Genomic DNA, 56,745 nt, shown 5'->3' with positions numbered 1-56,745 from the left:
CGTGGCAGGCCATGCATCATCAGCCACCGGATCCATACGCGTATCAAGATCTCGTCACCTCCCACGCCCCCTTTCCATATGATAGATAGCCGCTATGGGCGCAGCGTCGCTGTCGGCGCTGATGGAGCGACCTTCGGATCAGGTGAGAGGCACCATGGACAGGCGCAGTTTCGTCAAGGGCGCTGGCCTGGCGACGATGCTGGGTCTTGCGAGCGGAAGCACGTTGGCGGCGTGGGCCGACGATTACAGCCCGAGCCCGAAATCACCGGTGTACCGCACACTGGTGCCGGAGATCTTCGCGCCGTTGCCGGATCCGGCGGATCATATGCCCGCGATCGTCATCGGATCAGGGTTCGGGGCATCGATCACCGCGCTGCGTCTGGCGCAGGCCGGGACCCAGGTCGCGGTGCTCGAGCGAGGGTCGCGCTGGCCGAACGATCCGTGGCGCAATATCTTCGCCAACGACACGGTTCCGGATGGCCGCGGCTTCTGGCATCGCACGACCTTTACCGGCGCGAACAGGCTCACGGTGCAGATCGATCCTTTCGGCGGGGTTCTCGACGTTTCCAGTTACCCGGGCATGGACGTATGGCGCGGTGCGTGTGTGGGCGGTGGCTCGGTGGTGTTCACCGGAGTGATGATCGAGCCGGAGCAGCGGTTCTTCGACGACGTCTTCCAGGGGGTGGTCGACTACCGCGAAATGCACGACGTCTTCTACCCCAGGGTCCGAAATATGTTGCGGCTGAGCCCGATACCGAACGACATCTACGACTCCTTCGCGTTCACCCACGCACGGGGCTGGGACGAACAGTTCCGTGCGGCCGGCTATACACCGCAGCGCATCGACGGCAGTTGGAATTGGGACGTCATCCGCGACGAGCTGACCGGACGATCGACGCCGTCGGCCACGGTCGGCTGTTCGAACCTCGGCAATTCCAACGGCGCGAAGTTCGATCTGAATCAGAATTACCTGCGTTATGCCGAGGACACCGGCCGTGCCCAGATCTATCCCGGCCATCGCGTGGACGCCATCGGCGAGGAGCCGGGTCGCTATACCGTCGCCGTGACCAAACTCGCGCCTACCGGTGAGGTGCTCCGCGCCCGCACACTGACCTGCGACAAGCTGTTCCTTGCCGCGGGCTCGGTCGGCACCTCCGAACTGCTGGTGCGCGCGCGGGCGACGGGCGCGCTGCCGAATCTGAACGAGCACATCGGCGAAGGTTGGGGCGGCAACGGCGATGTCGCATTGGCGCGGCCCGCCAGCTCGCTCGAGATAGGTACGCAGGGCACGCCGTCCGCGAGCCGGATTCTGGACGAGACGGGCGCACCCGTATCGCTGGAGAACTGGTTCGTCCCCGGCACCACGCCCTTCGACGTCGGCATTGTCGCGTCGTTGGGCATGGTCCTCGACGACACCCGCGGCCGATTCGTCTACAACCCGACCGACGGGAGCGTGAACCTGCAGTGGCCACCCGACGGCGCTGCCGGCTACCTGGCGCACGCGCGGGAAGTCAACAACAAGGCGACCTGCAACTGCCCGTCCAACGCCCAACCAGCCTTGGAGGCGGACGCCTCGTTCACCTCACATCCGTTGGGCGGCGCAGTGATCGGACGCGCGACGGACCCCTACGGTCGGGTGCATGGCTATCGAGGCCTGTACGTGACGGACGGGGCGGCTGTGCCCGGCAGCACCGGAACAGTGAACCCGTCGTTGACGATCAGCGCGCTGGCCGAGCGCAATATCGAAGAGATCATTCGTTCCGGCGAGTAGTCACTACCAGCGCGGCCCGCGCTGGATCTCATCCACCTTCGGCCGCACATCGGCGAGGTACACGCCGGTCGCGATAATCGACACCAGCGCAAGCAGACTCGTGACGCTCAGCGAGAGCAACAGGAACAGCAGGGCCGCGCCGAGGATGGCGATCCAGATCGGTTTGGTCAGCTTGTCGACCGCGGTGAAGGCGTCGGGCCGCTGGCGGATGGCGTGGATGAGCGCGAAAATTGTCGCGCCGAGCGCCAAGAGCCGCAGCCCGTCCAAGATCCAGCTGGCCAATCCGTGCGCTGTGTCCACCAGCTCATCATAGAAGCAACGACCCCGCACACGTCGGTGTGCGGGGTCGTCAGCGTGGAGAAGGGAAGGCGTCAGGCCTTCTTGGGGGCCGCCGCCTTCTTGGCCGCCGGGGCCTTCTTGGCAGGCGCCTTCTTGGCCGGAGCCTTCTTCGGGGCGACGTCGTCGGCGGCGGGGTCGGTCTCGGTGGTCACCTCGAGGACCTCGGCCTCGACGACCGGCTCGACCTCGGCCTCTTCTTCTTCCTTGGCCGGGCGACCGATCAGCTCGTTGACCTTGGCGAGCGCATCCTCGGCGCGGCTGGCCGCATCCTTGTACAGCGTCTCGACGCGCTCGATCTGATCCTCGACGAGGTGGTTGGCGCGCAGCCGCTCGACGGTCTCCTCGCCGCGCACGGCCAGATCCGCGTACAGGTCCAGGACCTGGGTGTAGTACTTCTCGGCGAGCGCCTTCAGCTCCTCCGGGGTGAACTTCTCGCGCAGCTCGGCGAGGTCCTCCGGCAGCTCCGAGGGCAGGCCGGACAGCCGCTCGCGCAGCGTCTCGAACTGGGCCCGGACATCGGCGGGCACGTTGGCGAAGCGCTCGCGGGCTTCTTCCACGCGACCGCTGACATCGGTGGAGGCGGCGCGCTCACGCACCTGGGTGACCGCGTCGACAACCGCGGCGTACACGGCGTCACCGGCACCGACGGTTGCGAACAGTGGCTTGATGTTTGCGTTTTCGGTCATTCTTCGTTCTCCTGGCGTGGCGGAGTTGGTGATGTGCTCGGAACGTCGCTGTCCCACTCGTTCCCCCCTGGTTCGCTTCCTCCGTTTTCCCGGCGAAACGATTCATAGATGTCCAGCAGCACCTGCTTCTGCCGTTCGCTGATCGACGTATCGGCAAGCAGGGCATCCCGGACCGGACTGTGCGGCCGCTGCTCGAGATAGCCAGCCCGTACGTACAACACCTCCGAAGAGACGCGCAGTGCCTTGGCGATCTGCGCGAGTACTTCGGCGGACGGATTACGCAATCCGCGCTCGATCTGACTGAGATACGGGTTGCTCACTCCCGCCAGGGTGGCGAGCTGACGCAACGAGACTTGCGCGGCTTCTCGCTGTGCCCTGATGAAACCTCCGATGTCGTGTGCCGCGTTGGCCACACGCGCCGCCTTTTCGCCGACAACGCTGGATCTCTCCTGCGAATCGTCGGTGTACTCGGCGGAACCTTCGGGCTGGTCTGCCATCACTCACCTTCTGGCGGTTGTACGTTTCCAATTCTAAAGCAGGGTGCTAGCTATTGCAAGCACGCTGTAAGCACCCCTCCAGCAAACATTCAGCGGCGTAGCGGTCAGCCGCCGAACATCAAATGCGAAATCGTGTAGATCGCCAGCCCTGCCAGCGATCCGACGACCGTGCCATTGATGCGAATGAATTGCAGATCACGCCCAACCTGCAATTCGATCTTCTTGCTAGCTTCCTCGGCATCCCACCTGGCAACCGTGTCGGTGACCAGAGTGGTGATCTCCTCCGCATAGTTTTCCACCAGATACCGCGCGCCGCGATCGATCCAATCGTCGACTTTGGCGCGCATCTCGGCATCGTCGCGCAGCCGCTCCCCGAGCTGCTGCACATTCTCGGCGACCTTGCGCCGCAGCGTGGAGTTCGGATCGTCGGCCGATTCCAGGATCAGCCGCTTGGCCGCGCGCCAGGTCGCCTCGGCCATACCGGTGATCTCCTCGCGACCCATGATCTGCGCCTTGATCCGCTCGGCCTTTTTGATCATGGCGTCGTCGTGCTGGAGGTCGTAGGCGAATTCCTCGAGGAACCGATTCGCCGCGAGCCGCACCTCGTGTTCCGGATTCGACCGCACCTTCCAGGTGAACTCGACGAGTTCCCGATAGATCCGTTCTGAAAGCAGAATGTTTACGAATTTCGGAGCCCATTGCGGCGCATCTCGCAAAACGATCCGGTCGATCGTTTCCTGCGAACCGAGCGCCCACTGGTGCGCACGCTCGGCAAGCATGTCGAGCAGCGGCAACTGCCGATTGTCGGCGAGCAGTTCGGCGAGCACCCGGCCGATCGGCGGACCCCACAGCGGTTCGGCGATCCGCTTGACGATGGTGTTGTCGATGACCTGCTCGACATCCTCGTCCCGCAGCACCCCGACCACCGCGCGCAGAATGGTCGAACTCTCCTGCGCCACCCGGCCCGCATGTCCGGGATCGGCCATCCAGCGCCCCACCCGCCAGGAGACCTGCGCCGAATTCACCTTCGCCGAGACCACATCCGGGGCAAGGAAATTCGAACCGACGAAGGCGCCGAGACTGGCGCCGAGCTGATCCTTCTTCTTCCTGATGATCGCGGTATGCGGGATCGGCAGGCCGAGCGGATGGCGGAACAGCGCGGTCACGGCGAACCAGTCGGCGAGTGCGCCGACCATGCCCGCCTCGGACGCGGCCCGCAGGTAACCGACCCAATCATCGCCCGCCCCGCGTGATTCCAACCAGCGGCAGAACAGATAGACCGCCGTCGCGAACGCCAACAACCCGGTGGCCAGGGCCTTCATCTTGAACAGATCGCGGCGCTTGCCCGCCTCGTCGACGAAGGCCGCGAAACTGGTCGGTGGTGCGGACGTGGGCGCATCCAGCACCGCGATGTCGCCGGGAGCTTTCTCCATGACACCCATTCTGCTGTGTGTTACCGACCGACCTCCGAGCCGATCGCAAGCGACACGCAACCGACGCCGAATGGCCCGATTATGTGCAACCTGTCGCAACCAACACCCAAACGCGCATGTCGGTCGTTGCCTGGACCTAAGCTGGTGGTCCACGAACCCATACAAACGAGGGAGCTCACGCTGTCCACCGATGACCTTGTCGATGTCGGCGAGCTTGCCGAACGACCGGCGGCGGTGCGCACCGGCCGGACGGACGGACGCAAGCGCCGATGGCGGCAGCACAAGATCGACCGCCGCGAAGAGCTGGTCGACGGCACCCTCGCGGCTATTCGCACGCGGGGCAGCAATGCGGGCATGGACGAGATCGCCGCGGAGATCGGTGTCTCCAAGACCGTGCTCTACCGCTACTTCTCGGATAAGAACGACCTGGTCCACGCGACCATGCAGCGGTTCATCGAGACCACCCTGATGCCGCGGGTGTACGAAGCGATCAGCCTCGACGCGGACGAGTACCACCTGGTGCGTTCGGCCCTGGCCGCCTACGTCGGCACGGTCGACGAGGACCCCGAGGTCTACCGGTTCATCATGGGCAACGGCTCGACCGATCAGTCCTCGCTCGCCGAATTCGAGAAGCTCTTCGCCGACGTCGTCACCACGGTCATCATCGATCGCGGCGCCGAGCACGGCTTCGAGACCGAGGGCGCGCTGCTGTGGTCGTATGTGCTCGTCGGCGGCATCCAGTTGGCAACGCACTGGTGGACCACGGATAAGGCGATGTCGCGCGAGGAAGTCATCGACTACCTGACCATGATGGCCTGGAGCGCCATCGAGGGCATGGCGCGCGCGGGCGGCTCCCGGGCGATCTTCAACGCCCAGCCGCACATCCTGCCGGACCCGCCGCAAACCGGCGCCTGAGCGCTAGCTGGCGATCGCCGACTGATCAATCGCCCGACTTCGCGCGCTAACAGGCCGCTAGCTGGGGCGCTAGCTGAAATAGTGACGGCGGTCTCGACATTGCCGCGAGTTTGGCTACTCTGAAGCCGAGCGGTACGCGGGTGTCCCACGTCACCGCCCCGCGCACTCCGCCGATGGCGGTCTGCGCGGGTCGCTACGTGGTTACGCAAGCTGCCGCCTGCGCGCCCGTCGCTCCGACCGCTGGCACCAATGGAGGTACCTCGATGGCGAAGCAAGTGCCGACTTCTCGGCTTGCTCGTGGCACCAAGCTGGGAGCGGTGGCAGCCAGTTCGGTCATCCGAACCCAGCGCACACGCCTATCCATGCGGGGCCGGTCGGCGGCCGTGCGCGCGAAGATGGCCGAGGAGTCCATGATCCGCACCACCGAGCAGGTGGTCACGGTCCTCGGGACCATGAAGGGCGTGGCCATGAAGCTCGGCCAGATGATGTCGGTGCTCGATCTCGATCTGGTGCCCGAGAGCCATCGCGAACGCTTCCAGAAACGACTCGCCGTGCTGCGCAATGCCGCGCCGACGGTGTCGTTCGAGTCGATGCGGCAGGTGATCGAGGAGGACTTCGGGCAGCCGCTCGACGCGGTGTTCGCCGAATTCCAGCCCGAGCCCATTGCCGCGGCCTCGATCGGGCAGGTGTATCTGGGGCGGCTGCACGACGGACGTCAGGTCGCGGTCAAGGTGCAGTACCCGGGCATCGATGCGGCGGTGCGCGCGGATCTCAAGAATCTGGCCATGTTCCGGCGCGTACTGCAATCGGCGATGCCGTGGGTGACGCCCGCCGTACTCGACGAGTTGCGGCTGAATATGGAGAGCGAACTCGACTATCACGCCGAGGCCGATACCCAGCTCCAGATCGCCGAGCTCTACGCCGGGCACCCGTTCATCGTGGTGCCGCGTTCACTGCCCGAACTCAGTACGACGCGGGTGCTGGTCAGTGAATATGTGGCAGGCAAGGGATTCGAGGAGATCCGGCAGTTGCCCGCGGCCGAGCGCAATCGGATCGGCGAGATCATCTATCGCTTCTATGTCGGTTCGCTGTTCAGCTTCAACGAATTCTGTGGTGACCCGCATCCGGGAAATGTGTTGCTGGCCAACGACGGTCGGATCGGCTTCCTCGATTTCGGCCTGTTCAACCGGATGGATCCCGAACATGTGCGGTTCGAGACGATCTGCCTGCGTGCGGCGGCCGAGGATCGCGCAGAAGACCTGCGGCAGTTGATGATCGAGCGCGGCGTCATCGACTCGCCCGATGAGATCGGTGCCGAGGAATGCTTGGAATACGTGCTCGCGGCCTCGGAATGGTGTCTGCTCGATGAAGAGCTCACCATTACCCCGGAACTGGCCAGCGGCGCGTTTCTGCTCGCGGTGGATCCGCGAGCCAGTGAATTCGCCGGGATGAAGCAACAGAATCTGCCGCCTGAGCATCTGTTCTCGCGGCGTGCCGACTTCCTCACCTTCGGCATGCTCGGTCAGCTCGAATGCACCGCGAACTGGCACAAGATTTCCCGCGAATGGCTCTACGACGAGGCGCCGGTCACCGATTTGGGTAAGGCGCATCGGGAGTGGTTGATCGAGCGCAAACCGACGCCGACCAAGAAGCCGCGGGCGCGAGCGAAGAAGCCGACCACGCGCGGTTCCGATACCAAGTAATTCACCACAGCGGCTATCGAACGGAAGATCATGGCAGACAACCGAGAATTCGACCTGGTGCTGTTCGGCGCAACGGGTTTCGTCGGCAAGCTCACCGCGGAGTATCTGCTCGGCGCGGCGCCCGCCGAGGCGCGCATCGCACTGGCGGGACGCTCGCTCGACAAATTGACAACGGTCCGTGACGAACTCGGCCCGGCCGCCGCGAATTGGGGTCTGGTAGTTGCCGATTCGACGAACCAGGCCGCACTCGACGCACTCGCGGCGCGAACCACGGTTGTGGTGACCACCGTCGGCCCGTACCTGCGCTATGGCATCCCGCTGGTGGCCGCCTGTGCGAAGGCCGGCACCCACTACGCCGACCTCACCGGTGAGCCGCTGTTCATCCGGGACGCGATCGATCGGTACCACGAGCAGGCGGTGCAGACCGGCGCGAAGATCGTGAATTCCTGCGGCTACGACTCGATTCCGTCGGATGTGAGTGTGTACCAGCTGTACAAGCGCACCGTCGCGGACAATACGGGCGAGCTCGAGGACACCACCCTGATCGCTTCGCTGAAGGGCGGGGTGAGCGGTGGCACCATCGACTCGGGGCGGGCCATGATGGAGGCCATCGCGGCCGATCCGGCCAAGGGTTCGGTGATGAGCCACCCGTATTCGCTCAGCCCGGACAAGTCGATGGAACCGAATGTCGGCCGTCAGACCGATCAGGCGCTGCAGCGCGCGAGCACCATCGACCCCAGCCTGGACGGGTGGGTCGGCACGTTCGTCATGGCCGCGCACAACACCAAGATCGTGCGCCGCACCAACGGCCTGCTCGGTTGGGTCTACGGCAAGAACTTCCGCTACCGCGAGGTGATGAACGCGGGCAAATCGGCCGCCGCACCGCTGGTGGCCGCCGGTATGGCGGGCGGCATCGTGGCGACCATGGCCGCCGGTGCGGTGCTGTCGCGAGTCGCGGTGGGGCGCAAGCTGCTCGACCGGATCGTGCCCAAGCCCGGCACCGGACCGAGCGAACAGGCACGCACCAGTGGCTGGTTCAGCATGAAGACCTACGCGCGCACCTCCTCGGGCGCGAAATACGTGGCGACCTTCTCCGGCGCAGGCGATCCCGGCTACCAGGCCACCGCCGTCATGCTCGGACAGGCCGGACTGTGCCTGGCATTCGACGGTGCGAAGCAGCCCGAATTGGCGGGCATCCTCACCCCTGCGGCCGCGATGGGCGACGCACTCACCGATCGCTTGCGTGCCGCGGGCATGACCATCGAGGTCGAGCGGACGTAGTCGGTGAACCTCGCTCGACGCACCATGAACGCGCCCGCCCTCGCCTCCATCTACGAAAAGGCCTGGCGGCCTGCACTGTTCTATCTGGCCAGCGGCCGCAGCACAGCCGCCGACCGTCGCGACGCCGTCACCACGCTGCGTCTCGACGGGTCCAAGAAGGTGCTCGATATCGCGTGTGGTCCAGGCAACTTCACTCGCTATCTGAGCAATGCTCTCGACGGCGACGGCTTCGCCATCGGTCTGGACTATTCCGAACCGATGCTGGCCCGAGCCGTCACCGATAACGCGGGCCCGCGCGTCGGCTACCTGCGTGGCGACGCGCGCACCCTGCCCTTCGCGGACGGCACCTTCGACGCTGTCTGCTGCTTCGGCGCGCTCTATCTGATCCCCGATCCGATCGCGGCGACCCGCGAAATGATCCGCGTCCTCGCCCCCGGCGGCCGCATCGCCATCACCACCAGTCACCGCGCCGACAACCCGTTCGGTCGTGCGAGCCGGGTCGTCGGCGGCTGGAGCGGACTGCGCGTCTTCGACGACGAGACCTTCCCGAAGCTCTTCGCCGATGCGGGCCTGATCGATATAGATCAACAGGTCCACCGCCTGCTGCAGTACATCAGCGCCACCCGCCTGCGCTAGAGATCCACTTTGTCGTGCGCCACATCACATGGGTGCGACGCCGAGGGACGAGCACAAGCGGGTTACACCGGTCGCTACCGAACGGTAAAGTGCCCGCAAGCGGTGGGTGGACCGAACGTGAGGGGGCGACCCAGATGGCGGTACCGGATACCGGTCAGCGGATGGCCAGGCAGTTGTATGCCGCCGCCACCGGAACCAGCGGCGGGGAACCCTTCGAGCTGGCCGAGGATGTCGCCGAAAACCTCGCCGCCGCATGCGACAAGCTCGTCGAGGATCTGCAAAAGGCAACGGCCGCCGGATATCTCGTCACCGAGGTATCCGGTTTTCCCGACCTGCCGACGGGCCACGGCCTGGCAAAAGGCTTCGGCGACAAGGGCACTCAATTCCTCGACACCGTCACCGCATTCCAGGAAACGGCGCTGCTCTACAAGGCCGCCTATCTGGCCGCGGGAAAGCGTTTCGAGGATGCCGAGGCCGCAAATCGTGCCGCCCTGCAACTGATCACCGATTACCTGGAGTCGCCGCGCGGCGAACAGACCGACGGAAACCACTGATCCATGGCCGATTCCGTCACCAGGGCAGCCGCCGACGCCATCCGGGTCCAGCAGCGCGCCGTCGCCGCCTCCGCCGGATCAGCAAGCGGCGGAACCGATCCCCCATACGCACCCGAGCGCGAACTGTTCGGCGCCTATACACACCAGGAGATCTGGGATCTGGTGCACGAGGTCATCGATCCCGCGGCTCTCGGCCGGGTCGCCGACGCCTGGCGCGCCGATGCCAGCGTGGTCGCCGAGGCATTCCAGGCCTTCTCCGATGCCACCAATCGCGAATTCGCGCACTGGTCGGGTCGTTCCGCCGATGCCGCGCTGCGCGCCACCCGCGAATTCGTCCGCGCCGGTACCGAGGCGCATGATGTCTGCCGCGCGGTACAGCGCCTGATGGAGCTCAATTCCGATGCGGCACAGGCCATCCGAGCGGCGATTCCGCCGCCGCCGCAGTATCGTGCTCTGGAAGATCCGGCCGCCGAAACGATCCACGGCGGACAACGCAGGATGGACCACGACATGGCCGCTGCTACGGCGCAGGCCGATGTCCAGGACACGATGACCTATGTCTACACCCCGATCATGCCCGCATCCGGCGACCGTGTCCCCCGGTTCACCCCACCGCCCGGCGGCCCACAGATCGCGCGGCCGAATGCCGGCAGCGGGGGCGCACGGTGAAATGGGTATTCACCCCGGACGAATTCACGCATGTCTGGGAGAACGAAACGAGCCTGGACCGCCGCCCCTACCCGGTCAACCTGGCACCCGCCGCCACGGTCCGCACCGAATCCGAATACACCGCACTGCGACTACCCCAGCGCTTCGCCCGCCAGGCCGATGCCGATCTGGCGGCCGCGCTCATGCTGTGCGCCCGCTCCGATGCCACCACCATCACCGTCTCCGGTGAGTCGGGCGCCAAGCGGATCCTCGTTTTCGCCGCGGTCGTGCACAACCACGCGGGCATTCTGATCGCCGACATCGACAAGGTGACGGTGCGCATGTGCCACGTTCGCAGCCTCGGCAAACATCTGGTCGAGATCATCGGATCGGCCGAGCCGGGCAAGCTGGCGCCGATGCGGGAGCCGCAGGACGCGGTCCTGAACTCCGACGAAGGCGACTGCGCGACCAACGGCCATCGCCGCGCCGCCCGGTTCCGCCAGATCCTGCGAAAACCGGTGGACGGTCGCGGCTTCATCACCGTGACCGTGGAACCGGAAAACCCGATGTCGCCGCCCACCCGGCACCGTAGCTGGCTCGATTTCACCGGTGACGGACGCTATCTGCTCACCACCTCGCACGAGCTGACCCTGACCCCGGTCACCGACGAGGATTTCGCCGAGCAACTGCTCCGCCTAGCCCAAATCCGCTGACCCCGTCGCCGGCCACGAATTCAGCCATAAGATTTACCGATGGCGAAGAAATGGTCTCTGCCGCCCATCGAGGCTCTGCGGGCCGATGGCTTGCGCATCGCTGATCTCGACGCCTCCGGCACGCCCGGATTCGAAGGTGACAAGAAGCAGGCCCAGAAGCTGCTCATCGAACGCGCCGGCGTGCTCTCGGATCTGCAGGAGAAGCTCTACGCCAACGGCCGTTCCGGCGATACCCGCAGCGTGCTGCTGGTGCTGCAGGGGATGGATACCGCAGGCAAGGGCGGCATCGTCCGCCACGTCATCGGCTCGGTGGATCCGTCGGGCGTCGACCACGCCTCCTTCGGTGTTCCGACCGAGGAGGAGAAGAGCCACCACTACCTGTGGCGTATCCGCAAGGCACTGCCGCGCGCCGGTCAACTCGGCGTCTTCGACCGCTCGCACTACGAGGATGTACTGGTCGTACGGGTGCACAATCTGGTGCCGCCGGAGGTCTGGGAACCGCGCTACGACGAGATCAATGCCTTCGAGCGGGAACTGGTCGACCAGGGCACCACGCTGGTGAAGGTCGCCATGTTCGTCTCCCTCGACGTGCAGAAGAAGCGGCTGCGCGAACGGCTGGACCGACCGGATAAATACTGGAAGTTCAACCCCGCCGATATCGACGAACGCGGCTACTGGCCCGCCTATCAAGAGGCCTACCAGGTCATGCTGGACCGCACCTCGACCGACTACGCCCCATGGCATGTGCTCCCGGCCGACCACAAGTGGTTCGCCCGCCTCGCGGTCACCGAACTGCTGATCGACGCACTCGACGGGCTGAAGCTCGACTGGCCACCAGCCTTGTTCGATGTCCAGGAGCAGCAGCGCCGCCTCGCCGAAGCCTGACCAAGGTTGCTCTCAGGTTGACCACGGATGATGTGGCCGTGCCCGTCCACGCCCCGGGAGAGTTCCGGATCTACCATCGTGGCGGCAGGTAACCGGCAGGCAAGCGAAAGGCGTGGTGAACGCACGGTGAGCAATAAACCGGGTGGTAAAACGAATCCGCTCGCGGCGGCGGAGCGCGCCGACCGCAACCGCAAGATCCTGATCCAGGTGGGTGTGGCCGTCGTGCTGGTCGGGCTCATCGCGGCGATCGGCATCGGTATCGCGGTGAAGAACGCGAACAAGAACGATCTGGGTGCCACCCCGTCCATCGCCGCCGCCGTGAGCCAGTTGCCCAACGGCGCCACCGCGACCATCACCGATAACGGTGCGGTCCGCATCGGCAAGCCGGATGCGAAGGTGACCGTCCGGGTCGTCGCCGACCTGCAGTGCCCGGCCTGCAAGGCCTTCGAGGCCGCCAACGCCCAGGTCATCAAGGACGCCGTCGACAATGGCACAGCCATCGTCGAATACAACATCATCTCGTTCCTGGACAAGGCCTCCACCACGAAGTACTCCTCGCGCGCGGCCAATGCGGCGTATTGCGTCGCCGAAGCGGATCCGTCGAAGTACCTCGGCTGGTTGGCCACCATGTACGAGCAGCAGCCCGCCGAGGGCAGTGCGGGTCTGACCGATGACCAGCTGATCACGATCGCGAAGGGCGCGGGCCTTCCCGATTCGGTCGGGCAGTGCATCAAGGACAACAGCTACAACAAGTACATCGGCGCCAAGACCAAGGATGTGCTGAACAGCGGCGTCCAATCCACACCGACGGTCTTCGTCAACGGCACCCAGGTGAACAGCCAGGACCTCGCCTTGTCGAACGGTCAGTTCAAGCCCGACGCGATGGCAGCGGTCATCGCGGCAGCCGCGGCCAAGTGAACAACACCTCTTCCAGGGCCGCCTGGGTGTTGCTGATCGGCGGGCTGGCCGGGTGGCTCGCCTCGGTCACGCTGACCATCGAGCGGTTCAAGCTGTTCACCGATCCGAATTACCGGCCCTCGTGCAGCATCAACCCGATCCTGTCCTGCGGCAGCGTGATGACCACCGAACAGGCCGCCAAATTCGGATTTCCCAATCCGATCATCGGCATCGTCGGCTTCTCGGTGGTCGTCACCCTCGCGGTGCTCGCGGTCGCCAATGTGCGCTTTCCGCGCTGGATCTGGGGCGGCCTGTGGGCGGGGACCGTGCTCGGCACGGTCTTCATCTGCTGGCTGATCTTCCAGAGCCTGTACCGGATCGGCGCGCTGTGCCCGTACTGCATGGTGGTGTGGGCGATCATCACGCCGCTGCTCGCGGTGGCCACCGAGCAGGTGTGGGGTGGTGCGCGCGGGCCGATGCGGATCGTCGTCGAGTGGCGGTGGACGTTCGTCGCGGTGTTCTACGCCGTGGTGCTGCTGCTGATCTTCCTGAAGTTCCAGGATTACTGGCTGTCGCTGGTCTAGTTCGGTGTGCCCAGCGCCAGCACCACGGTGATCGTGCGCTGCGCCCCGCCTGCGCCGAGGACATCCAGCGCAACGGTGTCATCCGGCTTGTGCACATTGATCGCGGCCCGCAGCGCCTTCGCGGTGGTGATGTCACGGCCGTCGATCGAGGTGACGACATCGCCCTCGACGAGCCCGGCGGCGTAGGCCGGAAATCCGTACAGCGCGACATCGATCTTCGCCCCGTTCGGTTTCGCATCGGAGATCAGTACGCCGAGCGTCGCGGTCGGCCCGATGTGCACGGTTTCGGTGGGCGTGCCAGAACGGATCTGGCCCACTACCCGCATCGCGGTGTCGATCGGCACCGCATAGCCGTTCGGGGTGCGCCCGACCTCGCGTGAGGTCTCCCCGGAGGCGGCGGTGATCACGCCGACCACCGTGCCACCGGGATCGGCGAGTGCGCCGCCGGACTGTCCCGCGGCGACCGGCGCCGCGATCTCCACCATCCCGGTCAGCGATTTGCGGGTCAGATCGGAGGCATTGAGCGCGACGATCGTGCTGTTCAGATCGGTGATATTGCCCTGGATCGAGGTCGGCGTGCCGCCCGCGCCGCCCGCATTGCCGATGGCCAGCACATCCTCGTGCACGCGCAACTCGGCGGAGCGGCCGATGCGTGCGATCGTCAGATCGGTGGCACCGGTGAGTTCCAGCAGCGCGATATCCGCACCGGCGTCGTAGCCGAGCACCGTCGCGTCGTAGACGATGCCGTTGCCGACATCGGTGACCGTCACGGTTTCGGCGCCTTTGACCACATGATGGCTGGTCAGCACCTGTCCGTCGGTGGTCAGCACGATCCCGGTTCCGGCCGCGCCGAGTCCGAACGGCCGCGCGGACGTGCTGATATTCACCAGCGCCGGTTCGACGGCATGTGCGACCGCCACCGGGTCCAGCGGCGGCAGCGGCTCGAGCAGGGCGGGCGGGGAGTTGTCCGCACCCGAGGGCGACGACCAGTCGGGCAGTTCACCGCGGAAACCGAAGAATGCGGCCACGGCGAGCAGGACGGCCGCAAACAGCGCCAACGCCCGCCCGCCACCGTCTCGCTGCCGCTCGGGCGCACGGTACCGCTCGTCGTCCATGCCGCTCTCCCGCCTCCGGCTGGGCCTTTGACCAATTCCATTGTGGCCGGAGATCGTTATTCGGCGCTGCGTTTGGCAAACCTCCGCTGCGGCGGTAGGCATGTACGCATGAGTGAACGCAGTGAGCGAATCATGTCGCAGCGCGCAACGCGCATGCCGAAGCCGAGCGCCAGCGGGGCGCAGGCATGAGCGTTGCTGCTGCGTATGCGATGTCCGCGCCCGATGGGCAATTCGAGAAGCTCACGATCGAGCGACGCGAGCTCGGACCGCGCGATGTGCTGATAGATGTCAAGTACGCGGGCATCTGCCACTCCGATATCCACACCGCCCGCGACGAATGGGGCGGCGCCAAATACCCGTGCGTCCCCGGCCACGAGATCGCGGGCATTGTCGCCGCGGTCGGTCCGGAGGTGACCAGGCATCGGGTCGGTGATCGGGTCGGCGTCGGCTGCATGGTCGATTCCTGCGGCGTCTGCGGTCCCTGTCTGGCCAATGAGGAGCAATACTGCGACAACGGGGCCACCATGACCTACAACGCCGCGGTGGACTCGTCTATCCAGCCGGGTGGGTACACAATGGGCGGCTATTCGACCCAGGTCGTGGTGACCGAGAACTTCGTGCTGTCGATTCCGGAGGGCATCGGACTCGATGTGGCGGCGCCGCTGCTCTGCGCGGGCATCACGCTGTTCTCCCCGCTGCGGCACTGGAATGCGGGACCGGGTAAGAAGGTCGCGATCATCGGCATGGGTGGTCTCGGGCACGTCGGGGTGAAGATCGCCGCGGCCATGGGGGCCGAGGTCACCGTGCTGAGCCATTCGCTCAGCAAGCAGGACGACGGCAAACGCTTCGGCGCGCACCACTACTACGCGACCGGCGATAAGCAAATCTTCCGCGAGCTGCGCAACCGCTTCGATCTGATCCTCAATACGGTCTCGGCCGATCTGCCGATCAACGACTACATGCGCCTGCTGAAACTGGACGGCACCCTGGTGATCCTCGGCCTGCCCGAGAACCCGTTGAGCGTCAAGCCTTTCACCTTGACCGGATATCGACGGGCGCTGGCCGGCTCGAATATCGGCGGTATCGCACAGACTCAGGAGATGCTGAACTTCTGCGCCCAACACGGGATCGGCGCGGAGATCGAGCTGATCTCCGCCGACGAAATCGATGGCGCCTATGACCGGGTCGTCGCGAGTGATGTGCGGTACCGGTTCGTGATCGACGCCGCAACGATCTAGTCCGTGTCGCTGCGCCGATTCGTCGCCGGTTCGCTAGCTTGGCGAATGTGTCTGCGGATGAAGAGCAATCCCCGCCCGCCGAAACGGCGGTGGTCACCGCCGATGTGACCGCAGGGCCGCCACCGTGGCTGTTGCGAGCGTTCCTGCTCGCGGCGGCGACGGTGGCCGGGCTGGTGTTCGGCTTCTGGGTTCTGCAGAAACTGCAGGGTTTCCTGTTGGTGCTGCTGGTTTCGCTGTTCCTGGCCTTCGCCATCGAGCCTGCGGTGAATTGGCTTGCCGCGCGCGGTGTCCGGCGCGGGCTGGCGACCGGGGTGGTCTTCCTGGTGTTGGCCGTCGGCATTGTCGCATTCGTGTGGACGCTCGGCGCGCTGCTGGTCGATCAGGTCACCACCCTGGTCAAGAACGCGCCGGAAAACGCGGATCAGGCCGTCGACTGGGTCAATCGCACCTTCAAGACGAATCTGTCCGGCAACGATCTGCGCAAGTACCTCGGTGAGTGGAGTACCACCATCGACCGCTATCTGGTCGGGCTGGCGGGGAATGCCTGGGGTGTCGGCACCGCCGCGATCGGGGCCATCTTCCAGTCCCTCGGTGTGCTGCTGTTCACCTACTACTTCGCCGCCGACGGACCGCGCTTCCGCAATGCGGTCTGCTCGCTGCTGCCGCCACACCGCCAGCGACATGTATTGCGCGCCTGGGATATCGCCGTCGACAAGACCGGCGGCTATATCTACTCGCGCGGCCTGCTCGCACTGTGCTCGACGATCGCGCACTATGTCGCACTGCGCATCCTCGATGTGCCGTCCGCATTCGCCCTCGCGCTGTGGGTCGGCGTTGTCTCGCAGTTCATTCCGACCGTCGGCACCTATCTCGCCGGAGCGCTGCCGGTGCTCGTCGCACTGGTGCACGGTCCGTCGACCGCGCTGTGGGTTCTGGGCTTCATCGTGGTGTATCAGCAATTCGAAAACTATGTCCTGCAACCGAGAATCACCGCGACCACGCTGGATATGCATCCGGCCGTGGCATTCGGCGCGGTCATAGCGGGTGCGGCGATACTCGGACCGACCGGTGCGCTGCTGGCGATACCGGTGACCGCGACGGTGCAGGCGTTCGCGGGCGCCTACATCCGTCGCTATGAGGTCGAGGCGGACAGCGATACCGAAAAGCCCGAGCGGTCGCCGAAGAAACAACGAAAGTGGACGCGTCAGTTGACCATTCGCCTCAGCGGCCGGAGTCGGCCACCGGAGTGATCATTCAATCCGCTGCAGCGCATCGATCAGTGCCATGCTGACCTTGCCCAGCTGGGCGCGACTGTGCTGGACGGTGTCGTACTCGACCTGGATGGTCAGGCGGCCGCCGATGGTGAAGACGGTGAGCTTCGGCGGCATGCCGGGGCCCATGGCGTAGACGTCGTCGCGAATGTGGCGGATGCCGTCCGGGATCGAATGTGCCGGCAGGCGACCGATATTGGAGATGGCGACGGTCGGCGATGCGGCGAGCACCGCAGCGGTCGCCTCGTCCTGGACGCGCTGCGAGGCGAGCAGGAATATGGGGGCTTCCCGCTGCTTCAGTGCGGCCGCCATGCCCTCGGCCACCTCGTGTGCGATCTCGATCGGGCCCGCGTTCTCGGCGACGAGCGCGAAGGTGCCCGCGCCGGAAGCGCAATTCAGCATCGTGTGTGCGGGCAGGTTCAGCTCGGATCGCACGTCCACCGCGTGGCCGCAGAATACCGGGAGCGTTCCTGTCGCGGGTTCGAGCTGGGAGCGGAATGCGACGAGTGCGGCGCCGCCGAGCAGGCTGTTGAGCGAAAGCCCGTGCGCACGAGCGGCGTCGACCAGGTGCTGGGTTTCCTTGGTATCCAATTCGATTCGATGCACAGCGAACCGGCCCAGCGGATCGTCGCCGATCCCGTCGATCGGTAAGGTGCGCGGAGCCGATTCCGGACCCATCGTCGCGGCCACGGCGCGGGCTTGGTCGAGCCACCCGGCAACCTCCGCATCCGAGACGACCGCGGCAAGTTGGATATCGGCGGCCTCCGGCAATTCCCGAGCGGAGTCCGACTGTGGCAGCGCGATTCCCGTCGCATGTGCGGTATAGCGCTGCCACATCTGCGCAAGCAGTGCGAATGCCGATCTGCCATCGGCGATTCCGTGATGGATGACCAGGACGATCTGATCGCGGTCACTGTCGCGGAGCAGATGCGCGCGGAACAGGCCGTCGCGCCAATCCCGTGGTCCGTTGACCAGATTCAGGTATTCGGCTTCACCGCCATCGATGATCTCGAGGCGCGGCCGGTAGGCGTCGTCCGGGCGGAAATACATAGTGCCGTCGGCATCGGCCACCGGCTTGCTGCGCAGCAGTGGATGGTCGGCCGCCAGTTCGTCGAGTACCCGGCGCAGGATCTCGGCATCCAGCAGGCCGTGCACGGTGGATCCGATGAACAGCGGCATACCGCCGGTCGGCACGCTGCCGAGATGGGTTTCGGAGCCGAAATAGATGAGTTCGAAGGAAGAAAGTGGTCGCTGTTCGGTCATTGGTCGTCTCGTACTTCCGTGTGGCGGAGCAAGCTACGTCCTCAACATACAGACGTTTCAAACGCTTGTCACAAACGTGCGTTTGAAACATTCGTCACAAACAGATGTTTTCCACGCTGATAAGGTGCGAAGGTGGGAACCCGAGAAGATCTGCTCGCCGCGGCCAAGCAGTGCCTGGCCGAACGCGGATACGCACGTACCACCGTGCGGGATATCGTGGCCGCCTCCGGCACCAATCTGGCCGCCATCAACTACCACTTCGGCACCCGCGACAAGCTGCTCAATCAGGCGATGATGGAATCGAGCGCGGATGCGGTCCAGCAGATTCTCGATTCACTCCCCGCCCGCGACACCGCGGATCCGGCCGCGCGACTGCAAGACTTTTTACAGCAGCTGATCACCTCGTTCACCAAGGATCACGCCCTCTGGACCGCCAATGGCGAAAGTCTGGCCCAGGCACTGCACTCCCCCGAACTGCGTGCCGAACTCGGCTCCGCCCAGGAACGGGCGCGCACCGAACTAGCCGGCTTTTTCGGCCCCGCCGCGCAGGACGCTCGACTCGGCGCCCTCCTGCAAACCATGATCGGCGGGCTGCTGATTCAACACCTGGTCGACCCGGAAAACGCCCCGACCGCCACCGACATCACCGCGGGTCTGCGCACTCTCGCCACCTTGCTCCCAGCTGACGGCGGGACATAGCCGCCGCATCGTCGCCGAGGCGTGCTTTCGGGCGGGTCCCGCTCCGCATGACGTATCGCGCTCGGCGCGCCATAGCGGCCGCTGCCGGTGCCGTGGGCCGGCAGCATCGCGAACAGGCAGCGAACTTACTGCGCGGATATCGCTTCGCGTCGGCAGCGGGTGACAGATGCTGGACCGATGGCGATTCTGCTTGCGCTGGTATCGATGTGCTCGACGCTGCTCGGCGGGCTGGTGGCGGTCCGGATCGGCGACCGCAAACATCTGGTGCTGGGGCTGGCGGCGGGTGTCATGTTGGGTGTGGTGTTCTTCGACCTGCTGCCGGAGGCATTGGAGCAGTCGGGGGATATCGTGCTCGGTGTCCCGGCGGCGCTCGTCGCCACCGTGTTCGGCTTCGTCACCATCCATGTGATCGAGCGCGCGGTCGCCATCCACACCGGCCATGAAGGCGAATTCGGTTCACACAAGCACGGTTTCGAATCCGTCGGGCTGGTCGCGGCGGCCGGGCTGATCTTCCACAGCACCCTCGACGGTCTCGGCATCGGATTGGGCTTCCAAGCCGGAGCCACCGTCGGCATCGCAGTCGCCATCGCCGTCATCTGTCACGACTTCGCCGACGGCTTCAACACTTTCACCATCACCACTCTCTACGGCTCCGCCCGCAGACGCGCACTGACCCTGCTCGCCCTGGACGCCATCGCCCCGGTCATCGGTGCGGTGATCGGCACCGTCATCCGAGTTCCCGCCGGGACCGTCGGCCTCTACCTCGGCTACTTCGCCGGATTCCTGCTCTACCTCGCCACCGCCGACATCCTCCCCGAGGCCCACGCCGAACACCCGTCCCGCCTGACCCTCGCCTGCACCGTCACCGGCGCGACATTCATGCTCGTCGTCGCCGCGCTCAGTCACTGACCGAGCTCCGGCAGCACCTCTCGAGCCACCCAGGCCATCGCGTCGGCGAATGCGGGAGCAGGTACCGGCAGCCAGATCGAGCAGGCATGAAGCCCGGCTTCGTGTAGGGCTCCCAGTTCGTCGACAATGCTTGCGGCCGTCGGCTGCCCGCCACCGAGCAGCCGACCTGGATCGCGGCTGATGGCAGTGAACCCGGGTGGGACCACGAAGGCCACCGACGTCAGTTGCGGCCGCCTCTCGACGCCGGATGCTTCGGCAAGCTCGCTGAGCCGCTGGCGGATTCGACGCAGTTCGGCGGGATCGGCGACCGAACCGTGCCATGCGCTACCGAAGCGCACGGCTCTGCGCAGCGCGGCGTCGCTCTGCCCGCCGACCCATACCGGTGGTCCACCGGCCGTGCGCGGCGCGATACCGATCCGCGGCTCGGACTCACCCCGCCACAACGATGACAGCGCTTCCAGATACTCACCGGCGCGTTTGCCGCGTTCCCCGAACGGCACCCCGACCGCATCGAATTCAGCACGGTCCCAGCCCGTTCCGACGCCGAGCGTGAACCGCCCACGCGATAGACGGTCGAGCGTCGCGGTCTGATGGGCCAGTACGACGGGGTTGTACAGCGGCAGGATCAGCACGCTGGTCGCGATACCGATGCGCGAGGTCGCACCCGCGATGGCCGACAGCATGATCAGCGGCTCATGCGTGACACCCAGGTCACCAGCGAGCACATGACTCCCGGCGACAATGTGGTCGAAGCCCAATTGCTCTGCGGTACAAGCGGTTTCGACGACGTCGTCGAGTTCGCTGGCATTGTCGGGCCACAACCGATGCGGGGCGATACCGAGCCGAAGGGCGTTGCTGACTGTTTCTCCTGAGGGCATGGCGTTGGCTCCCGATTCCGGTGTCCTGACAAAGGCCATCAGATCAACTCCAACAGCCTGCCCGCCCATTCCGGCCGGTCAGTGAGTGATTGCGCGCAGCACGGCATCCACCGACTGGTCAGCGAGCGGTTCAGTGAGCGGTAGATGGCCGAAAAGGGCGCGGTAGTAGATCGGGGCGGCGACCGCGTCGAGGACGAAATCGAGATCGATACCCGGGTCGATCTCGCCTCGGTGGATGGCCGATTCCAGGGCGCTCGTGGTGGTTCGCCTGCGTGGTTCGAATACCGTTGCCAGGAAGTGGGCGCGCAGATCCGGGTCGTTGGCGAGATCCGCCACCAGCGCGGGTAATACGTGGCTCAGCGAGGTATCGCGCAGTGCGGCAATCAGATTGCGCATGGCGATGGTCAGATCGGCACGCAGGTCGCCGGTGTTCGGCGTTGGTTGCAAACCCAGCAGGTCGGCGACGATATCGACAACGAGGTGGCGTTTGGAGGGCCAGCGGCGGTAGATCGCCGGGCGGTGCACACCGGCTCTGGCCGCTACCCGGCCAATGGACAACTCGGCATAACCGTTCTCGCCCAACAGCTCTCGCGCCGCAGCAAGTACCGCGGTGTCGATGCGGTCTTCGCGTGTGCGTCCCGGCATCAGAACACCGGACGCGGCATCAGAACGACTCGCCAACCGTCCGGATCCGGAAAGGTCAAGCCGCCGTTGGCCGCCCAATACGGATTCTCCGCGGGCACCGGCTCCACCCCGAATTCACCGAGACGCTGTGCGACGTCGTACATCTGCGTTTCGGTCGAAAAGTAGAGCACCAGCAGGTTTTCCGCGCTCGGCGCATCGCCGGGGCTGCCGTCCACGTGGGTGGTGAACTCCAGGTGATATCCGGTGCCCGGCAATCCGAGCATCACGCCGTCGTAGCCCGCGTGATTTTCGAATCGGTAGAGCTCGCGCAGTCCCAACCCCTCGACGTAGAACCGCACGACCTCTACCAACCGATCGGTGGGCCTGGCAATTCGAACCTGGGCCACCGGCAACGACTCGGGCCATGTCTGCTCAGCCATATCTCAACAATACGGTACATACTGTACCGATTCGATACGGCGTCCATCACCCGAGCCGCAAAAGACCGCCGCCACGTCCGAGACATGGCGGCGGCCTTCGTCTTCGGTATTACTCCGTCGGCGTTGCCCGCCGGCGAACACGGCGCGCGGCCGCGACCAAATTGCGCAGCGAGGGCTCCAGCTGCCAGTAGTGCCGGGTCTTCAGTCCGCCGTCCGGATTCGCCCACAGGCGTTCCGGACTGATGGCTTCGGCTGCGGCCGTGAGCAATTCGTCGAGCTCATCGATGTCCGGGATCCGCGCCGAACGGCTCTCGTAGACACCGGGACCGACGCCGTGACTCAGGCCGTGACCCGATGCGGAATCTTCCTTGAGTGCCTTCAGCACCCATTCGATCGAGCGGGTCGCCACGATCGCGGTGACATCGGCATCGAGCTCCTCGATCGCGTCGACCACCTCGGTGCGACCGGAATAGCCGATATGCGTGTGGATCTGGGTCTCCGGCTTGACGCCGGAGGTGGCCAGGCGGAATGCCCCGACCGCCCACCGCAGATATTCGGCGCGCCCCTGCGGACGCATGGGTAGCAACTCACGAATGGCGGGCTCGTCGACCTGGATGATCGAGATCCCGGCCCGTTCGAGATCCGCGACCTCATCGCGAATAGCGAGCGCGACCTGATCGGCGGTCTCGAACAGCGGCTGATCCTGGCGCACGAACGAACGCGCGAGCATGGTGACCGGACCAGTGACCATGCCTTTGACCGGCTTATCGGTCAGCGACTGGGCATAGCTGATCCACTCGACCGACATCGGCGCGGGCCGCGAGACGTCACCATAGATGATCGGCGGTCGCACACAACGGGATCCGTACACCTGGACCCAGCCGAAGTGGGTGGTCGCGAAGCCGTCGAGCAGCTCGGCGAAGTACTGGATCATGTCGTTGCGCTCGTGCTCACCGTGCACGAGCACATCGAGGCCGATGTCCTCCTGCAGGCGGATCGTGGCCTCGATCTCGGCCTCGATCTTCTTGCGGTATTCGTCGTAGGACAGTTTGCCCTGGCCCAGGTCGTAGCGGGCCTGGCGAATCCTGTTGGTCTGCGGGAAGGAACCCAGTGTGGTCGCGGGCACCGGCGGCAGATTCAGCTTGCGCTGCTGGGCTTCGCGGCGCACCTCGTACGGTTCGCGCGAGCGCATATCGGGCGTGATCGCGTAAACCCGTTGCCGCACCGCGTGTTTCTGCTTGAAGTGCACCTCGGTCGGCCGCTTGCGCCACTTGTCCGAGGGCCCCTCGGTGAGCGCCTTGGCGAGCGAAACCACCTCGCCGACCTTCTGCCGCGCGAACGCGAGACGGTCGGCGACATTGCCCTCGATCTCATATTCGGCGAGCACGTCATAGGGCACGTGCAGCAGTGTCGTGCCGGTGGACACCACGAGATCGGGGCACACCTCGGCCAGCTCGTTCAGGTATTCCAGCGTCACATAGCGATCCGCGCGCCACACATTGAGACCGCCGATCACACCCGCGTACAGGCGCTTACGCCGAATGCCGGGAATCTCCGCGAGCTCTTCGGGCTGGATCCGGTAACTGGCCAGATCCAATCCGATTGCCTCGACATTGGTTTCGGCCAGAATGCGCAGCGCCTCACCGAAATCGCCGTACTGCCCGGTGACCAGCATGCGCGGCCGCAGGGCCGAGGTCGAAAGTCGTTGGTAGGCACGCTCGAACGCGGCCAGCTCGGCCGGAGTGCGCTCACTGGTGAAGCACGGCTCGTCGAGCTGCACACAGGTGGACCCGCGCTTGGCGAGGATCTCGAACAGCTCCTCGTACACCGGCAGCAACTTGTCCAACAGGCTGAGCGTGTCGAAACCGCCTGCCTCACCGGGGATATGGCCCGCCTTGGACAGCAGCAGCAGCGACACCGGACCCACCACCACCGGACGCAGCTCGATATCAGCGGCCTTGGCGCGATCCCATTCGTCGAGCAAAGCCTCGGGGTGCAGCGAGAATTCGGTGTTCTCGTCGAGTTCGGGCTGGCGGTAGTGGTAATTCGTACCGAAGAACCGCACCAGCTCCAGCGGCGGCAGATCCGGACGACCGCGCGCCATCAGGAAGTAGAAGTCCAGCGGGTGCAGCTCGTCCTGGTAGGCCTTGAACCGCGCGGGCACCGCACCGAACAGCAGCGCATTGTCGAGAATGTGGTCGTAGAAGGAGAAGGTATTGCCGGGCACCTGGGTCAGACCGGTGGCGGCCAGCCCGTTGTACTGCCGCTCCTGGATATCGCGCCCGACCGCGAGCAGCTCGTCGCGGGAGACCCCACCACGCCAATAGCCCTCGAGGGCCCGCTTGAGTTCCCGGTGCGGCCCGATCCTCGGGTAGCCGAGAATGCTCGACCCGTATCCGTCGGTGACATTGACCATGAGCGGGGTACTCCCTTGCTGTGTTCTTGGCCGCGCGGTCGCGGCGTGTTCGCGGCCCGTCTCGCGGCCGACCCTTTCGAGCGACCTGCACGCAGTCGCTAGCGGCGCCGTCGAGACTCGCGACTTCGTCGCATGCGCTTCGACGACTCGGCCGCGAGACGGGCCGCGAACGGGTCGCTCGTCAGACTCGCTCCGTGGTCGTCACCCAACTGCCCAGGTCACCGACCACGCCCTGCACTTTCGGAACAGCTTATGCCGATGAATGCATCGACAAGCGCCGTTCACGGGCCGGCTCGAGATGAGCCGAGCCGCGAATTCGGATCAACTCAGACCTTGTACTGGTAGAAGCCCGCGCCGGTCTTCTTGCCGAGCAGACCGGCCTCGACCATGCGCATCAGCAGCGGCGGCGCCGAGTACAGCGGCTCCTTGAACTCCTGGTACATGGAGTCGGCGATGGACTTCACGGTGTCGAGGCCGACCAGGTCGGTGAGCGCCAGCGGACCCATCGGGTGGGCACAGCCGAGCACCATCGCCTTGTCGACGTCTTCCTTGGTGGCGAAGCCGGATTCGACCATCCGGATGGCCGAGAGCAGGTACGGCACCAGCAGCGCGTTCACCACGAAACCGGAGCGGTCGGCCGAGCGCACGACCTGCTTGCCCAGCACATCGCCGGCGAATGCCTCGGCCCGCGCGGACACCGCCTCGCTGGTCTTCAGCGTGGTGACCAGCTCGACCAGCGGCAGCACCGGCACCGGGTTGAAGAAGTGCATGCCGACCACGCGCTCCGGGTTGGCGGTGGCGACGGCGATCTTCATGATCGGGATGGAAGAGGTGTTGGAGGCCAGCACGGCGTCCGCGTCGGTGACCACCTTGTCGAGCTCGGCGAAGATGGCGGTCTTGACCTTCTCGTCCTCGAGCACCGCCTCGACCACCAGCTGGCGGTCGGCGAAGTCGCCGAGGTCGGAGGTGAACCGCAGTCGCCATGCGGCCTGTTCGCGCTCGCGCTCGGTGATCTTGCCGCTGCTGACGCCGCGGTCGAGCGAGCGCAGGATGCGGGCGCGACCAGCGGCGGCTAGCTCCCGGGTCTGTTCGTAGACGAGCACGTCGATATGCGCCCGCGCACACACCTCCGCGATGCCGGCACCCATCTGGCCGGCACCGATGATGCCGACGCGCTGAATCTTCTCGCTGCTCACGTCCCGCTCCTGCTGTTTTTGTCTGGCTGTCGGGTGGCTTGTGTTGAATTTTGCCGCGATCGAGGCCCTGCGTGGTTACGCAAGCTTCCGCCTCCGTGCCTTGACGATCGCGTCGGGTCGAAGGTGCCTGCTCCGGTATGAGCGGGGCCTTCGATGGTCCAAGGTATAGGGATGCCCTCCCCGCTGGGGCTGTTCAGCGGGGAGGGCGGTACACCCTTAGAGGGGGCTATCGGCCTGCATTACTGCGGGCTGGTCGAGCTCAGTGGAACTGACCCTCTTCGGTGGAACCCTTCAGGGCCGCCGTCGAGGTGTTCGGGTCCACGGTGGTGGCGATGGTGTCGAAGTAGCCGGCACCGACCTCACGCTGGTGCTTGATGGCGGTGAAGCCACGCTCCGCGGCGGCCTTGAACTCGCGCTCCTGCAGGTCGACGAAGGCGGTCATGCCCTCGCGGGCGTAGCCGTAGGCCAGGTCGAACATGCCGTAGTTGAGCGAGTGGAAGCCGGCCAGGGTGATGAACTGGAACTTGAAGCCCATCGCGCCGAGCTCACGCTGGAACTTCGCGATGGTCGCGTCGTCCAGGTGCGCCTTCCAGTTGAAGGACGGCGAGCAGTTGTAGGCCAGCAGCTGGTCCGGGAACTCGCCGCGGACGGACTCGGCGAACTTGCGCGCGACCTCGAGGTCCGGCACGCCGGTCTCCATCCAGATCAGGTCGGCGTAGGGGGCGTAGGCCTTGGCACGCGCGATGCAGGGCTCGATGCCGTTCTGCACACCGAAGAAGCCCTCGGCGGTGCGGGTGCCGTCCAGGAACTCACGGTCGCGCTCGTCCACGTCCGAGGTGATCAGGGTGGCGGCCTCGGCGTCGGTGCGGGCGATGATCACCGAAGGCACGTCGGCGACGTCGGCGGCCAGACGCGCGGAAGTCAGGGTGCGGATGTGCTGCTGGGTCGGGATCAGCACCTTGCCGCCCAGGTGGCCACACTTCTTCTCGGAGGCCAGCTGGTCCTCCCAGTGCACACCGGCGGCGCCGGCGGCGATCATGGCCTTCTGCAGTTCGTAGGCGTTCAGCGCGCCACCGAAGCCGGCCTCGGCATCGGCGACGATCGGGGCCAGCCAGTTCTGGACCGAGGTGTCGCCCTCGACCTTGGCGATCTCGTCGGCGCGCAGCAGCGCGTTGTTGATGCGGCGGACCACGGACGGAACCGAGTTGGCCGGGTACAGCGACTGGTCCGGGTAGGTGTGGCCGGACAGGTTCGCGTCACCGGCGACCTGCCAACCGGACAGGTAGATGGCCTTCAGGCCGGCACGGACCTGCTGGACCGCCTGGTTACCGGTCAGGGCACCGAGGGAGTTGATGTAGTCCTCGTTGTTGACGAGATCCCAGAGGATCTCCGAGCCACGACGGGCGAGGGTGGCCTCTTCGACGACGGTGCCCTGCAGCTTCGACACCTGCTCGGCGTTGTAGTTGCGGGTGACGCCCTTCCAGCGCGGGTTGGTGTCCCAATCCTGCTGGATCTCCGCAGCGGTCTTCGGGGTGCCGGCGTTCGACATCTCTGACTCCACTTCTTCGTTTCGGTGCCCCACGGTCGAGCATCACTCGAACTGCTGTGGCGGCAATTTGCAGGCTTGCTAGGCCCATGGGGTGTACTTCCACACGATGGCACACCAGGAAATAGCCGTCTACCTGTTGCAAGTGTGAATCCGAGCTAGGTTTCGCCTGGCCTTTGCTAACCTTGCGAAATTTGCCTGCGAATTGCACGCGTGAAACCTACCCGCCGGTAGCGCTGACATGCGGTTTTAGCGTAACGCTCGTACTGTTTGAGATCGCCCGACGGGCTGCCATCCGACGCGCCCGGCATTCCGGGTTGTGAGCACCTTCACAAGCCTCCGTGTGGCCTCCGCCACCTCGAAATGCGCGCCGATGGTTCGATGGGCAGACCGCGTCCATCGCGGTCAGACGTTCCGCGTCCGAGAGGAGCCTTTATGCGGAAACTGTGGTTCGCCGTTGCCGTCGTATGTGGTCTAGGCCTGCAACTGCCTGTGGCGAGCGCCGATCCGGGCGCGGTGGAATCCGTCGCGCCGCTGGCCGCGGTGGCGACACCGCCCGGTTCGGCGAATTCCAGCCGCATCCTGTACGAGACGACCACCGCGAACGACGTGCCGACGGTGGCCGGTGCCGCGGTCTACTTCCCGCCCGGGGAAGCACCCGAGGGTGGTTGGCCGGTGATCGCGTGGGCGCACGGCACGGTCGGACTCGGCGACGACTGCGCCTACAGCATCGCCGGGCCGAGCGCGGTCGAGCGGGACTGGGCGTATCTGGAGACGTGGCTGCGGCAGGGCTATGCCATCGTCACCGCGGATTACGCCGGGCTCGGCACGCCAGGTGAACATCCGTATCTCAATGGCGTCGTGGTCGCGCACAATGTCGTCGATGCGGTGCGGGCCGCCACCAGGCAGTACTCGTCGCTGGCGAAGAAGTGGGTGGTCGTAGGTCAGTCACAGGGCGCCGGTGCTGCCGTCTACACGGCGCGCTACGCCTCCGAATTCGGCGGACCCGAACTGGACTACCGCGGCGCGGTCGGCACCGGCATACCGGCGTATATCCAGGACATTCTGTTGCCGCTCGGTCCGCATGTGCCGCCGGTGAAATTGTCACCGCACTCGTCGGCGTACGTGCTCTACATCCTCAACGGCCTGCGCACCACCTATCCGGCGCTGAATATCGATTCGTATCTGACCGAGTCCGGCCGCGACTGGCTCGCCCGTGCCCGCGAGGCCTGCATCACCCCGCTCAGCGATGCGCTCGCGGCCGACGGTGTGGTGATCGGTGACCTGTTCTCACGCCCGCTGCTCGAGATCCCGGACCTGCACGGGCTGTTGACCGGATACCTCGGCCTGCCCGAATCCGGTTACGACAGGCCGCTGTTCCTGGGGCAGGGGCTGCGCGACACCGATGTGGTGACGCCGGAGACGCTGCGGTACGCCGCGGTGCTCGAGGCGAATCGGCAGCCGGTCACGCTGCATACATATTCGGAGGATCACAGCGGGACCGTCAATGCGTCGCTGCCGGATTCGCTGCCGTTCGTGCGGAATCTGTTCGGCTGAGCTTACCCACGCCGCCCGCTGCCGTCCCCCTGGACAGCCGGATGCACCCGACGCCAGTGCTCGGCGATATCGATGCGGCGCGCGATCCACACGTCGGCATGCGACTGGACGTGGTCGAGGAAACGTTCCAGCGCGGCGAGGCGGGCCGGGCGGCCGACCAGACGGCAGTGCAGACCGATCGACAGCATCTTCGGACTGCCCTCCGCGCCTTCGCGATAGAGCACGTCGAAGGCGTCGCGGAGGTGGGCGAAGAATTGCTCGCCGCTCGGGAAACCCGCGGGTGAGGCGAAGCGCATGTCGTTGGTGTCGAGGGTGTACGGGACGACCAGGTGGTTCCGGCCGTGCACGGTGACCCAGTACGGGAGATCATCGGCGTAGGAGTCGGAGTCGTAGACGAAACCGCCGTGCTCTACCACCAGTTCCCTGGTGTGCGGGGAGTCGCGGCCGGTGTACCAGCCGAGCGGGGCCGCGCCGGTGAGTTCGGTGAGGATGCGCACGGCCTCGGCCATATGCTCGCGCTCGGTGTCGCGGTCGGTGAGCTGGTAGGACTGCCAGCGCAGACCGTGGCAGGCGATTTCGTGGCCGAGATCCCGAAAGGCGGCCACCGCCTCCGGATTTCGCTGCATGGCACGGGCGACGGCGAAGATGGTCAGCGGTAGGTCGTGGCGTTCGAAGGCGCGCAGGATCCGCCACAGTCCGGCGCGGGACCCGTATTCGTAAAGCGATTCCATGCTCATGTGGCGATTCGGAAAGGCTTGCGCGGGAGTCATTTCCGAGAGAAACGTCTCCGAATGCGGATCGCCGTCGAGCACATTCTGCTCGGCGCCCTCTTCGTAATTGAGGACGAACTGGACCGCGATCTTCGCACCATCGGGCCACTGCGGATCCGGTGGCGTCGCACCGTAGCCGACGAAATCTCGTTCGCCCATGCCGCTCAGCCCCCGAGTTCGCCGTAGAGGCGCAGCCGCGCGAGCCCGCCGTCTGGGTAGATATCCAGGCGGACCTCCTCGACCGAGGCCGCCATCGGCGCGACCGCGAAGCGGTGCCTGGTGTCGGGCAGCAGTTCGGTGCGCGGGAGCAATTCGAGTTCGGTGCCGTCGGTGGTGCGGCCGGTGAGCCGGGCCGAGCCGGGGCTATTGCCGAGAAAGTACGAAGTATCGATCTCGGCGAGACGGATGAGGCCGGGCCCGGCCAGCCGGATGTGCACCCAGTCGTTGCTGTCGTCGCGGCGGCGGGCGGTTTCCCAGCCGTCGCCCATTTTTCGTGCCAGGCCGGGGTAGAGCAGCTGGTTCGGCGAACTGTAGAAGCGGTTGGAGCAGTCGAGGACCAGGGCGCCGTTTTCCAGTGCTGCCAAGTCCAGTGGGCCGAGGCCGAACAGCTTCGGGTCGGGCCTGCCCTCGCCGTGTACGCGCAACCGGGCGACACCGCCGTCCGGGTGCATGGTGAGTTTCACATGGGTCCAACGGTTTTCGTTCTCGATCGCGAACGGATTGCGGCTGTCGCCGGTTACCGGGGCGCGGTCGATCAGGGGCACCCAATCGTCGCGCTCGGCAATGGTTTCCGCGGGCGGATAGCCGTCGATTTCGAGTGCGGAGATCGAAACCGCGGGTGGATAGTTGCCCTTGAACCAGGCGGTGTCCACCACGATGCCGCGGATCACGCCGGGCACGCCCAAGCGCACGATGGCCGAGTCGTCGCCGGGGCGGCCGCGGTGCCTGCGGGTTTCCCAGCCGTCATAGATCTGGCCCTTGTGCCCGAAGGTCGACGGTCGGTATTCCGACGGACCCGGATTGATCAAATTCTCCTTCTCCGCGAAGAATTCGTCATCGGCCCAGATGACCGATCCACCGAGCGGCCGCACCGCTAGATCGGGCAGCAGCGTGAAGTCCGCGTTCAATGCGCCTCCTGCGTAGTCGTTCACAGCGTCTCCTGCGGAATCGGCTCGCGCGCTACGAGCGCCCGCAGCACCTCGGGAGTCAGTTCCGGCGCGAGCGCACGCAGTTCATCGGCGGTGCGTGCGCCGCAGTTCACGCCGCGTAAAACGGTGGCCGCCAAGGCTTCCGCGGTAGCGGGCTCGTCCATGACGCCGCCGGAGCGCCGGTCGAGGTAGGCAACAAGACGGGGTACCGCGACGTCGATGGCGCGACGGAAGAATTCGTAGGTGGCCAGCCAGCGGGTGATCAGGTGGCCCGGATGCATATCCCAGCCCTGGTAGTAACCGAGGCGCAGCGCCCGGCCGACGAGTCGATGATGGTTGCGCAGTGCGGATTCCGGATCGCGGTCGGGCACGATCTGGGTGGAGCCGTCACAGATCCACACCCCGGTTTGGGCGGCGGCCACCTGCATGACCGACTTCGCGTAGTCCGCCGCCGGATGGTCGAGCGCCTGATCGGGCGCGGCGATACCGCACGCGGCCGTGTAGTCATATGTGCCGAAATGCAAAGCACTGCAACGACCTTCGGACATGCTGAGCATTTCGGCGATCGGGGCGCTACCGTCGGCGGCGATAATCGCCTGCGGGCTCTCGATCTGCAGTTCGAATCGCAGGGTGCCCGCAGCGAGTCCGGACCCGCGCTCGAGTCCGTCACACAGGGCGACCAGCGCCGAAGCCTGTTCCGCCGCACGGATCTTCGGGACCGTGAAGACGAAACCTGTCGGCACACCGCCCGCGGCGTCCAGGACCAGCTCGAGGGTGCGCAGGGCGCGAATCCGTTCGGTGCCCGCCAGACCCTTCATTCGGATGCCGAGACTGGTCGGCCCACCGGGTTGCTTCGCCCACTCGGCGAGTGCCGTCCCCGCATTGGTGGCTGCCTCGTCCTCCTCGGCGTCGGCACGGAAGCCGTAACCGTCTTCGAAGTCGATGCGCAGGTCCTGAATCGGCTGCTGCTCGAGTCGGCTGCGCACGGTGGGCAGCGCGTCGGTGCCGTCGATTCCGGCGAGCAGGTCGTGGTGGCGATCGAGCAGCTCTGTCGCGGCCGCACCCCATTCGGCGGGGGTCGCGGCGGTGGCCCGGTCGGCCGGGACGTAGGCGGTGTGGATCGGCTGGACCCGGCCGTCGGGGCCCGGGTACCGGGTCCGCAACTCGGCGTCGACCGTGTCGAGCATCGCGTCGATGCGAGCGCGGACATTCTCTGGTAGCTGTATTGGATTTGCGCCGTTCCCCGGCCCTCCGTGGTTACGCACGCTGCCTCCTCCGGGCCTGACGCTCACGGCGCTGAGTTCGATTTGCGCCGCTCCCGGGCCCTCCGTGGTTACGCACGCTGCCTCCTCCGGGCCTGACGCTCACGGCGCTGGGTACTCACCCCTGGTCTCCTTCCTGAAGGGCGCGCCAGATCCGGTCCGCGGTCATCGGCAAACCGGTCTGTCGTACCCCGACAGCATCGCGGATGGCGTTCGCCAGCGCGGGGGCAACCGGGTTGTACGGGGATTCGCTCATTGACTTGGCACCGAGAGGGCCCAGGTCATCGGCGGTTTCGGCGAAGTAGACCTCGGTGTGCGGCAAATCGGCGAACTGCGGGATGTGATAGTGCCGCAGCGTCCGCGTGGTCACTTCACCCTGCGCGGAGCGCATGTCCTCATAGAGCGCGGTGCCGATGGCCTGCGCGACGCCGCCGACCACCTGACCGCGGCACTGCACCGGGTTGAGTACCGTGCCCGCGTCGGCGGCCTGGACCGATTGCAGGATGCGCAGCAACCCGGTATCGGGCTGCACGGCAACCCGGAATGCCTGCACATTGAAGCTGACCGAGCGCGGGCTGCCCGCGTGTTCGCCGTGGCCGGACAACTCGCCGTCGGCCAGGAGTTCGGTGGCGTCGATCAGCCGATCGCCGCAGCGGACGCCATCGGCCACCAGGACGCACTCCGCTTCGGCGCGACCAGTCAGCTTGGCGGCCCGGACCAGGATGTGCTCACGCAGTGCCACGGCCGCGGCGTAGGAGGCCTTGCCCGCGACGGTGATGCCGGTGGACCCGAAGGCGCCGGTGTCGTAGCCGACGACGTCGGTGTCCGATTGGCGGATCACTATGCGACGTACGTCGGTGTGTAGCGCTGTCGCCGCGAGTTGGGCGTGCACTGTCGTAGTGCCGTTGCCGAATTCGACTGTGCCGACGCGGAGTTCGTAGCGTCCGTCGGGGAGCAGGGTGAGGGTTGCCTCGGAGCGGTGGCCGCGCGGTGGGATGGTGGCGATCATGGCCAGCGCCATACCGGTGCCCACTCGCCAGTCCGGACCAGGAGCGCGAACCCCATTGCCGCGCAATATGGCTCGTTCGGCGAGGTCTAGACATTGATCGAGGCCGTAACTGCCGAAGTCCAGATCGCTGTCGCCGACTTCCGCGCCGACGAATGCGTCGCCGGGGACGATGACATTGCGGCGGCGGAATTCGAATGGGTCGATATCGAGTTCGCGCGCCAGTTCATCCAATGCCGACTCGACGCCGAAGATGATCTGTCCGAGACCGTAGCCGCGGAATGCGCCCGAGGGAACATTGTTGGTGTAGACCGTCTTCGCCTCGACGCGCTTATTGGCGCAGCGGTAGACCTCGATGGATTCGCCGACGCCGTGGAACAGCACGCCCGCACTGTGATTGCCGTAGGCCCCGGCATCGGCGAGCACGTCGATCGACAGTGCGGTCAGTATGCCGTCGGCATCCGCGCCCGCGGTGACCGCGACCCGCATCGGATGACGGCAAGTGGCGCTGGTGAATTCGTCGGAGCGGGTGAATTCGTATTGCACGGGCCGGCCGGTGCGCAGTACTGCCAGTGCTATCAGATCCTCGGCCAGCATTTCCTGTTTGGCGCCGAATCCGCCGCCGACGCGCTTGGCGAATACCCGCACCCGGTCACGCGGTAGCCCGAATATCTGGCACAGTTCGTCGCGCACCAGGAACGGGACCTGCGTGCTGCAGCGGACGACCAGCCTGCCGTCGGCGTCCAACCAGCCGATACCGCCGTGGGTTTCCAGATGTACGTGCTGGCCGCGCGGCGAATGCCAGACGCCTCTGACCACCTGCGCCGCCGCGGCGAGGCCCGCCTGAACGTCGCCTACCTCGCCCTTGATCTCAGCGATCAGGTTGCGTTCGGGATCGACGATGCGAGCCGAATCCGGCTTATCGCCATGCAGTTTCGGCGCTTCCGGCAGCAATGCCTCGGCCGGATCGAATACGGCGGGCAGGATTTCGTACTCGACCTGTATCGCTCGGCAACCTGCGCGAGCGATATCCAGGCTCTCCGCCACTACGGCGGCGACCCGCTGTCCGACGAATCGCACCGTGCGATCCAGCACGTAGGTGTCGTCTGGGTCGTCGACTCGAAGTTCGTGGCGTGCAGTGGAAAAGGCGATATCAGGAGCGTCGGTGTACGTGAGCACTGCATGCACGCCCGGCAGGTTTTCGGCGGCGGAGGTGTCGATGGCCACGATTCGCGCGTGGGGGTATGGGCTCGGTAAGACGGCGATATGCAGTGGGCTCGTGGGCGGCGCTGTGGCGGCATCCACATCAGTGGCCGCATCCTGCGGACGGACATCGAAGGTGAACGGCTCTGTGCCGGTGACGACTCGCGCTCCGGCGGGCGCACCGACGTCGGTGCCCGCGTGTCCACGACCGCCTGATGCCCAAGTGTGGCTTGTGCCTGTGATCGGGCCCGCACCACATACTCCGGCGGCCTCCGGGGCCGTGTCAGGAGGCGTACCCAGCGCATCGGCGATCGCACGATATCCGGTGCAGCGGCAGAGGTTTCCCTTCATGAGCTCCGGTAGCGCATCGGGATCCGGGGCGGTCGAGCCGCCGCAGCCGAGGCCTGCGGCGGTGACCACCATGCCCGCGGTACAGAAGCCGCATTGGAAGGCGGCGGAGTCGACGAAACGTTGCTGGACCGGGTGCGGCGCTTCTGGGGTGCCGAGGCCGGAGGCGGTGGTTATGGTGCGGTCGGCAGCGCGGTAGGCGGGAATGATGCACGAGTGCACGGAGATTCCGTCGAGTTGCACGGTGCACGCACCGCAATCGCCCGCATCGCAACCTTTCTTCACCGCGAAATGGCCGTTTTCGCGCAATAACGTACGCAGACATTGGCCCGGACGTGGTTCCGCCTGTACCGCTCGACCATCCACTTCGAATCTCATTGCCCATCACCGACTTCGGTGCACAGCTCGGCCGCAACCGCACCGGCCAGCACCCCGGCGACATGGCGACGCCAGTCCGGCGCTCCGTGCGGATCGTCGAACCAGAGCGTCGGTTCGATGGCGGCGACCGCACCCCGCACCTCGGCAGCACCGGGCGCCCCGTCGAAATCCAGCACAATCGGCTGGGTCGTCGCCGCGGTTATGGTCAGCGCGCAGCGGCCGTCCACCTCGCGTCGGCCCATCACAACCGCACCGGAACGACCGAGCGGAGCCAGCGCGATCTTCCGGAATGCAGTGCGCGCGTGCAGACTTCGAATCGGAACGGTAATCGATCGCAACACTTCACCCGAGGTGAGCACATTATGTCCCGGTCCGAGTACGAACTCCCGCAGGGGAATCCGCCGATCGGAACCATCCGGCGACCACACCAGCGCGACACCGTCCAACGCCACCAGCGCCCCCAGCACCGCCCCGGCGGGCAACGAGAGGCACACATTCCCGCCCACCGTCGCCGTCCGCCATATCTTGTGCGACGCCACCAACGCCCGACACGCCTGCGCGAACAACGTCGTCCCCGGCCACTGCGCCCGCATCATCTCCGCCCCCAACTCCCGCCCTGCCCCGGCCCCCGACAACTCCGCCAACGTGCAGGTAGCCGCGATCTCCAACCCCTCGTGCGTCTCGGTCAACGCAGGCCACCCCAGCGCGCTGATATCGACCAGCCGATCCAACTCCTCCTGCGGCTCCGAGAACAAGAACGTCCCCCCGGCGAGCACCCCACAACTCCCGCCCACAACGGCCAGGTCGGCCCGCCTCCGCGCCACAACCACATCCCGAATCGTGTCCAGATCCACGCCACACCTCGCTCCACTACCGCTGCCGCCACAGTAGAAGCCGTGGGTTGCCGCGATGTTGCGCGACAACCGCCCCAGGTTGCGCGGTCGTTACTCGCCGAATCGAGCACCCGCGCCCGCCGAATCGCGCAGTCCGAGACATCTCTGTTCCAGTATTCAGCAATGCCGTCTGATCAGGCCATTCGCCTTGATCCGTGACAACTTGCCGGACCGTCGAGCGACCGTTTGCCCCTCGGACAAATAGCCGAGGAGAGCCTCCGCACGTGTCGTTTGCCAGGTCATAGGACCAGCGGGCTGCCAGTCGATGGACCACCGGCTTGTGGCCGAATCGAGAACGTGTCTGGCCTCGAGTTCTGCCGTGCCGGAGAACCTCCGTCATCGGTAAAACGCGCTGTCAGCGGCATGAGTGAGCGTTCGCTGAATTGCGAATCAGTGAGACGGGTTCCTGTCTACTGGACAGGCAGGGAAGGCGGAACCTGTCGCGGGCCGGCGTCAACAACCTCATGCAGCGCGTGGCGAACCTTCGGGCAAGAGTGATCGCCGCGAGTGGGGGACTGCTCGCCTTGCCAGGAGTCTGAGCCCGAACGCGACCTGCCAGAGACCGATGAAGAGGGTGGGCAGCCGCTCGTAGAAACCGGCCGGAGAGTCTCCGCCGTCGTGGCCATTCGCCGCCGAGGCGGCCGCGAAGAACAGTGCGACGGATACGAGGGACAGGGCACTGCTAGCGATCGAGAAGGCGGCCCAGCCACGAGACGAGCGGAGCCCCGTGACGAAAACGGCCGCGGGCAACGCCAGAAAGACCACCAGGGCGGCAATATTGTGCACGGTGCCGCCTAGCGTGACGATGCTGGGCTGCCCTGCCGGGAAGCCCAGGATCGGGTCGGTCCGGAACGGGCCGATGACGATGAGCCCCAGCCCGGCGATGGCAAGCAACGCAAATCCCCACGCGTTGGTATCGCCCGAACGTCTGAGTCCTTCGGCGAAGCACAGCGTGAGCACTCCGTAGAGCATGAAGTTGGCGTCCTGGATCCATCCGTGGTCGGCCAGGCTGAGTGTGCTGATCGTGTTGTGCCACGAGCTGTAGCGGGCCTGCGTTGCCCCATTGACCAGGAAGGCCGCAACGAAGATGACCGGCCCGGCCGCACCCAGGACCACAAGCTGCCGTGTACGAAGTACGCTCATGAATACAGCGTACGCGTTAAGATACGTCGTACACCACTGGAAGGAAGCGGCATGACGTCCCTCTGGGAGCGGCTTGAACAGACCTCCACCGCGGCCCGGCCGGCCCTATCCGCCCAGCGGATAGCCATGACTGCGGTGGGCATCGCCGACTCGGACGGGCTCGACGCCATCACCATGCGACGCCTCGCCGCCGAACTGGGCGTCGCCCCGATGGCCGCCTACCGCTATGTGTCGGGCAAGGACGACGTCCTCGAGCTGATGGTCGACCTCGTCTACGGCGAGGTGGATGTCCCCGACAGCGCTGGCTGGCGCGAGACCATGCGAGCATTCGCCGCTGGCATTCGCGCCCTCGTGTTGAAACACCCGTGGCTCACCCGGCTCTCCGCACCACAGGCCGTGTATGAGCTGACGCCCAACCGGATGGCACTCGCAGAGCGGGTGCTCGCCGCGCTGCGCGGCTTGGACCTCGACGCTGACACGACAATGAGCATCTTCCGTACCGTCGCCGCCTACGTGCAGGGTGCCACCAGCGCCGAGATCGGCCTACGACAACTGATGCGCGAGAAAAATTGGACCAGCGGCACCGAGGCCCGGACGGGACTGTCGGCGCAGATGACGTGGCTGCTGGGCACGGGCCGCTATCCGACGTTCGAACGCTATGTCCGCGAAGGCGCCCGCAAGGATGACCTGCAATGGCACTTCGAGACTGGGCTGGAACACGTCCTCGACGGCATCGCCGTACGCCTCGGCTGACGAGGCACCACCAGCAGCCGAGACGGCCATCGACACTCGGCCGAACCGCCCCGATACAGCCGGGTCAACCGACCAGTCGGCAATAGCGGGCGTTGTTCGGCAGGAGCCGATCTGCGTAGGGAAGCCGTTCAACTAGAACACGTTCAGCCGACGCCACCGAGCTACCAAGTGGTCCCATCACTGGCAACACGCTGGTCCTATGACCGGGGACCCTTTCTTGCCACGCGCGGGACCACCGCAAGACCGGCCGTCGCCGAGTGAACGTGTGCTGATCTCAGGTCGATCGGTCGGCGTCAGAAGGCTGCGATCGTTCTGGGTGCGCGTTCTGCTCGGCTCAGTGCGCGCAGGACTGCCGATTGGCCGTGCCGGACCACCGCGAGTCGCGACAACAGGTCGAGTACGGGCTCGAAAACCTGCGGCGGGAACGACGGGGTCAGGATGTCGACACTGACCGCCAGATCGTCGGAGTGCACAACGATCTCCATCATGCGCGTCAACAGAAAATCGTCGAGCAGCACTGGCTTGGCGACCATCACGACAACGCGGTCGGCCGGTTCGGCCGCCAGCGCCGTGCGCTGCTGAACGATCGCCGATTCGACCTCGCCGACCAGGGCCTTCGCACCGCCTGCTGCGGCAGCCTCGCCACCCTGGCGAATACGCACACTGATCTCCGCGTCCACATCGGCGTCGAACGCCAGCGCCCGGCCGAAGAACTCGGCAACCGACAGCGGCTGCGTATCAGGGACTTCGGCCTCCAGCAGCCGGGAGACGTAGAAGACCTGCGCCCCCAGGTGGCCGGCAAGCCCGTGAACGCTGAATTCCTTCAATGCACTGGGTTGGTCCCATGCTGCGGTGACCGCCGGATCGGCGAGCAGCGCCGCCGCTGATGCCGCGGCCTGTAGGTAGGCCTCTCTGATCGCGCTCAATTCCATTGCCTTCCAAAAAGACTCGTGGCTGCTCACGGTGAATCACAGCATGGGTGCGCCGCACCCGGTGCGGCATGTGATCACCGACACCTGAGCCGAGCGGCGACCGACCGTCGTCGACGAACACCTTCCATCGCAGTGCGGAGGCGGGGTGGTCTCACGAGTCGCAAGAAGATGGTCCACGACGCCGGCCAACGATAGCGCCAGCCATCCAAGGGTAGGCCGAGGCGTTGCGGCGTCGGAGCGCAATCCGCGGCCGGTGCGCCGGAATCCGTCCGACCAGGTGGACCTCCGCAGCTTCGGAGACCGCTCGATCGGCCCGTCCAACTCTTGCGTTCGGCTATGGCTCCGATCGGGACCGCGTCGTGGTCAATCGACCGAAGTGCACTGCGGCAGTGGTCTATTCAGTCGATTGTCCAGTGTGAAGACGTGTAGATCAGATGGCCTCAGGGGTGTGCCAGGCGATCTTTCCGCGATAGAATTCGAACATGCTTTCGAACAGTGAGGACGCCGGGGCGCGGGCAGCCGGCCCACTGCTCGCTGCGGTCTCCGAACTGCTCGAGCGGCCGTTGGTCGGACTGGCGGACAATGATGTGCTCGATCTGATGCGGGATGTGGAGCGATGCGCACGCAAGCTCACCGCGCTGCAGCACCGGCTGCTGGTCGAGGCCGATGAACGCTCGATTCCCGCGCACACCGGATCGAAGACACTGAAGCGGTTCCTGATGCAGACACTGCGGTTGTCGAGCGCCGATGCCGGGAGTCGGGTGCATGCGGCACAGTGGGTCGGCGCTTCCCGCGATATGGGCGGTGAACAGCTGCAGCCGCAGTTGCCATGCACCGCAGGCGCTTTGGCGCGCGGTGAGATTTCCGCCGACCATGTGCGAGGTATCGCGCATGTGATGAAGCGCGTGCCGCGCGGGGCGTCCACCGAAGATCGGGAGGCGGCCGAGCAGATCCTGGCCGAGTTCGCGCGGTCGGGGTCGCCGGACGATATCGGCAAGATCGGCGACCGAATCCTGGCCCATCTGGACCCCGACGGCCGACTCACCGACAACTACGACCGCGCTCGCATGCGCGGAATCACGGTGGGCAGGCAACGGCCGGACGGGATGTCACCGATCCGCGGGGAGATCGATCCGGTGCTGCGGGCATTGCTGGATCCGGTGCTGGCCAAGTATGCCCGCCCCGGCGTATGCAATCCGGAGGACCCCGACAGCCCGGCCTTCGACATCGACGCCGTGGATCCCACCGCGCTGGCCGAAGCGGCGCGGCGCGATCACCGCAGCGCCGCGCAGCGCAACCACGATGCGCTCACCGCCGTGCTGCGGTCCGGGCTCGTCGCCGAGGACCTGGGCAGCCATCGTGGCCTGCCGGTAACGACGATCCTGACAATGAAACTCGACGACCTGGAACAGATGTCGGGTGTAGCGACCACCGCCACCGGTGGGGTGGTGCCGATCCGGGACGCGCTCGCGCTGGCCGAGCGGTCGCAACCGTATCTGGCGGTATTCGATCATGCGGGGCTGCCGCTGCATCTCGGCCGGATGAAACGACTCGGGTCGCGGTCGCAACGACTGGCGCTGATCGCCGCCCTGCGCGGCTGCTCACGCCCGGGTTGCGACGCACCGGCCAGCCTCTGCGCGGTCCACCACATCCTGGACTACGGCAAGGGCGGACGCACGGACATCGGCAATCTGGTGCTGGCCTGCGACGCGTGTCATGCACTCGTTCACGACGGCCCCGGCGGCTGGAAAACCGTTGCCGAGGGCAAGAATTCGGCCCTTTCGGGCCGCACCGCCTGGATCGCGCCGGAGCACATCGACCCCACCGGCACCCCGACGATCAACCATCGCCACCACGCCAACGAACTGCTCGCCGCCGTGCTGACCCGCATCCACACCCGCAATGAACGCGAACGCGAAGCCCGCAGACTTCGCGAACGCGAACAACACCGGCAATGGCTGCGATCTCGATCCCAGCCGGACACCGGCACCGCCGCATGTACCCATCGGCGGACAGCAACGGCTGCCCGACGGGGCACCCGTGTGCCTCAGCAGTGCTCGGGGGTGCCGTCTTCCAGTGAAACGCATTCGCACGGCACAGCGCCGGCCAAGCGGCATCGCGCATCCGATATCGCGTGATTGCGCACGGATGGGAGGAGAGGACAGGACAGGACAGGAGTTCGGCATGCCGCGGGCACCTGCTGGATCAACGACGGCCGCGGCACGTCCACCGTTGATACCCCTTTGCTCTTCCGCAGCGCTTCGGCGATGGGGCCAGTGGAACATGAAAGAGGCACGGCCCCAGTCCAATACGAGTCAGACCGAGGCCGCTGCCTGTGGTCGGATCGGGAGCCGCTACACCGTCGGCCGGGTGAACTCGCCGTCTTGCACGCCTGCCATGAAGGCATCCCACTCGACCGGAGCGAAGACCAGCGCCGGGCCGGTCGGGTTCTTGGAGTCGCGAACGCCGACGCCGCCGGCGCTCAGCCAGGCGACTTCCACGCATTCCGAGCCGGCCTGGCTATAGCTGCTCTTGAACCACACGGCACCGGTAAGGCTCATGTCCACTGTTGATACTCCTTTGCCATCGCGCAATGGCTGGCCCTGTGAGTGCACTCGCGCCGCTCGTGTCCTGTGTGTCATTCGACATGACGTAGGGTCCGGCGACACGGGTGTGATTGATCACCGCAATGCTTGATATGTCGGTATTTGGCACTAAGTTCGAGCCGCGCGGCTCAGCGCTTCGGTCGCCGTGGTCGTGTCATCTTTCGCATTGCTGACTACACCCTCAGTCGGAAGGTTCCGGCCATTAACCAGCACATGGTGCCCGAGGTCAACGCCGATCTCGGGTTCTTCGCATCCCGCACCCCGAACGGGGCTGCCTTCTGGCGCCTCGCCGCCGCAGATTTCGGGCTGTCCGCCGACGAACGTTCGGTGCTGCAGCGCACGTTCCATGATTCGACCGAACTGGATAAATGGCTACCGTCCGGCAAGACCTATCGACAGCGGGCTTATGGCTGCTACGGGCTTTCGGTAGCCGATATGCATTTCACGCCCATCGACGAACCGCCACCGTATAGGCAATCGGTCGACGTCAATCCGCTGGCCGGTGGTATCGAACGCAGGTTCAAGCAGATCGAGCCGCGGCATCCGGCGACCGAGCCGACCAGGAAGATCGCGGCCGTCGTTGCCCGCTCGCTGGTAACGGCCGGTGTCCTGTCGGCACGGCGCACCCCCGAGGTGCTCGTCGACGCCCACTACATGGCCATCACCGCACCGGGTGAACCAGCGCCGGAGGGTAAGCACCGCGACGGGCTGATCGCCGGATCGGCACATTTGATCGAGCGCCGAAACCTGGCGAAGGGCACCGGTATCTCGTCCATTTACGACGGCGCCGAACCGGAGGTCGAGCTGGCGTCGTTCCAGCTGAGGCGGCCGCTGGACTCCTACGTCTTCGACGATGAGCGTGTCCAGCACTTCACCGACGAGATCCGGCGCAGGATCCCGTTCGTGCAGGCGTATCGAAATGTACTGCTGCTCGGATTCAGAAGGTGTGACTGACTCGATCGAGAAGATGATCGGCGACCTGGACCGACTGCTCCCGGAGGACGAGCTCGTGGCCATCGCCACCGAGCTCACCGCCGTCGCATCCTTCACCGGACAGGAGACGCCGTTGGCGGTTCAGGTCCAGAAAACACTCGCCGACAACGGTATTCATACCTTTGGACAGGAGGTGCAGCCCGGTCGATTCCAGATGATCGGTCTGCTCGGCCCGTTGCATGAAACACCAGCGCTCATGCTGAACGGACATCTGGACATGGATCCGCTGGGCCGCGATCACCCGGACGATCCGTTCACCGCGCGACGAATCGGCGACCAACTGTTCGGGGCCGGCCTACACAATATGAAAAGCGGTCTCGCCGCCATGATCGGCGCGGCAATCGCGGTGCACCGCAGCGCAATCCCGCTCCGACAGGGTTTGCTGTTGGAGTTCGTGGTCGGCGAACTTCAGGGCGGGGTCGGCACGAAGCACGCATTGCGATCCGGGCTCACAGCGGCGGCGGCCGTGGTGCCCGAACCCTATTCTGTTCGTCGCGTCATCACCCGGACGGCGGGCGTCCACAAGTTCGCCCTGGTTGTTCGCGGCCGCAGTGCCCACACCAGCAGGCCAGACGAAGGTGTCGACGCCATTGCGGTGCTGCGGAAGGTTCTCGACCTGCTCGACGCGGCCGATATCGGACTGCGCAACCCAGACTTTCCACCGCTGCCTCGCATGCAGGTCGCGAGCCTGCTGGCGGGACGTGGTGAGGGACACGATCTTTCGGGCATCTCCTATTGCGCAGACAAGGCGACTGCCCTAATCGACCTGCGCTACCCACCGCCCTATGAGCCCGAGGACGTGCACGCGGCCATCGACGCCGCACTCGACCGCCTCCGCCCGCGGTTTCCGACGGCCACGATCCACCTGGAACATCCGGTCGACCCGCAGTTCCGGGTCAGCGGGACGGATATGCCGCCGATGGACATGTCCCCCGAGTGCGCCGTCGTACGCGACATCGCCGAACTACTCCCCCTGGTCTCGGATTTCCAGGTCGAGGAGACCGGGCTCGCGCTGCCGTATTCGTACTGCGGCAACGACACCACCCACCTCAGCCGGGCGGGCATCGAATGCTGTCTGTTCGGACCGCGCGGAACCACGCCGGGCACCGAACATCACGTGCTGATCAGCGAAATGTCTGCCTGCGCCCGCACACTCGCCGCGCTTGCGATTCGGCGCTGCGCATAACGCGGATCAGTCGCTGCGCATCCGAATTTCGGAGGTGATCTGTTCACCGTGCCGCACACCGGTGCTCGCATAGAGTTCGAGCGCCTGGGCGAGCAGTTGTTCGGCCAGCTCGGCCTGCCCGGTCTTGACCGCGACCGTGGCCAGGCCGCGCAGCGCATCGGCGCGCCCCAGCGGATCACCGATCAGTTCGGCGATCCGCTGGGAATCCTCGTAATACCTTTGCGCGCCGAGGTATTCGCCGAAATGTCGCTCGATATGCCCGAGTCCGCGCAACGTATCCACCTGGCTGAACCGATCGTCGATCTCGACCGCGATGTCGTATGCCTGCTGGAACATGCTGCGAGCCTTCTCGTAGTCGCCGGTCTTGCGCGCGATATTGCCCAGACCCCACAGCGTCCACCCCTCGCCGTACCGGTCGTGGATGCGCCGGGCGATCGCCATCGCGTCGTCGAAGTACTCGCGGGCCGTTTCCTGCTCCCCGACCAGCCTTTCGATATGACCGAGCCCCCGTAGCGCGTCGCCCGCCAACCTCCGGTGGTTCATCTTCTGCGCGATGCGCAAGGCCTCGCCGTAGAGGTGCCTGGCCTCGGCCTGTTCGCCCAGTCGCCGGATGACCTCGGCCAGACCCCATTGCGCGGTGGCCACCCGGATCGGGTCGCCGATATCGCCCGCGATGGCGAGTGCCTCCTCCGAGTAGCTGCGGCCGGTCCGATAGTCCGACGCCACCCAGGCCACATGCGCGAGCCCTTGTAGCGCGTCGCATTCGGTCGGCTGATTGGCGATAGACCTGGCCATTTTCAAGGCCTGACCGAAGTAGTCCCGTGCCTGCGCATGAGCGCCGATGCTCCTTGCGGTTTGGCCGAGCTCACATAGGATGGCCGCCTCGGTATTCTGATCCGCCAGTTCGAGTGCGATGGCCCTGGCCTGCTCGAACGCCGCCCCCGCCGCCTCATGGTGGCCCATGAGGCGGTCGACGCGGCCGCGGCCGACCAGGGCCCAGGATTCGGCGCGGCGATCGTGGACTCGGCCCGCGATGTCGAGGGCGCGGCCGAAGAGGCGGTGAGCCAGGGACCAGTGGCCGGTGCCGGAGAGGTGCGAGGCCAGACGACGGGCCAATTCGGCTGCGTCTCTTGTCGGTTCGGCGGCCTGTACACAGCCCTGCAGCATTTCGCGTTCGCGGGTCAGCCATTCCCGCGCTTGGGTCGCGTCATCGGAGGGGTTCCAGAGGTGTTCGCTGCCCGCGGGATCGAAGATCTGGTGGGTGCTCGCCTGACGCGCGACGGCGAGGCTTTCGCCGACGAGGCGGTCGATGACGGCGGCGTGTTCGGCGGGTGAGTCCTCGCGTTCGGCGTGCATGCGAGCGCACCATCGGGTGAGGTCGTGCATTCGGTAGCGGTGACCACCGGGACCACCGGAAGACGGGTCGAGGAACCCGGCCTCGAATAGCCTGCGCACCATCATCATTCCGTCACCGAGCGGTACCGACGCCATCGTCGCCATGGCCTCCGCGGTGATCTCCGGTCCCGGAAACCAGCCCAGAAGGCGAACCGCCCGTTGATGTTTCGGATCTTGCAGGCGCTCATAGGACATCTCGAAGGCGGCGCGCAGCGACTCGTCTTCCGCGGCGAACTGATCGAAGAGGTGTTCGGCGGCCGAGTCGGTCGCGCGGCGATCCACCGACGCCTCCTTGATCCGCGCCGTCAAATTGGCGATATCGGCCGCGCTGTCGGCGAGCATCTCCTCACCGTGATGGGCGATCTGGCCGCCGATCAGCCTGATGGCCAATGGAAGTCGGCCCGCCGTCTCCAGGATCAGGCGTACCGCGCGCTTGTCGTAGCCGGTGCGCAGATTGCCCAGTTTGACGAGCAGTTCCTCGGCCTCCTCCCACTCCATGACCTCCAGCCGCAGCGGTGCGGCACCGGCCAGGCCGGTGAGTTTGCTGCGGCTGGTGATCAGGACGAAACAGCCGGGGGCTTGTGGCAGTAGGTCTTTCACCTGCGCGGTGTCCAGGACATTGTCGAAGACGATGAGCATGCGGCGATCGCTCATGGCGGTGCGCCAGCGGTTCGCCCGCCCGGCCAGGTCCATTTCGATGGTTTCGCGGGCGACCCCGACCTGCAGCAGGAGCTGCTCGAGTACATCGATGGGTTCGCGCGGATCGCGGCCGAGGGTGTAGCCGTGCAGGTCGACCCAGATCGTGCCGTCCGGGTAGTGCCGACCGAAGGCCGCGACGGCGTAGCGCGCCAAAGCGGTCTTGCCGATGCCAGTCAGCCCGACGATCACATGCACCGCGACCGCGCCGCTGCGCAGGTGTTCGGTTACTCGGTCACGTAATTGGGCCTTCGGACCGGCGCGGCCGGTGAAGTGCGGGACCTCGGCGGGCAGGTCACCACCGGCGGGCACCGGGAGTCGGCCGATGGCACGCCGGGCCACCGCCTCGTGGTACTCCAGCCGTTCGTGTTCCGGCATGTGCGCCAGGTCGGCGACATCGACGAGTTGGTCCCAGGTGGTGCCGTAGAGGGTGGCGAGGTTCTTGAGGACGCGGACCGTTGGCCGCACACCGGACGGACGCTCCGGTTCGTCATCGAGAACGACGCCGTCGCGGCTGAACGGCCACGCCTCGTACTCGGAGATCCGGCTGGCCTTCATGGCCGCGGTGGCGCTGTCGGTGAGCTCGTTGTAGCGCTCGGCGACCACGCCCTGGGTCAATTCGTTGGCGTAGCGCCACGCGGCGCGTGGTCGGTACCCACGCTGACGCAATTCGGCGGCAAGGGGTTCCAGCAGTTGCTGTTCGGTCAATCCGAGATCGGCCAGGCGCGCGCGTAGGCGTCGGCGGGCCTGGCGACCTGCTCGATCCATCGCCCCACCCTCCCCGCAGCGATGCGCCAGGCCGACGGTGCTGCGCGCGCACCAGAGAATCGTAACGTCGACTGTGATTAATTCCTTGGTATCAGCCGCATTTCCGCTGGTCAAGTGTGTCGGCCGGAGTGAAGAAATCACTTTTGCCACTGGGATCGCGCCACGCCGAGGCGAACTGACACCGTAGAGGGCAGCAACTGAACAATGTGACAAGTCGCAGCGGATGAAAGGGGTTCGCGCGATGCCGATTACGACCACGGAATGGCTCATCACGAGCGATGTGGCGCACGAGGCGGCCTTCCGGATCGATCTGCCCGAGGCCGGCCGCGGCAAATGGCTGCTGTCGTATCTGCCGACCGACCGTCGGCTGACGCGGGCGCAGGCACTGGCGGGAATGGTTGTGGCGGAAATGATTCTGATGGATCAGTTGGATCCGTCCGGTCGGTTCGACCACGAGATAGCCGAATTACACGCGGCCGAACTGGGTCTCACGCTGCACGAGGTGATGTGCCTGCTTGCACTGCGGGCGCGGCCGGAATCGGATCCAGAGCAGGAGATCGAACACGCCACCGCCCTTGCCTGAAGGCCAACTGGCGCTGCGGGTTCCGCGCCGGACCCGCAGTTGCCGCGGCCGCCGTCACCGAGGGGAGGACGGCGGCCGCGGACCGATACTCAGCCCGCCTTCGCGACGAGCGCCGCCTGTGCCCGCGCGACCTCGCCGCCGACCTTCTCCTCGTCGACGGTGCGCACCTCGCCATCGCGAACGACCGTGCGCCCGTCGACGATCAACGCCGCCAGCGGCGGGGCGGAGCCGAGAATCAGTGCGGTCACCGGGTCATCGATGCCCGCGTGTGCGGGCGTATCGAGCCGCCACAAAGCGAGATCGGCGAGTTTGCCCGGTTCGATCGAACCGATTTCGGCTGCCCGCCCCAGCACCCGCGCACCACCGATAGTGGCCAGCTCCAGAGCTTTTCGAGTGCTGATCGCGCGCGGGCCGCCCTTGGCCCTTGCGTAGAGCAGCGCATTGCGCGGCTCCTCGATCATCGAACTGGATTCATTGCTGGCGGCACCGTCCACGCCGAGTCCTACCGGCACACCCGCGGCGATCAGATCGGCCGTGCGCGCCGTACCCGCCCCGATCCGCGCATTCGAGGTTGGGCAATGCGCCACTCCGGTACCGGTTTTCGCCATCGTGCCGATGGCAGCGTCGTCCAGGTGGATGCCATGGGCATACCAGACATCGGAGCCGAGCCAGCCGAGCCGCTCCATGTACTGGGCGGGTGTGCAGCCGAATTTGTCCGCACAGAACTCCGCTTCATCGATCGTCTCGGCCAGATGGGTATGCAGGCGTACGCCGAGATCGCGTGCCAGCACGGCGGATTCGCGCAGCAACTCGGTCGTCACCGAGAACGGCGAACATGGCGCGAGTGCGATCCGCAGCATCGAATCGAATGACGGATCATGCCAGCGCGCAACGGCATCCGCGCTCGCGGTGAGAATGGCGTCGAGGGTCTCCACCACCTCGTCGGGCGGCAGCCCACCCGAACTCTGCCCGAGATCCATCGAGCCACGCGTCGGCTGGAATCGCAACCCCACCTCGGCGGCCGCGGCGATCTCCGCGCCGAGCAGGTCACCACCCGCGCGCGGGAATACGTAATGGTGGTCGGTGGACGTGGTGCACCCCGTCCGGGCCAGCGCGGCGAGCGCACCGGTCGCGGCGACGCGAACCGCACCTTCATCGATGCCCGCCCAGATCGGGTAGAGCGTGGTGAGCCATTCGAACAGCGTGTTATCCGCGGCCAGACCCCGGGTGACCCATTGGTACAGATGGTGATGGGTATTCACCAGTCCGGGCGTGAGCAGGCAACCACGGCCATCGATGCGGTGCACATCCGCGCCGAGATCGGGCGCATCACCCGCACCGACCGCGGTGATCCGGTTGCCAAGCACCGTCACATACCCGCGACGGTATTCGGTGCCGTTCGGATCGACGGTCGCCACGGCGCACCCGTCGATGACCGTCGTTGTCGTCATGTGCCTACGGTAGCCATGCGGGCCCGGCTTCCGGGGCATCTTCCCGCTGCACAGTGGCATGGATGAGTCCGTAGGGCCGGTCGTCGGCGTGATAGACCTCGCCGTGGTTCTCGATGCCGAATCGACCGAGGTCGTAGTCGAAATGATGCTTATTCGGCGCGGCCAGCCGGATTTCGGCGAGCACCGGAAAGGCCTCGAGCGCGGCCTTGCCCATTTCGAAGAGCGTCTGCTGCAAAGCCTTCGAATGCAGCGTCGCGAAGACCTCGACCATCCGCTGCCGGACGCCCGCGTACACCGCATCCCAGTCCACGCCGGTCGTGGCGGCGAAACGCCACTGCGCGACGAGGGAGGTCGCGAGCATCCGGTCCTGCGTCGGCGCGAGCACGGTGAAATCGTCGGTCAGGAAGTCGACGAACTCCGAGCCGGTCGACTTGAGGATCACCAGATCCTTCACCCCGCCGATGACCCAGGCCCGCTGCCGGTCGCCCGTGCCCGCCACCGTGACCGTCGCGGTCCGCACCTCGGAACCCTGCCGTACCCAGGTGTGATCGTGCTCGCTGCCGTCGACGGTGACGCGCTGCCAGGCATACTCCTCGACCTCGATACGAGCGCTGTCGACGGGCGCGATCTCGTCTACGAAATGCGCGGCGAGCGTCAGCGCATAGTCTTCGATCGGTTGCAGCCCAGGCTTTTTCGCATACGCGTAGGCGGTCTGCTTCTGGGTATCAGTGGGCAGCACCTTCGACTGGTCACCGGCGACATAGGCATCGGCGAAATCGCCACGCAGCACCGTGGATACGTTCACATCGCGAATTTCGTGACGCGGCTGGTCCCGGTAGATCCGGACGATGCGGTTCTCCGCCTTTCCGTACCGGTTGTCGGACAGCACGATCGGCCCGGTCAGCTCCATGATGGCTCAGCTCCCTCGGTAGGTGGAAAAGGCGAAGGGCGACAACAGCAATGGGACGTGGTAATGCCGCTCCTCGATGACGACGAACGTAATGGCAACCTCCGGATAGAACGATTCGACCCCGCGCTCGGCGAAGTAAGCGCCGGTATCGAATACCAGCCGATATGTGCCGGGTGGCAATGCCGCACCGAGCGAGGCGATCCGGCCGTCGTCATCGGTGGCTCCGGAACCGAGCATCTCGGTGTCCCGATAGAGCACCACCGCGATACCAGCCGCGGGCGCGCCCGCGACGGCATCGAGGACATGCGTACCGATCGTGCTCATAACTGCGCCTCGCTCGGCTCCGTCATGACCACCAAGGTGGCTGTGTTGAATGTTCGCTCGCTCATTCGCCATCCTCGGCCAGCAGCCGCGCCAACCTAATCCGGTTGATCTTCGCCAATTCCGTTCGCATAATCCGCCTTTCGGTCTCCGGATCATTTCCGAGCCGGGCGGTGAGCAATTCCAGCAGTTCGTCCCCGGACTTACCGGTCGCGCACACCAGATAGATATGGCCGAACTTCTCCTCATAGGCCAGATTGCCCTCGGCCAGCCCCGCCCGCACCGCATCCTCGGCCCCGGCCACCCCGGCCTGCTCCCGCGCCGATGCCGCGGTATCGGGCCGGGCGCCGATGCGCGGATGTCCGTCGAGTGCGCGATCGATCTGTGCCTCGGACAATTCGGCCAGCACCGCATCGGCCGTATCGAATACGGCATCGATATTCGCGTACGGCCGCCCAGCGACTAGCGCACGAGCCCATTCCGGTGCGGCGCAACACACGAGCAGGGCCGCATTGGCCTCCGCTTCGGGCAATGCGTTGAATTCCGCGAGGCCCAACTCGTCGGGTGTCATCGGACCAGCATCGAATACGACCGACGCGGTCGCCAGTCGAACGAGATAGATCACCTCCGGCGTGTCGCCCGCGCTGCCGTATTCGACCTGGGCGCGGATTTCGGAGATGGTCGGGCTCCATCTGGACGATCTACTGCTGTCGACGTCACAGCACTTTTCCGTAACCCATCGGCTACCCGGCCGGGCTACCGTCTTTTCATGGCTGCACCACCCGAACCGGTCTGCGCGGGCATCGTCTTGGCCGCCGGCGCCGGAACGCGCTACGGGATGCCCAAGGCACTGGCCGAGGGCGGCGCCTGGCTGCGGTCGGCGGTGGCGGCGCTGCGCGACGGCGGCTGTGATCCGGTGATCGTGGTGCTCGGCGCGACCGGACCTACACCGGACGCGGTCGACCTACCCGCGGGTGTCGATCACGTGTGGGCGGCGGACTGGGCGACCGGACTCGGGGCCTCGCTGCGGGCGGGTCTGCGAGCCGTCGCGCGCACCCCCGCCGAGTACGTCGCGATCATGCCGGTGGACACCCCCGATGTCGGGGCCGATGTGGTCGCCCGGGTGGTCGCCGCGGCCTTCGCGGCACCCACCGGACTGGCACGGGCTGTGTTCCACGCCACACCCGGCCATCCCGTTGTCATGTCTCATAAGCACTGGACCTCGGTGTATCAAGCAGCCGTTAGAGATTCCGGCGGGCGCGCCTATTTAGCCGGTAATAACGATATGGTGTGCGTCACGTGCGACGATTTGGCGACAGGCGATGATCGTGACTTCCCGGCCACGCCGCACGCGTGAGCGGAGCTGAACAGATGCGGGACATCGTCGACGACCTATTGCGGGTGTGGCATTCGGGCCGGACAGGTGGACTGGCCACCGTCGTGCGAACTGTTGGTTCCGGACCGCTGCCGGTCGGAACATCGATCCTGATAGATGCCAATGGCGCGGTCTACGGTTCGCTCCTCGGCGGGAGCGTCGAGACGACCGTGATCGAGGCGGCCGCCGATGCCGCGCGCAGCGGTCGACGCGGACTGCACCGCTTCGGCGTCCCGCCGGGCGAGCCCGGATTGGACTCCGGCGGCATGGTCGATGTTTTCGTCGAGCCGTTCTCGCGCCGGGACTTTCCGGAATTCCCCTCCATGGCCGCGGAAATCGCCGCGCACCGCAGGGTTACCCTCTTCACCGTGGTGTGGAATCCGGATCCGGATCTGATCGGACAGCATCTGATCACCCCGCAGCGTCATGCGACGGAACTGGTCGCGCTGCCCGAATCCGACGTGTTCGTCGCCTCGTTCCCGCCGCCACCGCGGCTGATCATCTTCGGCGCCAACGCTTTTGCCGCGGCGCTGGCGGTCCAGGCCAAACTGCTCGGCTACCGCGTCACGATCTGCGATTCCCGCGACACCTTCGCAACACCCGATGCCTTCCCTGGTGCCGAGGTGGTCGTCGACTGGCCGCACCGGTACCTGAACACCCTGTCGGCGGCGGGCGAAATCGATAGCAGCACGGCGATTGTCGTCCTCGGACACGATCCGACGTTCGAAATCCCGCTGCTCACCGTGGCACTGCGACTACCCGAACTGGGTTACCTCGCCGCGAACGGCTCCTGGTCCGCACACCTGAGACGCATCGAAGACCTGCAAGCCGGCGGCTTCGACAACGCGACGCTCGCCCGCCTGCACTCCCCCGCCGGTCTCGATATCGGGGCACGCACCGCCGCCGAGGTCGCCGTTTCGATCGCCGCCGAACTGCTTGTCGCCCGGTCCGGAACCGAGCGGCGGATCGCCGAAAACCGGGACCCCGAACCGCAATTCAAGCAATTCCCGGCCGACGCCCCGGTGGCGCTCTAGCGCTACTTCAGGCCCGGATTCTCCGCGTACACCTCGCGCAGCACCGAGAGGTCGAACAGCTGGTCGGCCTTGATATCGATCTTGGCATTGCGCAGCGCGGCGATATTCTGCTCGATCAACTGATCGGTCATGGTCAGCAAACCGTTGGCGGTCGAATCCGCGGAGACGACGAGGCCGTTCTGCGCGGTCGCCTCCTGGGTCTGTTCGTTCAGATCGAGTTTCTGATCCTTGCCGTATACCTCGACCGCGAGCCGCGCCGATTCGGCCGGATTCGCGACCGCATCCTTCCAGCCCTTGATCTCGGCGATCAGGAAGGCCTTCAGCTTGTCGCGTTCCTTATCGATGGTGGACTGCTTGACCGTCAGGGTCTCGGCCACCAGCGGCAGGTTGTAATCGGCGAAGAGGAAGTTCGTATTCTGGAATCCCTTGGCGGTCAGCGTGATCGGCTCATTGGTCACATAGCTGACCCAGCCGTCCACCTCACCGTTGGCCAGCGGAGTCGGATCGTATTGCGCGGGCACGATGGTCACATCGCTCGGCTTCATGCCATTGGCGTTCAGCAGCGCGTTGAAGATCAGCTGATTGGTGTCCTGGACGCCGATCTTGCGGCCCTTCATATCCTGCGGGGTCTTGATGGGCTTGGCGGCGGAGCTGACGATGCAGAACGGGTTCTTCTGATAGGTGGTCGCGACGATCTTGGCGGGTAGGCCCTCCAGGATCGCGGGCGCGGTGGTCTGCGGGGCCGAGGTGCCGAGCCAGACCTTGCCGGTGTCCAGGCCGGCCTCGACCGAGGTGCTCGCCGCGCCACCGGCGATCAGATTCACCGAACCGAATCCGGCGTCCTTGTAGTAGCCCTTGGAATCGGCGAAGTATTCGCCTGCGAATTCGATGTTCTTCAGCCAGGACAGCTGGACCGCGACGGAACCGTACTTGGATCCGTCCGCCACCGACCCGCCCGACGAGTCTTTCGAATCATCGCCACATGCGGCCAGCAGGCTCGCACCGCCCAATGCGGCGCCGGCCAGCGCGGAGTAACGAAGCAGGGATCGCCGGTTCAGGTTCGGCCCGAACGAAGAGCGTTGTACGGGGTTCATGAGCCGAATCTAAGGGGATTGGTGTTTCGATTTCTTTACTTTGGCGTTCCGAGCATTGATTTGCGAAAAACTGACCGGTCAGCGGCGACCCGCCTCGGGGCCGAAACGGGCCAGCACCAGATTTTCGATGACGCCGACGATCGCGTACAGCAGCACCGAGACGATGGTCACGATCACGATCGAGGCCCACAGCTTGCTGTATTGGAAGGTCGGGATGGCGCGAATCAGGCTGGCTCCCAACCCCGTGCCGCTACCCAACCATTCACCGAGCAATGCGCCGATCAGCGCGCCGGGCACCGAAATTCGCGCCGCCGCGAAGACCGAGGGCAGGGCGGCGGGCACGGCGACCATGCGCAGTCCGGTCCAGCGGGAGCCGCCGTAGGCGGCCACCAGATCCATCGCCTGCCGCGGTGCATTGCGCAATCCCGCCATGATCATCACGAGCGCCGGGAAGAACACCACGATCGCCGCGAGCACCGTCACACCGGCCAGTCCGCGCCCGAAGACCAGCACGATGATCGGGGTCAGCGCCACCAGGGGCACCGACCGCAACAGCATGGCGACCGGCATGAACGTCTGCTCGACCACCGCGAACGAGACGAACAGCGCCGCGACGACGAGTGCGGCCAGCATGCCGACCCCGAAGCCGATCGCGGCGTCGCGCAGGGTGATCTGCAGGTCCTCGAAGATCGCCTGACGTGCGGTGTGTGCGCCGGAGGAGTTGAACAGGTATTTCCAGATATCGCTGGGCGTTTTGCCTACTCGCGGGCCGACCTGAGGGAATGCCTTCAGGAAGACGTACCAGATCACCAGCATCAGCAGGAGCGCGGTGACCAGAGGGAACAGGAAGCGGCCGATCCTGGTCAGCACAGCGAGCGTCCCCGCGGCGGCACCGCGTTGGGGCCGCGTGCTCTCCACCGTGGGCGGTGCGGGGGCAGTTACGTTGTCCACCGGCCCGAGTTCGTCAGTCATCGCACTCCTCCAAACACGCCGCCCGGATCCGGGGAGTTTCGCCGAGGCTAGTCGAATGGTGGTCGCCCACACCGCATACGACCGCCATATCACTACGCTCGGCGGGCAGTCGGAGCAAGTGGCGCGGTGCGGGGGTCATCTGGACTCCTGGGCGGTCCATGGGGTGAGCAATCGGGCGAGCAGGGCGACAATGGCGTAACCGAGGCCGGCGAGTGCGGCTGCCGCCAGGGCCATTCCCCATGTGCGCGGCACGTTGTACGCGGTCTGCGCGGCGGTCAGCGCGACACCGATGCCGCTGTCCACCCCGCCGAGGTACTCGCCGATGATCGCACCGAGCACGGCCGACGGCGCGGCAATCTTCAACGCGGCGAACAGATTCGGCAGCGCTGCGATCGCCTGCACCCGGTAGAGCTGCTGCCAGCGACCGCCGCCATAGGCGCGGATCAGGTCGAGGCTGGTGACATCGGCCGAGCGCAGTCCGGTGACCGTGCCGACCATGGTGGTGAAGAAGCAGTACATCGCCGCGAGGAAGATCGTCGGGGTGCGGCCGCCGAAAACCACCAGGATGATCGGCCCCAGTGCGAGCAGCGGGATGCAGTAACTGAGGATGGCGAGCTGGGTGGCCAGCGGTTCGATCCACGGGATCAGCACGATCAGCATCGCCAGGCCGATGGCCAGCGCATTGCCCCAGATGAAGCCCTTCAGCGCGCCGAGCGCGGTGATCCGGAAGTTGGGGCCGTACAGATCCCAGCCGTCGGTGTACATGGTGTGCAGGACGGTCCACGGACTCGGAATCGTGCCGCCCGCGACCTCCAGCGCGGCCAGCAGCCACCACACCGCGATCAGCCCGAGGACGCCGACCAGTCCGCCGATCCGTTTCATGCTGTGCCCCTTTGACGGCGGTGGCATCCGCACATTGCGCGCTGGCACATGATTCGCTCACTTCGCTCGCTCATGCGACGCCACCCTTGCCGGACTTCCCGAACAACAGCTCGGAGAGGTAGTCGTGCAGCCTGTGGAATTCCGGCGTGCGCATCATCTCGGGCGTGCGCGGGCGCGGCAGATCGATCTTCACCAGTTCCAGCACCCGGCCCGGCCGCGGACTCATTACCGCGACCACATCGGAAAGGAAGACCGCTTCGGCGATGCCGTGCGTGACCATCAGGGTGGTCGCGGGCTTCTCGGTCCAGATCCGCAGCAGTTCCAGATTCAGGCGCTGCCTGGTCATATCGTCGAGAGCACCGAACGGTTCGTCGAGCAGCAGCACGGTCGGCTTCACGACCAGTGCGCGCGCGATCGAAACACGTTGGCGCATACCGCCGGACAGCTGCGCCGGTTTGGCCTTCTCGAAGCCTTCCAGGCCGACCAGCCGCACCAGATCCGCGATCAGTCCCGGATCCGGCGAGATGCCCGCGACCTGTAAGGGCAGTTTGATATTGGATTCCACCGAACGCCACGGCAGCAGCGCCGAATCCTGGAAGGCGATGCCGAGTTCATGGCGGCTGCGCAGTTGGGCGGGGGTCTCACCGTCGATGAGCGTCTTGCCCGCGGTCGGTGTCTCCAGTCCAGCCAGGATGCGCAGCACCGTCGATTTGCCGCAGCCGGATGGTCCGAGCAGGGACAGGAACGCGCCCTGTTCGGTATGCAGCTCCACATCGTCGAGCGCCTGCACCGTCTTCCGGCCGACCCGGAATGTCTTCGTCAAACCGCTGATGTGGATGCCCGTCCCGCCGGTGGGCTCCTCGGTACCGCTCGCCGTCATGACCAAAACACTAGGAGCAGGTCGTTGCACGGATATTGCGAATCGCCACCCCAGATTGCGCAATCGTTACGCGACTTTCGATCCGCGTGCGTCGAACCCGCAGGTTGGGATGAGATATCGACCGGCCCGGGTTACAGCGGGGGTGAACCCAATTTTCGCGCTGCTCGACGCCAAGCTGCATATCGCGGGCTCGGAGATCCTCTGGCGCGAGATCATCGGCAATGGTTTCGGTCTGGCCTCCGCGGTCGGCGGTATGCGGCGACGGGTATGGGCGTGGCCGATCGGGATCGCGGGCAATGCGCTGCTGTTCACCGTTTTCGTCGGCGGAATCTTCAACACACCACAGCACTTGAATATGGCCGGACAGGCCGGGCGCCAGCTGATGTTCATCGCGGTCAGCGTGTACGGCTGGTGGAGTTGGTATCGGCAGGCGCGCGCCGAGACCGGCCTCGAACATCGCGGCGTCGTGCCGCGCTGGGCCAGCGGGCGGGAACGGCTGCTGCTGGTGGCGGCGATGTTGGTGGGCACGGCCGCATTCGCCCGATTGTTCGCGTTGATCGGTTCCTACGGGCCGTGGGCGGAAGCGTGGATCTTCACCGGATCGGTGCTGGCGACCTATGGCATGGCGCGCGGGCTCGCCGAATTCTGGCTGATCTGGATCGCCGTCGATCTCGTCGGCGTGCCATTGCTGCTGAAGGCGGGCTATTACCCGTCCGCGACGCTGTATCTGATCTATGCGGGCTTCGTCGCGTGGGGCTTCGCCGTATGGGCGCGCACCCTGCGCAAATCGGCTCCCGTGGTCGCTGATCTCGCGCCTTCGCGTCCCTAGAGATTTTTCCGCAACCTCCGATGAATCGGCGCGGTGACGCCGGTATGTACCCGCAAACCCATCGGAGGACTCTCAATGATCGTGTCAAGCCGCGACTGCCGTCGGGACGGGTGTGTCGAGGGTGAATTCTCTCCCGTCGCGCAGCAGTGCCCACAGGACGTCGACCAGGCGCCGGGCCAGGGCTAGGAGGGCCTGGGTATGGATGAGTCGCTCACCGCGCTTACGGTCGTAGTACCGGCG

54 protein-coding genes and 1 pseudogene (1 of these 55 only partly in view) are annotated in these 56,745 nt (G+C 65.8%); 24 read left to right on the top strand and 31 right to left on the bottom strand.

From position 1 onward, the window contains the following. A protein-coding gene (locus tag ACZ60G_RS17985; RefSeq protein WP_465811210.1) for a cytochrome P450 crosses the window boundary here: on the bottom strand, positions 1-20 show its start. Its footprint begins 1,231 nt before the window's first position; the window shows 20 of its 1,251 coding nt (coding positions 1-20); the start codon lies at positions 18-20; its stop codon lies beyond the left edge, outside the window. Between the two features lie 134 nt (positions 21-154). Between ACZ60G_RS17985 and ACZ60G_RS17980 the strand changes: the two genes are divergently transcribed. Beyond that, the gene (locus tag ACZ60G_RS17980) at positions 155-1,771 is read left to right on the top strand and encodes a GMC oxidoreductase (protein WP_465811209.1); all 1,617 of its coding nucleotides are present in this window, start codon (positions 155-157) and stop codon (positions 1,769-1,771) included. A gap of 3 nt (positions 1,772-1,774) precedes the next feature. Here ACZ60G_RS17980 and ACZ60G_RS17975 read toward each other — a convergent pair whose 3' ends face one another. The 4 genes from ACZ60G_RS17975 to ACZ60G_RS17960 form a co-directional block, all read right to left on the bottom strand. After that, positions 1,775-2,071, bottom strand: a complete 297-nt coding sequence (locus tag ACZ60G_RS17975; protein ID WP_354956879.1) for a DUF2516 family protein — start codon at positions 2,069-2,071, stop codon at positions 1,775-1,777. Between the two features lie 71 nt (positions 2,072-2,142). Beyond that, on the bottom strand, positions 2,143-2,796 hold the full coding sequence (locus tag ACZ60G_RS17970; protein ID WP_465811208.1) for a heparin-binding hemagglutinin: 654 nt from the start codon (positions 2,794-2,796) through the stop codon (positions 2,143-2,145). After that, the gene (locus tag ACZ60G_RS17965; protein WP_465811207.1) at positions 2,793-3,293 is read right to left on the bottom strand and encodes a helix-turn-helix domain-containing protein; all 501 of its coding nucleotides are present in this window, start codon (positions 3,291-3,293) and stop codon (positions 2,793-2,795) included. The genes ACZ60G_RS17970 and ACZ60G_RS17965 overlap by 4 nt, the downstream gene beginning before the upstream one ends. Positions 3,294-3,397: 104 nt before the next feature. Then, positions 3,398-4,726 (bottom strand): DUF445 domain-containing protein, encoded by a 1,329-nt coding sequence (locus ACZ60G_RS17960; protein WP_465811206.1) that lies wholly within the window; start codon positions 4,724-4,726, stop codon positions 3,398-3,400. A gap of 234 nt (positions 4,727-4,960) precedes the next feature. On the opposite strand from ACZ60G_RS17960, the gene ACZ60G_RS17955 reads away from it, so the two are divergent. The 10 genes from ACZ60G_RS17955 to ACZ60G_RS17910 all read left to right on the top strand — a co-directional run bounded on the left by ACZ60G_RS17955 (position 4,961) and on the right by ACZ60G_RS17910 (position 13,542). Then, positions 4,961-5,641: a TetR/AcrR family transcriptional regulator gene (locus tag ACZ60G_RS17955; protein WP_465811378.1), complete on the top strand. Its 681-nt coding sequence runs from the start codon at positions 4,961-4,963 to the stop codon at positions 5,639-5,641. Between the two features lie 263 nt (positions 5,642-5,904). Then, positions 5,905-7,344, top strand: a complete 1,440-nt coding sequence (locus ACZ60G_RS17950) for an ABC1 kinase family protein (protein WP_465811205.1) — start codon at positions 5,905-5,907, stop codon at positions 7,342-7,344. A 27-nt stretch (positions 7,345-7,371) separates the two neighbouring features. Beyond that, positions 7,372-8,625 (top strand): saccharopine dehydrogenase family protein, encoded by a 1,254-nt coding sequence (locus tag ACZ60G_RS17945; RefSeq protein WP_465811377.1) that lies wholly within the window; start codon positions 7,372-7,374, stop codon positions 8,623-8,625. A 3-nt stretch (positions 8,626-8,628) separates the two neighbouring features. After that, positions 8,629-9,261 carry a class I SAM-dependent methyltransferase gene (locus ACZ60G_RS17940; protein WP_465811204.1) on the top strand — a complete coding sequence of 211 codons (633 nt, stop codon included), beginning with the start codon at positions 8,629-8,631 and terminating at the stop codon, positions 9,259-9,261. Between the two features lie 134 nt (positions 9,262-9,395). Then, positions 9,396-9,815: a hypothetical protein gene (locus tag ACZ60G_RS17935; protein ID WP_465811203.1), complete on the top strand. Its 420-nt coding sequence runs from the start codon at positions 9,396-9,398 to the stop codon at positions 9,813-9,815. A 3-nt stretch (positions 9,816-9,818) separates the two neighbouring features. Next, positions 9,819-10,484 carry a hypothetical protein gene (locus tag ACZ60G_RS17930; protein WP_465811202.1) on the top strand — a complete coding sequence of 222 codons (666 nt, stop codon included), beginning with the start codon at positions 9,819-9,821 and terminating at the stop codon, positions 10,482-10,484. Continuing rightward, positions 10,481-11,176, top strand: coding sequence for an ESX secretion-associated protein EspG (locus ACZ60G_RS17925; protein ID WP_465811201.1), 696 nt, complete (start codon positions 10,481-10,483; stop codon positions 11,174-11,176). Before ACZ60G_RS17930 ends, ACZ60G_RS17925 begins: the two co-directional genes overlap by 4 nt. A 39-nt stretch (positions 11,177-11,215) precedes the next feature. After that, positions 11,216-12,061 (top strand): polyphosphate kinase 2 family protein, encoded by an 846-nt coding sequence (locus tag ACZ60G_RS17920; RefSeq protein WP_465811200.1) that lies wholly within the window; start codon positions 11,216-11,218, stop codon positions 12,059-12,061. Between the two features lie 126 nt (positions 12,062-12,187). Beyond that, the gene (locus tag ACZ60G_RS17915) at positions 12,188-12,979 is read left to right on the top strand and encodes a DsbA family protein (RefSeq protein WP_465811199.1); all 792 of its coding nucleotides are present in this window, start codon (positions 12,188-12,190) and stop codon (positions 12,977-12,979) included. Further along, positions 12,976-13,542 carry a vitamin K epoxide reductase family protein gene (locus ACZ60G_RS17910; protein ID WP_465811198.1) on the top strand — a complete coding sequence of 189 codons (567 nt, stop codon included), beginning with the start codon at positions 12,976-12,978 and terminating at the stop codon, positions 13,540-13,542. Before ACZ60G_RS17915 ends, ACZ60G_RS17910 begins: the two co-directional genes overlap by 4 nt. On the opposite strand, the gene ACZ60G_RS17905 is transcribed toward ACZ60G_RS17910, so the two are convergent. Next, positions 13,539-14,657, bottom strand: a complete 1,119-nt coding sequence (locus ACZ60G_RS17905) for a S1C family serine protease (protein WP_465811197.1) — start codon at positions 14,655-14,657, stop codon at positions 13,539-13,541. The genes ACZ60G_RS17910 and ACZ60G_RS17905 overlap by 4 nt on opposite strands. A 185-nt stretch (positions 14,658-14,842) precedes the next feature. Here ACZ60G_RS17905 and ACZ60G_RS17900 point away from each other — a divergent pair, with 185 nt between their 5' ends. Continuing rightward, positions 14,843-15,895 carry an NAD(P)-dependent alcohol dehydrogenase gene (locus ACZ60G_RS17900; protein ID WP_465811196.1) on the top strand — a complete coding sequence of 351 codons (1,053 nt, stop codon included), beginning with the start codon at positions 14,843-14,845 and terminating at the stop codon, positions 15,893-15,895. A 47-nt stretch (positions 15,896-15,942) separates the two neighbouring features. Continuing rightward, a complete protein-coding gene (locus tag ACZ60G_RS17895; RefSeq protein WP_465811195.1) occupies positions 15,943-17,145 on the top strand; it encodes an AI-2E family transporter in 1,203 nt (400 codons plus the stop codon). On the opposite strand, the gene ACZ60G_RS17890 is transcribed toward ACZ60G_RS17895, so the two are convergent. Continuing rightward, positions 17,146-18,429, bottom strand: coding sequence for a phthiocerol/phthiodiolone dimycocerosyl transferase family protein (locus tag ACZ60G_RS17890; protein ID WP_465811194.1), 1,284 nt, complete (start codon positions 18,427-18,429; stop codon positions 17,146-17,148). 132 nt (positions 18,430-18,561) lie between these two features. Between ACZ60G_RS17890 and ACZ60G_RS17885 the strand changes: the two genes are divergently transcribed. Beyond that, positions 18,562-19,128, top strand: a complete 567-nt coding sequence (locus ACZ60G_RS17885; protein ID WP_465811193.1) for a TetR/AcrR family transcriptional regulator — start codon at positions 18,562-18,564, stop codon at positions 19,126-19,128. A gap of 177 nt (positions 19,129-19,305) precedes the next feature. Next, positions 19,306-20,037, top strand: coding sequence for a ZIP family metal transporter (locus ACZ60G_RS17880; protein WP_465811192.1), 732 nt, complete (start codon positions 19,306-19,308; stop codon positions 20,035-20,037). Here the strand turns inward: ACZ60G_RS17880 and ACZ60G_RS17875 are convergent. The 6 genes from ACZ60G_RS17875 to aceA form a co-directional block, all read right to left on the bottom strand. After that, complete coding sequence (locus tag ACZ60G_RS17875) at positions 20,031-20,915, bottom strand: LLM class flavin-dependent oxidoreductase (RefSeq protein ID WP_465811191.1); 885 nt, start codon at positions 20,913-20,915, stop codon at positions 20,031-20,033. The genes ACZ60G_RS17880 and ACZ60G_RS17875 overlap by 7 nt on opposite strands. Before the next feature lie 78 nt (positions 20,916-20,993). Next, positions 20,994-21,560 carry a TetR/AcrR family transcriptional regulator gene (locus tag ACZ60G_RS17870; RefSeq protein WP_465811190.1) on the bottom strand — a complete coding sequence of 189 codons (567 nt, stop codon included), beginning with the start codon at positions 21,558-21,560 and terminating at the stop codon, positions 20,994-20,996. Further along, entirely contained in the window at positions 21,560-21,979 is a 420-nt protein-coding gene (locus tag ACZ60G_RS17865) for a VOC family protein (RefSeq protein WP_040696382.1), read from the bottom strand. The genes ACZ60G_RS17870 and ACZ60G_RS17865 overlap by 1 nt, the downstream gene beginning before the upstream one ends. Positions 21,980-22,088: 109 nt before the next feature. Further along, positions 22,089-24,395, bottom strand: a complete 2,307-nt coding sequence (gene metE / locus ACZ60G_RS17860) for a 5-methyltetrahydropteroyltriglutamate--homocysteine S-methyltransferase (protein WP_465811189.1) — start codon at positions 24,393-24,395, stop codon at positions 22,089-22,091. A 326-nt stretch (positions 24,396-24,721) separates the two neighbouring features. Further along, positions 24,722-25,591: a 3-hydroxybutyryl-CoA dehydrogenase gene (locus ACZ60G_RS17855; RefSeq protein WP_465811188.1), complete on the bottom strand. Its 870-nt coding sequence runs from the start codon at positions 25,589-25,591 to the stop codon at positions 24,722-24,724. 259 nt (positions 25,592-25,850) lie between these two features. Beyond that, positions 25,851-27,140: an isocitrate lyase gene (gene aceA / locus ACZ60G_RS17850; RefSeq protein ID WP_465811187.1), complete on the bottom strand. Its 1,290-nt coding sequence runs from the start codon at positions 27,138-27,140 to the stop codon at positions 25,851-25,853. 432 nt (positions 27,141-27,572) lie between these two features. Between aceA and ACZ60G_RS17845 the strand changes: the two genes are divergently transcribed. Next, positions 27,573-28,694: a lipase family protein gene (locus ACZ60G_RS17845; protein WP_465811186.1), complete on the top strand. Its 1,122-nt coding sequence runs from the start codon at positions 27,573-27,575 to the stop codon at positions 28,692-28,694. A gap of 2 nt (positions 28,695-28,696) precedes the next feature. Here the strand turns inward: ACZ60G_RS17845 and puuE are convergent, their stop codons facing one another. The 6 genes from puuE to ACZ60G_RS17815 form a co-directional block, all read right to left on the bottom strand. Continuing rightward, entirely contained in the window at positions 28,697-29,623 is a 927-nt protein-coding gene (puuE, locus tag ACZ60G_RS17840) for an allantoinase PuuE (protein ID WP_465811185.1), read from the bottom strand. A 5-nt stretch (positions 29,624-29,628) separates the two neighbouring features. Then, positions 29,629-30,615 (bottom strand): allantoicase, encoded by a 987-nt coding sequence (gene alc / locus ACZ60G_RS17835; protein WP_465811184.1) that lies wholly within the window; start codon positions 30,613-30,615, stop codon positions 29,629-29,631. Further along, positions 30,612-31,799 carry a DUF6986 family protein gene (locus ACZ60G_RS17830; RefSeq protein ID WP_465811183.1) on the bottom strand — a complete coding sequence of 396 codons (1,188 nt, stop codon included), beginning with the start codon at positions 31,797-31,799 and terminating at the stop codon, positions 30,612-30,614. The genes alc and ACZ60G_RS17830 overlap by 4 nt, the downstream gene beginning before the upstream one ends. Before the next feature lie 193 nt (positions 31,800-31,992). Next, complete coding sequence (locus ACZ60G_RS17825) at positions 31,993-34,809, bottom strand: molybdopterin-dependent oxidoreductase (protein WP_465811182.1); 2,817 nt, start codon at positions 34,807-34,809, stop codon at positions 31,993-31,995. Then, positions 34,806-35,663: an FAD binding domain-containing protein gene (locus ACZ60G_RS17820; RefSeq protein WP_465811181.1), complete on the bottom strand. Its 858-nt coding sequence runs from the start codon at positions 35,661-35,663 to the stop codon at positions 34,806-34,808. Before ACZ60G_RS17820 ends, ACZ60G_RS17825 begins: the two co-directional genes overlap by 4 nt. Positions 35,664-36,164: 501 nt before the next feature. Further along, on the bottom strand, positions 36,165-36,845 hold the full coding sequence (locus tag ACZ60G_RS17815) for a DUF998 domain-containing protein (RefSeq protein WP_465811180.1): 681 nt from the start codon (positions 36,843-36,845) through the stop codon (positions 36,165-36,167). Positions 36,846-36,896: 51 nt separating this feature from the next. Here ACZ60G_RS17815 and ACZ60G_RS17810 point away from each other — a divergent pair, with 51 nt between their 5' ends. Beyond that, positions 36,897-37,598: a TetR/AcrR family transcriptional regulator gene (locus ACZ60G_RS17810; RefSeq protein WP_465811179.1), complete on the top strand. Its 702-nt coding sequence runs from the start codon at positions 36,897-36,899 to the stop codon at positions 37,596-37,598. 293 nt (positions 37,599-37,891) lie between these two features. Here the strand turns inward: ACZ60G_RS17810 and ACZ60G_RS17805 are convergent, their stop codons facing one another. Continuing rightward, positions 37,892-38,530 carry a maleylpyruvate isomerase N-terminal domain-containing protein gene (locus ACZ60G_RS17805; protein ID WP_465811178.1) on the bottom strand — a complete coding sequence of 213 codons (639 nt, stop codon included), beginning with the start codon at positions 38,528-38,530 and terminating at the stop codon, positions 37,892-37,894. Between the two features lie 482 nt (positions 38,531-39,012). On the opposite strand from ACZ60G_RS17805, the gene ACZ60G_RS17800 reads away from it, so the two are divergent. Next, entirely contained in the window at positions 39,013-40,668 is a 1,656-nt protein-coding gene (locus ACZ60G_RS17800; protein ID WP_465811177.1) for an HNH endonuclease signature motif containing protein, read from the top strand. Positions 40,669-40,884: 216 nt separating this feature from the next. On the opposite strand, the gene ACZ60G_RS17795 is transcribed toward ACZ60G_RS17800, so the two are convergent. Next, positions 40,885-41,091 (bottom strand): DUF397 domain-containing protein, encoded by a 207-nt coding sequence (locus ACZ60G_RS17795; protein WP_465811176.1) that lies wholly within the window; start codon positions 41,089-41,091, stop codon positions 40,885-40,887. Positions 41,092-41,349: 258 nt separating this feature from the next. Here ACZ60G_RS17795 and ACZ60G_RS17790 point away from each other — a divergent pair, with 258 nt between their 5' ends. Together ACZ60G_RS17790 and ACZ60G_RS17785 are read left to right on the top strand one after the other, a co-directional pair. Next, positions 41,350-42,090, top strand: a complete 741-nt coding sequence (locus ACZ60G_RS17790; RefSeq protein ID WP_465811175.1) for a 2OG-Fe dioxygenase family protein — start codon at positions 41,350-41,352, stop codon at positions 42,088-42,090. Next, entirely contained in the window at positions 42,083-43,315 is a 1,233-nt protein-coding gene (locus tag ACZ60G_RS17785; protein ID WP_465811174.1) for a M20 family metallopeptidase, read from the top strand. Before ACZ60G_RS17790 ends, ACZ60G_RS17785 begins: the two co-directional genes overlap by 8 nt. Before the next feature lie 6 nt (positions 43,316-43,321). Here the strand turns inward: ACZ60G_RS17785 and ACZ60G_RS17780 are convergent, their stop codons facing one another. Beyond that, on the bottom strand, positions 43,322-46,174 hold the full coding sequence (locus ACZ60G_RS17780) for a tetratricopeptide repeat protein (RefSeq protein WP_465811173.1): 2,853 nt from the start codon (positions 46,172-46,174) through the stop codon (positions 43,322-43,324). Positions 46,175-46,415: 241 nt separating this feature from the next. Between ACZ60G_RS17780 and ACZ60G_RS17775 the strand changes: the two genes are divergently transcribed. Continuing rightward, positions 46,416-46,757: a hypothetical protein gene (locus ACZ60G_RS17775; RefSeq protein ID WP_465811172.1), complete on the top strand. Its 342-nt coding sequence runs from the start codon at positions 46,416-46,418 to the stop codon at positions 46,755-46,757. A gap of 89 nt (positions 46,758-46,846) precedes the next feature. Here ACZ60G_RS17775 and ACZ60G_RS17770 read toward each other — a convergent pair whose 3' ends face one another. The 4 genes from ACZ60G_RS17770 to uraD all read right to left on the bottom strand — a co-directional run bounded on the left by ACZ60G_RS17770 (position 46,847) and on the right by uraD (position 50,010). Continuing rightward, positions 46,847-48,208 carry an 8-oxoguanine deaminase gene (locus ACZ60G_RS17770; RefSeq protein ID WP_465811171.1) on the bottom strand — a complete coding sequence of 454 codons (1,362 nt, stop codon included), beginning with the start codon at positions 48,206-48,208 and terminating at the stop codon, positions 46,847-46,849. 4 nt (positions 48,209-48,212) lie between these two features. Continuing rightward, positions 48,213-49,121, bottom strand: a complete 909-nt coding sequence (gene pucL, locus ACZ60G_RS17765) for a factor-independent urate hydroxylase (RefSeq protein WP_465811376.1) — start codon at positions 49,119-49,121, stop codon at positions 48,213-48,215. A 3-nt stretch (positions 49,122-49,124) separates the two neighbouring features. Beyond that, positions 49,125-49,442 (bottom strand): hydroxyisourate hydrolase, encoded by a 318-nt coding sequence (uraH, locus tag ACZ60G_RS17760; protein WP_465811170.1) that lies wholly within the window; start codon positions 49,440-49,442, stop codon positions 49,125-49,127. A gap of 61 nt (positions 49,443-49,503) precedes the next feature. Then, positions 49,504-50,010: a 2-oxo-4-hydroxy-4-carboxy-5-ureidoimidazoline decarboxylase gene (uraD, locus tag ACZ60G_RS17755; protein ID WP_465811169.1), complete on the bottom strand. Its 507-nt coding sequence runs from the start codon at positions 50,008-50,010 to the stop codon at positions 49,504-49,506. A gap of 198 nt (positions 50,011-50,208) precedes the next feature. Here uraD and ACZ60G_RS17750 point away from each other — a divergent pair, with 198 nt between their 5' ends. Both ACZ60G_RS17750 and ACZ60G_RS17745 read left to right on the top strand, forming a co-directional pair. Beyond that, positions 50,209-50,796 carry a nucleotidyltransferase family protein gene (locus tag ACZ60G_RS17750; RefSeq protein ID WP_465811168.1) on the top strand — a complete coding sequence of 196 codons (588 nt, stop codon included), beginning with the start codon at positions 50,209-50,211 and terminating at the stop codon, positions 50,794-50,796. Between the two features lie 14 nt (positions 50,797-50,810). Then, positions 50,811-51,848: an XdhC family protein gene (locus tag ACZ60G_RS17745; protein ID WP_465811167.1), complete on the top strand. Its 1,038-nt coding sequence runs from the start codon at positions 50,811-50,813 to the stop codon at positions 51,846-51,848. A 2-nt stretch (positions 51,849-51,850) separates the two neighbouring features. Here the strand turns inward: ACZ60G_RS17745 and ACZ60G_RS17740 are convergent, their stop codons facing one another. From ACZ60G_RS17740 to ACZ60G_RS17725, 4 genes are all read right to left on the bottom strand, one after another. Then, positions 51,851-52,942: an ABC transporter substrate-binding protein gene (locus ACZ60G_RS17740; RefSeq protein ID WP_465811166.1), complete on the bottom strand. Its 1,092-nt coding sequence runs from the start codon at positions 52,940-52,942 to the stop codon at positions 51,851-51,853. Between the two features lie 78 nt (positions 52,943-53,020). Then, positions 53,021-53,758 (bottom strand): ABC transporter permease, encoded by a 738-nt coding sequence (locus ACZ60G_RS17735; protein ID WP_465811375.1) that lies wholly within the window; start codon positions 53,756-53,758, stop codon positions 53,021-53,023. A gap of 291 nt (positions 53,759-54,049) precedes the next feature. Continuing rightward, the gene (locus tag ACZ60G_RS17730) at positions 54,050-54,796 is read right to left on the bottom strand and encodes an ABC transporter permease (RefSeq protein ID WP_465811165.1); all 747 of its coding nucleotides are present in this window, start codon (positions 54,794-54,796) and stop codon (positions 54,050-54,052) included. A gap of 70 nt (positions 54,797-54,866) precedes the next feature. After that, on the bottom strand, positions 54,867-55,676 hold the full coding sequence (locus ACZ60G_RS17725) for an ABC transporter ATP-binding protein (RefSeq protein ID WP_063046987.1): 810 nt from the start codon (positions 55,674-55,676) through the stop codon (positions 54,867-54,869). Between the two features lie 142 nt (positions 55,677-55,818). Here ACZ60G_RS17725 and pnuC point away from each other — a divergent pair, with 142 nt between their 5' ends. Further along, a complete protein-coding gene (pnuC, locus tag ACZ60G_RS17720) occupies positions 55,819-56,505 on the top strand; it encodes a nicotinamide riboside transporter PnuC (RefSeq protein WP_465811164.1) in 687 nt (228 codons plus the stop codon). A gap of 84 nt (positions 56,506-56,589) precedes the next feature. On the opposite strand, the pseudogene ACZ60G_RS17715 reads toward pnuC, so the two are convergent. After that, positions 56,590-56,745 (bottom strand): annotated as a pseudogene (locus ACZ60G_RS17715) (IS110-like element ISMav6 family transposase); the annotation flags it as partial.

This window comes from Nocardia sp. NPDC102475 (assembly GCF_055584605.1).
This window is presented reverse-complemented; position numbering and strand designations above follow the sequence as displayed.

What these genes read in the sequence shown, in the direction of transcription:
- ACZ60G_RS17980 (WP_465811209.1), top strand. Translation starts at nt 155, where the DNA reads ATGGACAGGCGCAGTTTCGTCAAGGGCGCTGGCCTGGCGACGATGCTG.
- ACZ60G_RS17970 (WP_465811208.1), bottom strand. Translation starts at nt 2,796, where the DNA reads ATGACCGAAAACGCAAACATCAAGCCACTGTTCGCAACCGTCGGTGCC.
- ACZ60G_RS17965 (WP_465811207.1), bottom strand. Translation starts at nt 3,293, where the DNA reads ATGGCAGACCAGCCCGAAGGTTCCGCCGAGTACACCGACGATTCGCAG.
- ACZ60G_RS17960 (WP_465811206.1), bottom strand. Translation starts at nt 4,726, where the DNA reads ATGGAGAAAGCTCCCGGCGACATCGCGGTGCTGGATGCGCCCACGTCC.
- ACZ60G_RS17950 (WP_465811205.1), top strand. Translation starts at nt 5,905, where the DNA reads ATGGCGAAGCAAGTGCCGACTTCTCGGCTTGCTCGTGGCACCAAGCTG.
- ACZ60G_RS17935 (WP_465811203.1), top strand. Translation starts at nt 9,396, where the DNA reads ATGGCGGTACCGGATACCGGTCAGCGGATGGCCAGGCAGTTGTATGCC.
- ACZ60G_RS17930 (WP_465811202.1), top strand. Translation starts at nt 9,819, where the DNA reads ATGGCCGATTCCGTCACCAGGGCAGCCGCCGACGCCATCCGGGTCCAG.
- ACZ60G_RS17920 (WP_465811200.1), top strand. Translation starts at nt 11,216, where the DNA reads ATGGCGAAGAAATGGTCTCTGCCGCCCATCGAGGCTCTGCGGGCCGAT.
- ACZ60G_RS17905 (WP_465811197.1), bottom strand. Translation starts at nt 14,657, where the DNA reads ATGGACGACGAGCGGTACCGTGCGCCCGAGCGGCAGCGAGACGGTGGC.
- ACZ60G_RS17900 (WP_465811196.1), top strand. Translation starts at nt 14,843, where the DNA reads ATGAGCGTTGCTGCTGCGTATGCGATGTCCGCGCCCGATGGGCAATTC.
- ACZ60G_RS17890 (WP_465811194.1), bottom strand. Translation starts at nt 18,429, where the DNA reads ATGACCGAACAGCGACCACTTTCTTCCTTCGAACTCATCTATTTCGGC.
- ACZ60G_RS17880 (WP_465811192.1), top strand. Translation starts at nt 19,306, where the DNA reads ATGGCGATTCTGCTTGCGCTGGTATCGATGTGCTCGACGCTGCTCGGC.
- ACZ60G_RS17875 (WP_465811191.1), bottom strand. Translation starts at nt 20,915, where the DNA reads ATGCCCTCAGGAGAAACAGTCAGCAACGCCCTTCGGCTCGGTATCGCC.
- ACZ60G_RS17870 (WP_465811190.1), bottom strand. Translation starts at nt 21,560, where the DNA reads ATGCCGGGACGCACACGCGAAGACCGCATCGACACCGCGGTACTTGCT.
- ACZ60G_RS17865 (WP_040696382.1), bottom strand. Translation starts at nt 21,979, where the DNA reads ATGGCTGAGCAGACATGGCCCGAGTCGTTGCCGGTGGCCCAGGTTCGA.
- metE (WP_465811189.1), bottom strand. Translation starts at nt 24,395, where the DNA reads ATGGTCAATGTCACCGACGGATACGGGTCGAGCATTCTCGGCTACCCG.
- aceA (WP_465811187.1), bottom strand. Translation starts at nt 27,140, where the DNA reads ATGTCGAACGCCGGCACCCCGAAGACCGCTGCGGAGATCCAGCAGGAT.
- ACZ60G_RS17845 (WP_465811186.1), top strand. Translation starts at nt 27,573, where the DNA reads ATGCGGAAACTGTGGTTCGCCGTTGCCGTCGTATGTGGTCTAGGCCTG.
- puuE (WP_465811185.1), bottom strand. Translation starts at nt 29,623, where the DNA reads ATGGGCGAACGAGATTTCGTCGGCTACGGTGCGACGCCACCGGATCCG.
- ACZ60G_RS17830 (WP_465811183.1), bottom strand. Translation starts at nt 31,799, where the DNA reads ATGCTCGACACGGTCGACGCCGAGTTGCGGACCCGGTACCCGGGCCCC.
- ACZ60G_RS17825 (WP_465811182.1), bottom strand. Translation starts at nt 34,809, where the DNA reads ATGAGATTCGAAGTGGATGGTCGAGCGGTACAGGCGGAACCACGTCCG.
- ACZ60G_RS17815 (WP_465811180.1), bottom strand. Translation starts at nt 36,845, where the DNA reads ATGAGCGTACTTCGTACACGGCAGCTTGTGGTCCTGGGTGCGGCCGGG.
- ACZ60G_RS17810 (WP_465811179.1), top strand. Translation starts at nt 36,897, where the DNA reads ATGACGTCCCTCTGGGAGCGGCTTGAACAGACCTCCACCGCGGCCCGG.
- ACZ60G_RS17805 (WP_465811178.1), bottom strand. Translation starts at nt 38,530, where the DNA reads ATGGAATTGAGCGCGATCAGAGAGGCCTACCTACAGGCCGCGGCATCA.
- ACZ60G_RS17800 (WP_465811177.1), top strand. Translation starts at nt 39,013, where the DNA reads ATGCTTTCGAACAGTGAGGACGCCGGGGCGCGGGCAGCCGGCCCACTG.
- ACZ60G_RS17795 (WP_465811176.1), bottom strand. Translation starts at nt 41,091, where the DNA reads ATGAGCCTTACCGGTGCCGTGTGGTTCAAGAGCAGCTATAGCCAGGCC.
- ACZ60G_RS17790 (WP_465811175.1), top strand. Translation starts at nt 41,350, where the DNA reads ATGGTGCCCGAGGTCAACGCCGATCTCGGGTTCTTCGCATCCCGCACC.
- ACZ60G_RS17780 (WP_465811173.1), bottom strand. Translation starts at nt 46,174, where the DNA reads ATGGATCGAGCAGGTCGCCAGGCCCGCCGACGCCTACGCGCGCGCCTG.
- ACZ60G_RS17775 (WP_465811172.1), top strand. Translation starts at nt 46,416, where the DNA reads ATGCCGATTACGACCACGGAATGGCTCATCACGAGCGATGTGGCGCAC.
- ACZ60G_RS17770 (WP_465811171.1), bottom strand. Translation starts at nt 48,208, where the DNA reads ATGACGACAACGACGGTCATCGACGGGTGCGCCGTGGCGACCGTCGAT.
- uraH (WP_465811170.1), bottom strand. Translation starts at nt 49,442, where the DNA reads ATGAGCACGATCGGTACGCATGTCCTCGATGCCGTCGCGGGCGCGCCC.
- uraD (WP_465811169.1), bottom strand. Translation starts at nt 50,010, where the DNA reads ATGACACCCGACGAGTTGGGCCTCGCGGAATTCAACGCATTGCCCGAA.
- ACZ60G_RS17750 (WP_465811168.1), top strand. Translation starts at nt 50,209, where the DNA reads ATGGCTGCACCACCCGAACCGGTCTGCGCGGGCATCGTCTTGGCCGCC.
- ACZ60G_RS17745 (WP_465811167.1), top strand. Translation starts at nt 50,811, where the DNA reads ATGCGGGACATCGTCGACGACCTATTGCGGGTGTGGCATTCGGGCCGG.
- ACZ60G_RS17740 (WP_465811166.1), bottom strand. Translation starts at nt 52,942, where the DNA reads ATGAACCCCGTACAACGCTCTTCGTTCGGGCCGAACCTGAACCGGCGA.
- ACZ60G_RS17735 (WP_465811375.1), bottom strand. Translation starts at nt 53,758, where the DNA reads ATGCTGGTGATCTGGTACGTCTTCCTGAAGGCATTCCCTCAGGTCGGC.
- ACZ60G_RS17730 (WP_465811165.1), bottom strand. Translation starts at nt 54,796, where the DNA reads ATGAAACGGATCGGCGGACTGGTCGGCGTCCTCGGGCTGATCGCGGTG.
- ACZ60G_RS17725 (WP_063046987.1), bottom strand. Translation starts at nt 55,676, where the DNA reads ATGACGGCGAGCGGTACCGAGGAGCCCACCGGCGGGACGGGCATCCAC.